The organism is Hyphomicrobium zavarzinii ATCC 27496, assembly GCF_000383415.1.
Taxonomy (GTDB): Bacteria; Pseudomonadota; Alphaproteobacteria; order Rhizobiales; family Hyphomicrobiaceae; genus Hyphomicrobium_C; species Hyphomicrobium_C zavarzinii.
Genome location: NZ_KB911259.1, coordinates 376,710 through 434,380 on the forward strand (window position 1 = coordinate 376,710; position 57,671 = coordinate 434,380).

General features: G+C 63.6%; 52 protein-coding genes (1 of these 52 only partly in view). 22 read left to right on the plus strand and 30 right to left on the minus strand.

Features of this window, described 5'->3' with window-relative positions:
• Positions 1-573, minus strand: a complete 573-nt coding sequence (locus F812_RS0116180; RefSeq protein WP_020087032.1) for an NAD(P)H-dependent oxidoreductase — start codon at positions 571-573, stop codon at positions 1-3.
• Between the two features lie 124 nt (positions 574-697).
• Between F812_RS0116180 and F812_RS24265 the strand changes: the two genes are divergently transcribed.
• Positions 698-2,278, plus strand: coding sequence for a bifunctional aminoglycoside phosphotransferase/ATP-binding protein (locus tag F812_RS24265; protein WP_020087033.1), 1,581 nt, complete (start codon positions 698-700; stop codon positions 2,276-2,278).
• Between the two features lie 71 nt (positions 2,279-2,349).
• Positions 2,350-2,613, plus strand: coding sequence for a hypothetical protein (locus F812_RS0116190; protein WP_020087034.1), 264 nt, complete (start codon positions 2,350-2,352; stop codon positions 2,611-2,613).
• Positions 2,614-2,704: 91 nt separating this feature from the next.
• Here the strand turns inward: F812_RS0116190 and F812_RS0116195 are convergent, their stop codons facing one another.
• From F812_RS0116195 to F812_RS0116210, 4 genes are all read right to left on the minus strand, one after another.
• On the minus strand, positions 2,705-4,060 hold the full coding sequence (locus F812_RS0116195; protein WP_020087035.1) for a globin-coupled sensor protein: 1,356 nt from the start codon (positions 4,058-4,060) through the stop codon (positions 2,705-2,707).
• 460 nt (positions 4,061-4,520) lie between these two features.
• The gene (gene hemN / locus F812_RS0116200; RefSeq protein WP_020087036.1) at positions 4,521-5,864 is read right to left on the minus strand and encodes an oxygen-independent coproporphyrinogen III oxidase; all 1,344 of its coding nucleotides are present in this window, start codon (positions 5,862-5,864) and stop codon (positions 4,521-4,523) included.
• A 118-nt stretch (positions 5,865-5,982) separates the two neighbouring features.
• Positions 5,983-9,159 (minus strand): efflux RND transporter permease subunit, encoded by a 3,177-nt coding sequence (locus F812_RS0116205; RefSeq protein ID WP_020087037.1) that lies wholly within the window; start codon positions 9,157-9,159, stop codon positions 5,983-5,985.
• Between the two features lie 121 nt (positions 9,160-9,280).
• Positions 9,281-10,474: an efflux RND transporter periplasmic adaptor subunit gene (locus F812_RS0116210; RefSeq protein ID WP_020087038.1), complete on the minus strand. Its 1,194-nt coding sequence runs from the start codon at positions 10,472-10,474 to the stop codon at positions 9,281-9,283.
• A 293-nt stretch (positions 10,475-10,767) separates the two neighbouring features.
• Here F812_RS0116210 and F812_RS0116215 point away from each other — a divergent pair, with 293 nt between their 5' ends.
• Entirely contained in the window at positions 10,768-11,313 is a 546-nt protein-coding gene (locus F812_RS0116215) for a TetR/AcrR family transcriptional regulator (RefSeq protein ID WP_020087039.1), read from the plus strand.
• An 18-nt stretch (positions 11,314-11,331) separates the two neighbouring features.
• On the opposite strand, the gene F812_RS0116220 is transcribed toward F812_RS0116215, so the two are convergent.
• Both F812_RS0116220 and F812_RS0116225 read right to left on the minus strand, forming a co-directional pair.
• A complete protein-coding gene (locus F812_RS0116220; RefSeq protein ID WP_020087040.1) occupies positions 11,332-11,721 on the minus strand; it encodes a DUF930 domain-containing protein in 390 nt (129 codons plus the stop codon).
• 128 nt (positions 11,722-11,849) lie between these two features.
• Positions 11,850-12,056, minus strand: coding sequence for a hypothetical protein (locus tag F812_RS0116225; RefSeq protein WP_020087041.1), 207 nt, complete (start codon positions 12,054-12,056; stop codon positions 11,850-11,852).
• Positions 12,057-12,170: 114 nt separating this feature from the next.
• On the opposite strand from F812_RS0116225, the gene F812_RS0116230 reads away from it, so the two are divergent.
• Positions 12,171-13,694 (plus strand): MFS transporter, encoded by a 1,524-nt coding sequence (locus F812_RS0116230; protein ID WP_020087042.1) that lies wholly within the window; start codon positions 12,171-12,173, stop codon positions 13,692-13,694.
• A 15-nt stretch (positions 13,695-13,709) separates the two neighbouring features.
• On the opposite strand, the gene F812_RS25630 is transcribed toward F812_RS0116230, so the two are convergent.
• On the minus strand, positions 13,710-14,810 hold the full coding sequence (locus F812_RS25630; RefSeq protein WP_198011214.1) for an SH3 domain-containing protein: 1,101 nt from the start codon (positions 14,808-14,810) through the stop codon (positions 13,710-13,712).
• Positions 14,811-15,251: 441 nt separating this feature from the next.
• Here F812_RS25630 and mog point away from each other — a divergent pair, with 441 nt between their 5' ends.
• Positions 15,252-15,779, plus strand: coding sequence for a molybdopterin adenylyltransferase (gene mog / locus F812_RS0116240; RefSeq protein WP_020087044.1), 528 nt, complete (start codon positions 15,252-15,254; stop codon positions 15,777-15,779).
• An 11-nt stretch (positions 15,780-15,790) separates the two neighbouring features.
• On the opposite strand, the gene F812_RS0116245 is transcribed toward mog, so the two are convergent.
• Positions 15,791-16,387 (minus strand): UbiX family flavin prenyltransferase, encoded by a 597-nt coding sequence (locus F812_RS0116245; RefSeq protein WP_020087045.1) that lies wholly within the window; start codon positions 16,385-16,387, stop codon positions 15,791-15,793.
• Positions 16,384-17,919, minus strand: a complete 1,536-nt coding sequence (locus F812_RS0116250; RefSeq protein WP_020087046.1) for a UbiD family decarboxylase — start codon at positions 17,917-17,919, stop codon at positions 16,384-16,386. Before F812_RS0116250 ends, F812_RS0116245 begins: the two co-directional genes overlap by 4 nt.
• 182 nt (positions 17,920-18,101) lie before the next feature.
• Here F812_RS0116250 and ubiT point away from each other — a divergent pair, with 182 nt between their 5' ends.
• Genes ubiT through F812_RS0116270 form a run of 4 tightly spaced genes read left to right on the plus strand, consistent with a single transcriptional unit; the run spans position 18,102 to position 21,522 of the window.
• Positions 18,102-18,596, plus strand: coding sequence for a ubiquinone anaerobic biosynthesis accessory factor UbiT (gene ubiT / locus F812_RS0116255; RefSeq protein ID WP_156827464.1), 495 nt, complete (start codon positions 18,102-18,104; stop codon positions 18,594-18,596).
• Between the two features lie 20 nt (positions 18,597-18,616).
• Positions 18,617-19,594 carry a ubiquinone anaerobic biosynthesis protein UbiU gene (ubiU, locus tag F812_RS0116260; RefSeq protein ID WP_026868196.1) on the plus strand — a complete coding sequence of 326 codons (978 nt, stop codon included), beginning with the start codon at positions 18,617-18,619 and terminating at the stop codon, positions 19,592-19,594.
• A 21-nt stretch (positions 19,595-19,615) separates the two neighbouring features.
• The gene (gene ubiV / locus F812_RS0116265) at positions 19,616-20,515 is read left to right on the plus strand and encodes a ubiquinone anaerobic biosynthesis protein UbiV (RefSeq protein ID WP_020087049.1); all 900 of its coding nucleotides are present in this window, start codon (positions 19,616-19,618) and stop codon (positions 20,513-20,515) included.
• Between the two features lie 14 nt (positions 20,516-20,529).
• Positions 20,530-21,522, plus strand: coding sequence for an FAD-dependent oxidoreductase (locus F812_RS0116270; protein ID WP_020087050.1), 993 nt, complete (start codon positions 20,530-20,532; stop codon positions 21,520-21,522).
• A gap of 29 nt (positions 21,523-21,551) precedes the next feature.
• On the opposite strand, the gene F812_RS0116275 is transcribed toward F812_RS0116270, so the two are convergent.
• The 10 genes from F812_RS0116275 to F812_RS0116320 form a co-directional block, all read right to left on the minus strand.
• Positions 21,552-22,343, minus strand: coding sequence for a dihydroorotate dehydrogenase (locus F812_RS0116275; RefSeq protein ID WP_020087051.1), 792 nt, complete (start codon positions 22,341-22,343; stop codon positions 21,552-21,554).
• Complete coding sequence (gene serC, locus F812_RS0116280; RefSeq protein WP_020087052.1) at positions 22,343-23,410, minus strand: 3-phosphoserine/phosphohydroxythreonine transaminase; 1,068 nt, start codon at positions 23,408-23,410, stop codon at positions 22,343-22,345. Before serC ends, F812_RS0116275 begins: the two co-directional genes overlap by 1 nt.
• A gap of 12 nt (positions 23,411-23,422) precedes the next feature.
• A complete protein-coding gene (locus tag F812_RS0116285) occupies positions 23,423-23,929 on the minus strand; it encodes a membrane protein (RefSeq protein ID WP_020087053.1) in 507 nt (168 codons plus the stop codon).
• Positions 23,930-23,975: 46 nt separating this feature from the next.
• Positions 23,976-25,124, minus strand: coding sequence for a pyrroloquinoline quinone biosynthesis protein PqqE (gene pqqE, locus F812_RS0116290; RefSeq protein ID WP_026868197.1), 1,149 nt, complete (start codon positions 25,122-25,124; stop codon positions 23,976-23,978).
• Positions 25,093-25,380 carry a pyrroloquinoline quinone biosynthesis peptide chaperone PqqD gene (gene pqqD, locus F812_RS0116295; protein WP_020087055.1) on the minus strand — a complete coding sequence of 96 codons (288 nt, stop codon included), beginning with the start codon at positions 25,378-25,380 and terminating at the stop codon, positions 25,093-25,095. Before pqqD ends, pqqE begins: the two co-directional genes overlap by 32 nt.
• A 47-nt stretch (positions 25,381-25,427) precedes the next feature.
• The gene (gene pqqA, locus F812_RS26140; protein WP_020087056.1) at positions 25,428-25,544 is read right to left on the minus strand and encodes a pyrroloquinoline quinone precursor peptide PqqA; all 117 of its coding nucleotides are present in this window, start codon (positions 25,542-25,544) and stop codon (positions 25,428-25,430) included.
• A gap of 174 nt (positions 25,545-25,718) precedes the next feature.
• The gene (locus tag F812_RS0116305) at positions 25,719-26,411 is read right to left on the minus strand and encodes a Crp/Fnr family transcriptional regulator (RefSeq protein ID WP_020087057.1); all 693 of its coding nucleotides are present in this window, start codon (positions 26,409-26,411) and stop codon (positions 25,719-25,721) included.
• A gap of 198 nt (positions 26,412-26,609) precedes the next feature.
• Complete coding sequence (locus tag F812_RS0116310) at positions 26,610-26,864, minus strand: acyl carrier protein (RefSeq protein WP_020087058.1); 255 nt, start codon at positions 26,862-26,864, stop codon at positions 26,610-26,612.
• The gene (locus tag F812_RS0116315) at positions 26,865-29,105 is read right to left on the minus strand and encodes an HAD-IIIC family phosphatase (protein WP_020087059.1); all 2,241 of its coding nucleotides are present in this window, start codon (positions 29,103-29,105) and stop codon (positions 26,865-26,867) included. It lies immediately after the preceding gene.
• 12 nt (positions 29,106-29,117) lie between these two features.
• On the minus strand, positions 29,118-30,332 hold the full coding sequence (locus F812_RS0116320; protein WP_020087060.1) for an SDR family oxidoreductase: 1,215 nt from the start codon (positions 30,330-30,332) through the stop codon (positions 29,118-29,120).
• A gap of 203 nt (positions 30,333-30,535) precedes the next feature.
• Here F812_RS0116320 and F812_RS0116325 point away from each other — a divergent pair, with 203 nt between their 5' ends.
• The 8 genes from F812_RS0116325 (at position 30,536) to F812_RS0116360 (ending at position 38,931) form a co-directional block, all read left to right on the plus strand.
• Positions 30,536-30,817, plus strand: coding sequence for an acyl carrier protein (locus F812_RS0116325; RefSeq protein WP_020087061.1), 282 nt, complete (start codon positions 30,536-30,538; stop codon positions 30,815-30,817).
• 12 nt (positions 30,818-30,829) lie between these two features.
• Positions 30,830-31,300, plus strand: coding sequence for a 3-hydroxyacyl-ACP dehydratase FabZ family protein (locus F812_RS0116330; protein ID WP_026868200.1), 471 nt, complete (start codon positions 30,830-30,832; stop codon positions 31,298-31,300).
• Complete coding sequence (locus F812_RS0116335) at positions 31,300-32,514, plus strand: beta-ketoacyl-ACP synthase (RefSeq protein WP_020087063.1); 1,215 nt, start codon at positions 31,300-31,302, stop codon at positions 32,512-32,514. The genes F812_RS0116330 and F812_RS0116335 overlap by 1 nt, the downstream gene beginning before the upstream one ends.
• 27 nt (positions 32,515-32,541) lie before the next feature.
• A complete protein-coding gene (locus tag F812_RS0116340) occupies positions 32,542-33,822 on the plus strand; it encodes a beta-ketoacyl-ACP synthase (protein WP_020665386.1) in 1,281 nt (426 codons plus the stop codon).
• A gap of 88 nt (positions 33,823-33,910) precedes the next feature.
• Positions 33,911-34,936 carry a zinc-binding dehydrogenase gene (locus F812_RS0116345; RefSeq protein WP_026868201.1) on the plus strand — a complete coding sequence of 342 codons (1,026 nt, stop codon included), beginning with the start codon at positions 33,911-33,913 and terminating at the stop codon, positions 34,934-34,936.
• Between the two features lie 15 nt (positions 34,937-34,951).
• Positions 34,952-36,172, plus strand: a complete 1,221-nt coding sequence (locus tag F812_RS0116350) for a beta-ketoacyl-ACP synthase (protein ID WP_156827465.1) — start codon at positions 34,952-34,954, stop codon at positions 36,170-36,172.
• A 7-nt stretch (positions 36,173-36,179) separates the two neighbouring features.
• Entirely contained in the window at positions 36,180-37,454 is a 1,275-nt protein-coding gene (locus tag F812_RS0116355) for a beta-ketoacyl-ACP synthase (RefSeq protein WP_020087068.1), read from the plus strand.
• Between the two features lie 187 nt (positions 37,455-37,641).
• The gene (locus F812_RS0116360; RefSeq protein WP_020087069.1) at positions 37,642-38,931 is read left to right on the plus strand and encodes a porin; all 1,290 of its coding nucleotides are present in this window, start codon (positions 37,642-37,644) and stop codon (positions 38,929-38,931) included.
• Positions 38,932-39,033: 102 nt separating this feature from the next.
• Here the strand turns inward: F812_RS0116360 and F812_RS0116365 are convergent, their stop codons facing one another.
• Genes F812_RS0116365 through F812_RS24280 form a run of 7 tightly spaced genes read right to left on the minus strand, consistent with a single transcriptional unit; the run spans position 39,034 to position 47,842 of the window.
• Positions 39,034-40,029, minus strand: coding sequence for an FAD:protein FMN transferase (locus F812_RS0116365; RefSeq protein WP_020087070.1), 996 nt, complete (start codon positions 40,027-40,029; stop codon positions 39,034-39,036).
• Positions 40,029-40,544, minus strand: a complete 516-nt coding sequence (locus tag F812_RS24275; RefSeq protein ID WP_020087071.1) for a nitrous oxide reductase accessory protein NosL — start codon at positions 40,542-40,544, stop codon at positions 40,029-40,031. The genes F812_RS0116365 and F812_RS24275 overlap by 1 nt, the downstream gene beginning before the upstream one ends.
• Positions 40,541-41,365 carry an ABC transporter permease gene (locus tag F812_RS0116375; RefSeq protein WP_020087072.1) on the minus strand — a complete coding sequence of 275 codons (825 nt, stop codon included), beginning with the start codon at positions 41,363-41,365 and terminating at the stop codon, positions 40,541-40,543. The genes F812_RS24275 and F812_RS0116375 overlap by 4 nt, the downstream gene beginning before the upstream one ends.
• Positions 41,362-42,288 carry an ABC transporter ATP-binding protein gene (locus F812_RS0116380; protein WP_020087073.1) on the minus strand — a complete coding sequence of 309 codons (927 nt, stop codon included), beginning with the start codon at positions 42,286-42,288 and terminating at the stop codon, positions 41,362-41,364. The genes F812_RS0116375 and F812_RS0116380 overlap by 4 nt, the downstream gene beginning before the upstream one ends.
• A gap of 7 nt (positions 42,289-42,295) precedes the next feature.
• Positions 42,296-43,630, minus strand: a complete 1,335-nt coding sequence (locus F812_RS0116385) for a nitrous oxide reductase family maturation protein NosD (RefSeq protein ID WP_156827466.1) — start codon at positions 43,628-43,630, stop codon at positions 42,296-42,298.
• A gap of 5 nt (positions 43,631-43,635) precedes the next feature.
• On the minus strand, positions 43,636-45,573 hold the full coding sequence (gene nosZ, locus F812_RS0116390) for a TAT-dependent nitrous-oxide reductase (protein WP_020087075.1): 1,938 nt from the start codon (positions 45,571-45,573) through the stop codon (positions 43,636-43,638).
• Positions 45,566-47,842 (minus strand): NosR/NirI family protein, encoded by a 2,277-nt coding sequence (locus tag F812_RS24280; RefSeq protein WP_156827467.1) that lies wholly within the window; start codon positions 47,840-47,842, stop codon positions 45,566-45,568. Before F812_RS24280 ends, nosZ begins: the two co-directional genes overlap by 8 nt.
• A gap of 244 nt (positions 47,843-48,086) precedes the next feature.
• Here F812_RS24280 and F812_RS0116400 point away from each other — a divergent pair, with 244 nt between their 5' ends.
• The gene (locus F812_RS0116400; RefSeq protein WP_020087077.1) at positions 48,087-48,785 is read left to right on the plus strand and encodes a Crp/Fnr family transcriptional regulator; all 699 of its coding nucleotides are present in this window, start codon (positions 48,087-48,089) and stop codon (positions 48,783-48,785) included.
• A 128-nt stretch (positions 48,786-48,913) separates the two neighbouring features.
• On the plus strand, positions 48,914-50,179 hold the full coding sequence (locus tag F812_RS24285; RefSeq protein WP_020087078.1) for an NnrS family protein: 1,266 nt from the start codon (positions 48,914-48,916) through the stop codon (positions 50,177-50,179).
• 12 nt (positions 50,180-50,191) lie between these two features.
• Here F812_RS24285 and F812_RS24290 read toward each other — a convergent pair whose 3' ends face one another.
• A complete protein-coding gene (locus F812_RS24290) occupies positions 50,192-51,361 on the minus strand; it encodes a L,D-transpeptidase family protein (protein ID WP_198011215.1) in 1,170 nt (389 codons plus the stop codon).
• Between the two features lie 122 nt (positions 51,362-51,483).
• Entirely contained in the window at positions 51,484-52,824 is a 1,341-nt protein-coding gene (locus F812_RS24295; RefSeq protein ID WP_198011216.1) for an amino acid ABC transporter substrate-binding protein, read from the minus strand.
• Positions 52,825-53,189: 365 nt separating this feature from the next.
• Here F812_RS24295 and F812_RS0116420 point away from each other — a divergent pair, with 365 nt between their 5' ends.
• The 3 genes from F812_RS0116420 (at position 53,190) to F812_RS0116430 (ending at position 56,552) form a co-directional block, all read left to right on the plus strand.
• Positions 53,190-53,432: a hypothetical protein gene (locus tag F812_RS0116420; protein WP_156827468.1), complete on the plus strand. Its 243-nt coding sequence runs from the start codon at positions 53,190-53,192 to the stop codon at positions 53,430-53,432.
• 347 nt (positions 53,433-53,779) lie between these two features.
• Positions 53,780-55,429 (plus strand): asparagine synthetase B family protein, encoded by a 1,650-nt coding sequence (locus F812_RS26840; protein WP_198011217.1) that lies wholly within the window; start codon positions 53,780-53,782, stop codon positions 55,427-55,429.
• Entirely contained in the window at positions 55,419-56,552 is a 1,134-nt protein-coding gene (locus F812_RS0116430) for a glycosyltransferase (RefSeq protein ID WP_020087082.1), read from the plus strand. Before F812_RS26840 ends, F812_RS0116430 begins: the two co-directional genes overlap by 11 nt.
• Positions 56,553-56,570: 18 nt before the next feature.
• Here the strand turns inward: F812_RS0116430 and zigA are convergent, their stop codons facing one another.
• Positions 56,571-57,671, minus strand: the 3' portion of a protein-coding gene (gene zigA, locus F812_RS0116435; protein ID WP_020087083.1) for a zinc metallochaperone GTPase ZigA. It continues 162 nt past the right edge of the window; only the last 1,101 of its 1,263 coding nucleotides appear in the window; the start codon falls outside the window, past its right edge; its stop codon occupies positions 56,571-56,573.

Below are 57,671 nucleotides of genomic sequence, written 5' to 3' on the forward strand. Positions count from 1 at the left end.
CTAAGAGAGCCGCTCGCCCAGGCGCCGCATCTCGGCAAGCCATCGGGCGCGCCGGGCCGGACCGATCTGCTCGACGCTTCCGATCACCGTCGAGCGGACCGGAGACACGCCCATGAACTCCAGAATATTTCGCCGGAGCATCTTGAGAGCGTGGGCGCCGAACCACCATCGATAGATCCATCCTGGCATGCCCATCGTCACGACCACGCGCGCGGACCTTCCTGCGAGCACCTTGACGAACTGGCCCGTCTTCGCCGGCTCGATGATCTCGGGCTGAAGAATCCGTTCGAGAAATCCCTTGAGGATCGCGGGAAGCGTCCCCAGCCACAGCGGAAACACGAGCACGATGTGATCGGCCGCGCGCAAGGCGGAATAGGCGGCTTCGAGATCGGGCTCGCGCGGCTGCACCTCGACATACGCGCCGCGCAGAATGGGATCGAATGCAAGCTTGGACGTCACGAATATCTGCGCGTGGTGTCCGGCCGCCTCGGCTCCGGTCCGATAGGCCTCCCCGATCGCCTCGCAGAACGTGCCTGCACGCGAATGACCGACAATGATGACGGCACGCTTCATCACAAGCTCCGAGCCAAAAGTGCCAGCAGAAGCTAGGGCGGCCTCCGCCGAGAAGGGTTGACCAGCCTCAAATCGCGCGCCAATGACGCTGCCAGGATAGTGCACGAAAATCCGGAGCCCTGTGATGCCGAGACAGCGCCGACCTCAAGATCTCGCGGGATCGGACCGCGAAGAGGCAGAGGTGATCGCGTTCCTCTCCGATCCTGCCTCTTATCCCGGCCGCCCCGGGCAGGTGGACATCGTTGAAACGCACGCCGCACGTATTTTTCTCGCCGGCCGCCAAGCTCTCAAGATCAAAAAACGCGTCACCCTTCCGTTCCTCGATTTCTCCACCTTGCCCAAGCGCCGCGCCGCTCTCGAACGGGAGCTGGAGCTCAATCGCGATCATGCACCCGAGATCTACGGCGGCGTGTCCGCCATCAGCCGCGGACCGGACGGCCGCCTGACCTTTAGCGAGGGCACCGTGGTGGACTATGCGCTGGTGATGAACCGGTTCGAGCAGGAGAACCTTCTCGCCCGCATCGCAGCCGAAGGTCCCCTGCAGCCCAAGATTGCGCGCGAGCTGGCGGACATGGTAGCCCGCTATCACCGGACGGTTCCGCTGGCCAGCGGGACGTCCGGCGGGGCCGTGATGCTCGACACCGTCGGTCAGCTCGCCGCTTCGCTGACAGACGCGGCGCCGCCCTCCTTGTCCGCTCTCATGACCACTTTCGCCGAGCGGAGCCTGACCGAGCTGGCGCGCATCGCGCCCCTGCTCGAAGCGCGCGGAGAAGCCGGGCACGTTCGCCGCTGCCATGGCGATCTTCACCTCGGTAACATCGTTCTGCTCGAAGGACGCGTGGTGCCCTTCGATGCGCTGGAGTTCGACGAGCGCCTCGCCTCCATCGATGTGCTCTACGATCTCGCCTTCCTGCTGATGGACCTCGATGTCCGAGGAGACCGGCGCGCCGCCAACACCGTGCTCAACGCCTATGTGTCGGCCGAACCCACCGGCAGCGAGATCGAAGGGCTCGCAACGCTCCCGCTGTTCCTCGCCACCCGCGCCGCCGTGCGCGCCCTCGTCTCTCTAGAAAGCGCACTTCAGAAACCCGAAGGCGAGGACGAGGCGGACACAGCCCGCGCCGCCCGTTACGTGACGGCCGCCAACGCTTACCTCGCGCCCGGGCAGCCCATGCTGCTCGCCGTGGGCGGCCTCTCGGGAACCGGAAAATCAACCCTCGCCGCAGCTCTCGCGCCGCGCATCGGCCCCGCGCCAGGCGCGCTCGTGTTGCGCACCGACGTCGAGCGCAAGCGCATGTTCGAGGTGCCGGAAACCGAACGGCTCGCCGTCGAGCACTATGGAGAGCAGGCCTCAGACGACGTCTACGCCGTGCTCTACGCCAAGACAGAGCGGGCACTCGCGGCGGGCCACGCCGTGATTTTCGACGGCGTGTCGGCCAAACCGGCCGAGCGCGAGAAAATATCCGCCATCGCCGCCAAGCTCGGCGTCCCCTTCACCGGACTATGGCTCGACGCGCCTCTCGAAATTCAGATTACCCGCGTCGAAGCCCGCAAGGGCGACGCTTCTGATTCCAATGAAGCCGTCGTACGCGCCCAGGCGGAGCGCGATCTCGGCCCCATCACTTGGACGCGCATTGATGCTGGCCAGTCACCGGAGCACACCTTTCAACAAGCCCTCGCTTTGCTGGGCTTGCCTCAGCCTTGATCGCACGCAAAGCGTCCAAATTCTCCGGCTCCTAACTTGCGGATCATGTAATCCGCACAATCGGGGACCCGATGAACCATCACCATCGCAAAGTACTTCACGCCATTTTCAGCCATCCCGTCAACGCCAACATCGACATGAAGGAGATCGAGCACACCCTCGAGGCGCTCGGAGCCGAGCTGGAGACGAAGTCGGGCAGCCGCCTCGGCATCTCGCTGAACGGCCACAAGATCGCCGTTCAGCATGTCAACCACAGCGTTCCCAAGGAAGAGGTCATTCAGATCCGGAAGTTCCTCGAGACGTGCGGCGTCGCCGCCGCCGACTATCCGGTCTGACATCCGCCAAGAGTATAAAAGCAAGAAAGCCGCGCCGAGGTCACATACCCCAGCGCGGCTTCTTCTTTTTCTTGACTGCACCGGGCCCGCCTTAGGCGGCGCGGCTGCTTCCCATCACACTCTCGGCCGTTTTGCGAAGCTCGGCCGCTTGTGAGCCAAGCCGCTTTGCCGCCGCCAGCATCTGGGAGGCCGCCGACCCGGTCGAAGCCGCGGACGTGGAGAGCCCTATTGCATTCGAAGCGACGTCCGACGTCCCTTGCGCCGCTTCCTGAACGTTGCGAGCGATCTCTGTGGTTGCAGCGCCCTGCTCTTCCACGGCGGACGCGATCGTCGTCGCGATCTGATCCATCGATTTGATGATGCTGCCGATATTTCCGATGGATCCCACGGCATCCGCCGTCGACCCCTGGATCGCGTTGATCTGCGCTCCAATCTCTGCGGTTGCCTTAGCCGTCTGATTGGCCAGAGACTTCACTTCCTGCGCGACGACTGCGAACCCCTTGCCGGCCTCGCCAGCCCGCGCGGCCTCGATGGTGGCATTGAGCGCGAGAAGGTTAGTCTGCCGCGCGATGTTGCTGATCAGCTCGACGACATCGCCAATTTTCTGAGACGCCTGGGATAGAGCGCGCACCTTTTCCGAGGTCTCGTCGGCCGTCATCACCGCACGTCCCGCGATTTCCGTCGAGCCCGCCACCTGCCGCGAGATTTCCTTGACGGAAGCGGACAACTGGTCGGCCGCGGCTGCCACCGTGCGCACGTTGGCCGAAGCCTGCTCTGCGGCCGTCGCGACGGCCGACGTCTGATCCGTGGCCGAGCGCGCCGATGACGCGACGGACTCGGCCGCCCCTTCGAGCTCGTTCGCCGTATGCGCCACCGAGGTCGCCATGGAAACCACGGCGCCGGCGAGCGTGCTCAGCTCGCGCCGCCCCGCTTCGAGGTAGACCGCGATCGCGAGATCCATGTCGAGCATCGCGGCTTTGATGACCGCACTTTGGAGAGCGAAGCGCTTGTCCTGCACAGGCGCCGCCTTGGCCTTCCAGTCCAGCGCTCCCTGGCTCGCCCGCGCCTGCGGCATGCGAAGCATGATCGCTTCCAACAACCCATTTACCAGCGCGTTGTAGCCGCCGATGTACCACCGCGGATCAAGACCGATACGATGGTGCGTTTCGCCGATACGCTTGATGGACGCCTCATAAACGCCGTCGAAGTTTCCATCGAGGATCGTCTGCCAGTGCCTCAACTGCGCGTTCTTCGCGCCCGTCATGAGGTCCCGCGTCTTGAAGAAGGCCGCGGTCTCGGGAAATTTCGCAAGATGCGTGTAGAAGACGTCCAGCACGCCGGGCAGCTCCCGCGATAGAAATTCCTTGTTCTCCCGGAGCAGGCGCCGCGCCTCCTCGTCGATCTGATTGAACGAGAGTCGCGCTGTCATCGAAGCGTCGGCGGTCATGATCTGTCTCTTTTTCCTCGAGAGCTGGAGCGGCATGGTTACGTCCGGAGATGTCGGGATCCCCATCCCCCTGCGCACACAAACAGCGCAGTTAAAAACACAACGTAGATAATTTAATGAAAAACGCGGGATCCTATATAAAATAACAAACACAGGTCATTTACATCCCCATTTCCGTACAAATTCGACTGAGTCGGACTCGCGCACAAGAGGCCACGATGCAACGGCGCCTTCTCCGCACGACGCTCATTTCATCACTTGAGAACTCGGAATTTCAACGGGGAAAGAACAGAACAACCGCAGCGGATGCGTTGCGCTTCGACGCAGCAATGCCGCATGACAAAGCGCACGCCGGCCATTGTTTCAAGAAATACGCTCCGTAGCTTTCAACAAGCTTACAAAGCTAAGCCGTACAAAAATAACAAACGCAACAGGTAGAAATACGCGCGACGCCTTTCAATTAGACAGCGAGGGCATGGCGGCGCTGCTTTACCTCCGCTGAAAGGTAGGGATCGAAACGGGCGCAAACCATGCGGACGAAAGGCCGTCCTTTCTCGGTGACCCGCAGCCCATCTTCGTGAAGATCCACAAAGGCGTCAGCATCATTCCGCGCCAAATCCTCGGCCTCACGGCGAAGCTGCTCGACACCCGCTCCAAAGCGGCGTGCGAGATCCGGCCAGGAAACGGAAAACTCACACATGAGCTGCTCGATGAGGGACGCGCGCATCTCATCGTCCCCATGCATCGCATGTCCGCGTGCCGTTGCGAGCCCGTCCGTACCCACGCGGCGCCCGTAGTCATCCACCGCGACCGCGTTCTGCGCGAAGCCCTGCGGCAAGCGCGAGATGGCCGAGGCGCCAAACCCGAGCAGGGCATCCGCCTGGTCGGTCGTGTAGCCCTGAAAGTTCCGCGCGAGACGGCCGGTCGCGAGATGATCGCTGGGCCGGGCGAAGTGATCGATGCCGAGTTGCGCATAGCCTGCATCGGTCAAGTGGCGGGCGATGAGCTGCGCTTGCGCGAAGCGCTCGACCGGCCCCGGCAGAGTGCTCTCGTCAATCAGCCGCTGATGCTTCAGCCGATCAGGGAGATGCGCATACCCGAACACGGCGACGCGGTCGGGGGCAAGCTCCAGAACCTGCACCAGCGTCCGCGAAGCGCTCTCTTCGGTCTGGCGCGGCAAGCCGTAGACGAGATCGACGTTGATGGAACGAATGCCGCGCTCCCGGAACAGCCCAACGGCCTTGCTCGTGGTCTCGAAGCTCTGCATCCGCCCGATGGAACGCTGAACCGCCATATCGAAGTCCTGAACACCGATCGAGACACGGTTGACGCCGATCTCCGCGAACGCGTCCGCCTGCTCCTCGCTGAGCAGGCGCGGATCGATCTCCACCGCGAACTCGGCCGTCGGCGCAAACGAGAACTGGCCGCGCATCAAGGTTCCGAGGCGGCGGATGTCGGCCGGTTTCAGAATATCCGGCGAGCCGCCTCCCCAATGGATATGGGTGACGCGATGCCCGGGTGGCACGAGCGCGGCCGCCGCCTCGATCTCCGCGAAAAGGGGGGCGAGATAGTCGCCGACCGGCGCGTAGCGCTGCGTTGCCTTGGTGCTGCACCCGCAATACCAGCAAAGCTCGCGGCAATAGGGAATGTGCACATAGAGCGAGAGCGCGGCATCCTGCGGCAGCTCCCCGAGCCACCGGCGGTAGTCCTCCGCCGTCACCGCCGCCGAGAAGTGATTGGCGGTGGGATAGCTCGTGTAGCGCGGCACCGGGGCAGCGTAGCGTTTGATGAGATCAGGCGTCATAAGCGGCCTCGTCGAGACTCCCCGCCGAAGCAAGCTCCAGCCGTTCTCGAACCTAGCGCCTGATGCGCCCCCGTCCTTGCTTTAGATCAAATCTGCCAAGCGGCACGCCGGGCCCGCCTCACTCGGCAGGCGACGGCGCATCCTCTGCGGCCGCACGCCGCCGCCGCAAACCGAGCCCGGCCAGCCAGCGGCAGACCACGTAGAACACGGGCGTGAACACCAAGCCGAACACCGTGACGCCGATCATGCCAGCAAACACGGCCGTTCCAAGCGCCTGACGCAGCTCAGCACCCGCGCCCACCGCCCACACCAGCGGCACGACGCCGAGAATGAAGGCGAGCGACGTCATCAGAATGGGCCGCATTCTGAGCCGTGAGGCTTCCGTTGCGGCAGCGAACCGGTTCTTCCCCTGGCCTTCGAGCTGGTGCGCGAACTCCACGATCAGGATAGCGTTCTTCGCGGCAAGGCCGATCAGAACGATGAAACCGACCTGCGTGAGAATGTTGTTGTCCTGCCCCCTGAGGATAACGCCCGTAATTGACGCGATGAGGCTCATGGGCACGATCAGGATGACGGCCAGCGGCAGCATCAGGCTCTCGAACTGCGCCGCCAGCACCAGGAACACGAACACGACGCCGAGCGCGAACGCGAAGGCCGCGGTGTTTCCGGCCCGGATCTGCTGGAACGCGAGCTCCGTCCACTCGTAGCTGAAGCCTTGGGGTAGCGTCTCCGCCGCGATCTTCTCCATGAGATCGATGGCCTGGCCTTGCGAATAGCCGGGAGCCGCCGAGCCGTCGAGCTCGGCCGCCGGATAAAGGTTGTAGCGGGGAACGCGAGACGGGCCGGAAATGTCCTGAACCGTCGTGAAGGTGCCGAGGGGCACAGCATCGCCCGCCGAGTTCCTCACACGGATATTCAGGATGTCCTTGGCGTTCGTCCGAAAATCGCTGTCCGCCTGCGCGGTGACACGGAAGGTGCGCCCCAGCAGGTTGAAGTCGTTGACGTAGGCGGAGCCAAGATAGGTCTGGAGCGCCGTGAACACGTCCGTGACGTTGACGCCGAGCATCTGCGCCTTGTCGCGGTCGATGTCGAGGTAGAGCTGCGGCGTGGAATTCTCGAACATCGAGAACACCTGCTGCAGCCCCGGCGTCTGGTTCGCCCTCTGCATCATGGCGCCGACGGCCTGCTGGAGCGCGGCGGGACCTGCCCCGTTGCGATCCTGGATCATCATGCGGAAACCGCCCGCGCTGCCGATACCGCGCACGGGCGGCGGCGCGACGACGAGCACCATCGCGTCCTGGATGGTCGAGAACTTCGCGAGCAAGGCCTTCTGGATCGCCTGCGCCGACTGGTTGGGATCACGCGCGCGCTCGTCGAACGGCTTGAGCACGACGAACACCGCGCCCGCGTTTGGCGCGTTGGTGCGCGTCGCACCCGAGAAGCCAACGATGTTGACCGCATGCGCAACGCCCGGAACCTCGAGCGCGAGCTCGACCGCGCGCCGGTTCACCTCGTCGGTACGCGCCAGCGACGCGGCGGGGGGAAGCTGCGTCACGGTGATCAGGTAGCCGCCGTCGAGCGCTGGAATGAAGCCCACGGGCGTCTTGCGGAACTCGTTCATGCCGAACGCAATGATGCCCGCGTAGACCACCAGCATGACGACGGCGAGCCGCACCAGCCTTGCGACGACCCACGAATAGCCGCTCGACAGCTTGTCGAAGCTCCAGTTGAACGCACGGAAGAACGCATTGATGGGGCGCATCAGCAGGCTCTGCTTCTGATGGCCATGCGCGTGCGGCTTGAGCAACAGCGCGCAGAGCGCCGGCGAAAGCGTGAGCGAGACGATCAGCGAGATTACCGTTGCGCCCGCAATGGTGAGAGCGAACTGGCGATAGAACTGGCCCGAGATGCCCGTGATGAAGGCCGACGGCACGAACACCGCCGACAACACCAGCGCGATGGCGATCAGCGCAGCGCCCACTTCCTCCATCGTGCGATAGGCGGCCTCGCGCGGGCTCATCCCGTTCGCCATGTTGCGCTCGACGTTCTCCACCACGACGATGGCGTCGTCGACCACGATGCCGATCGCGAGCACAAGGCCGAACAGCGACAGGTTGTTGAGCGAGAAGCCGAACGCCGCGAGCAGGAAGAACGTGCCGATCAGCGACACCGGGATCGCCACGATCGGGATGATCGCCGCACGCCACGTCTGCAGGAACAGGATCACGACGAGCACCACGAGCACCACCGCCTCGAGGATGGTGTGCACCACCGCATCGACGGACTGCTGGATGAACTCGGTCGGATTGTAGATGATCGCGTACTCGAGCCCGGCGGGGAAGCTCTTCGACAGCTCCGCCATCGTCTGCTTGATCTTCTCCGCCGTCGCGATCGCATTCGATCCCGGGAGCTGGAACACGCCGAGACCCGTGGCGGGCACTTTGTCGAGATAGGAGTTGAGCCCGTAGTCGAGGGCCGCCAGCTCCACCCGCGCCACGTCCTTCAGGCGCACCACGGCCGAGCCCGACTGCTTCACGACAATCTGGGAGAACTGATCGGGGTCGGCTAAGCGCCCCTGCGTTTGAACCGAGACCTGGAAAGCCCCTGGCTGCGCCAACGGCGGCTGGTTGAGAATGCCCGCTGCGACCTGCACGTTCTGCCGTTGCAGCGCCTGAACCACGTCGTTGGCGGTCAGGGCGAGAGATTGCAGACGATCTGGATCGAGCCAGACGCGCATGGAGTAGTCGCGGCTGCCGAACACCGTGATCGAGCCGACGCCCTCGATGCGGCTCAGCACATCCACGACGTTGACGCTCGCATAGTTGGAAATGAAGAGCGTGTCGCGCGATTGATCCGGCGAAAGCAGATGCACGACCATCATCAGGTCGGGCGAAGCCTTCGCGACGGTGACGCCGATGTTGCGCACATCAGCCGGCAAGCGCGGCTGCGCGATCGCCACACGGTTCTGCACCTGCACCTGCGCGGTATCGAGGTTGGTGCCGAGATCGAACGTGACCGAAATCGAGAAGCGCCCATCCACCGTGGAGTTGGACGAGATATAGAGCATGTGCTCCACACCGTTGATCTGCTGCTCGAGCGGCGCCACCACGGTAGAGGCCACCACCTCCGCGCTCGCGCCCGGATACTGCCCAGTCACGTTCACGACCGGCGGCGCGATGTCCGGATACTGCGCGATCGGGAGCCGCCCCAGCGCGACCGCACCGATAATCACGAACACGATCGAGATCACGCCCGCAAAAATCGGCCGGTCGATGAAAAAGTGCGAAATGCGCATGGGAGGTTCCCGCTGCTCGGACTGGAGGCGGCAGGGCGGAAACGCGCCCGCCGGAGTGAATTAGGTGCGATGCAAAGCCAACGCCCCGTTCCGCAACCGGCGAGATCGCGGGACGGAAGGATCAGTTGGTGCCGACAACCGTGCCTTTGCCATCGCCGTTGGAAGCCGTGGCCTGCTGGGGCGAAACCTTGGTGCCCGGCCGCACGCGCATCAGCCCGTTGACCACGACCGTGTCGTCGGAATCGAGGCCATCCGTGATAACCCGCATGCCGTCGACCACGGATCCCAGCGTCACGTATTTCGGGTTGGCGACATCATCCGGCGAAACCGCATAGACGAACTTGCGCACCTGCTCCGTGCCGATCGCGCTGTCGGGAACGAGCAACGCCACCGCGGGCTTCGAAACCGCGATCTGGATGCGGCCGAACATGCCGGGTGTGAGCTTGCCGTCGGGATTCCTGAATTCGGCGCGCCCGCGGATCGTACCCGAGGACCGGTCGATCGCATTGTCGACGAAGTCGATCTTCCCTTCGTGGACGAAGTCACGCTCGTCGATCAGTTTGAGCTTCACGGGGAGTGACATGCCCCTGTTGCTCGACGTCGCGGCCGCTTCGGTCGCAGCGCGCAGGTAGCGAAGGTAGGACGCCTCATCCATCGTGAACTCGAACCGGATCGGGTCGACGGACACCACGGTGGCCAGCAGCGTCGTGTTGCCCGCGGTCCCGCCGGTCACGAGGTTTCCAACCGACACGCGCCGATCGCCGATACGCCCGGAAATGGGAGCCTTGAGCTCGGTGAACTGCAGATCGAGTTCGGCCTGCCTCTGGGCGGCCTCCTGCGCTGTGACCGAGGCCTCCGCCACGCGCTTGGCTTGGGTACGCTGGTCGAGCGTCTGCTGCGTGATGGTCGTTCCGCGGATCAGGCTTTCGCCGCGCTTCAAATCGCTTTCGGCGAACGCGAGGTTGGCCTCGGCCTGCTCGCGCGCGGCCTTGGCCTGCGCCAGCGCGGCCTCGAACGGGCGACGGTCGATCGTGAACAGATCGTCGCCTTCCTTGATCATCTGACCGTCGGTGAAATGGATCTTGTCGAGATAGCCCGAGACCCGCGAGCGGACCTCCACGAAGTCGTAAGCCACGAACCGGCCCACGTACTCGTCGAAATCGGACACGAGCTTCTTGACTGGCTTGGCAACCGTTACCTTGGGAGCGGGAGGCGCTACCGCCTGGGCGTTGGGCTGCGACTCGCCGCACCCGGCGAGGAGAAGAGAAAACAGAACGGTGGCCGCGGCGGCGGGGCGAAAACGACGAGGCAACATATGCCCTCCAGCGCTCAAACGAGCGTTTCGATCTTGTTTCAGATCAGCGACCGTGGGCAAAACAAATTGCACCATGAGCCGAAATTCCTAGAATCAGACTACGTGCTTTGCGGTGCGGGATTGATCCGTTGGCAAAGCTGATCTAAGTATGATAGGCGTTACTGACCGGTAACACCCTGCTAGCTACCGATCGGTAACATGACAGTCAAGGGGCAATGAGCAGAACGTTGGTCCAGACCCGACAAAATGACGCGGGTGCAACTCCGCCTTCGCTACCTCCGCGAGAGCGGATTATGGCGGTTGCACGTGATCTCTTCTATCGGCACGGTGTTCATACCGTGGGTGTGGAGCTCATCGCCGAAGCTGCTCAGACTAATAAGATGACGCTCTATCGTCACTTCAAGTCGAAGGACGATCTTGTCGTCGAGTATGCCCGCCAGCTTGCCGCCGAAGGCGATGCGGTCTGGACGAAGCTCGCCGAGGCGTTTCCCGACAACCCCGAAAAACGCCTCTGCGCCTGGGTCGACCACGTCGAGGAGATCCTGACCAACCGGTTCGAGCGCGGCTGCGCCCTGGCAAATGCGGCCGTCGAGCTACAGGCTGCCCATCCCGCACGGGCGGTGATCGAAGACTACAAGCAGCGCAAGCGCGATCATCTCGTAAGGCTCTTCCAGGATGCCAACTACCGCGATCCCGAGGAGCTTGCGGACGAAGTTTTTCTTCTATTCGAAGGCGCCCGCATCAGCATCCAGTGCGGAGGCCGAGGCCCCGCCTCTCGCGTCGTAAAAATGCTGCGCGATCTCCTCGCAACGGCTCCGCGTGTCAGCGAAGGGCCGTGACGGCCTCCCGGCAACGGATCACTTCCACAATCCCACCTCTTCCCAAGTGTCCGGCGGAATCTCCTTGCCGAGCTCGTAGGTGAACGCGATGGCCTTGAGCTGATCGCTCGAAACCGTGCAGTCGAATTTCAACTGATACCAATGCTTGTTGGAGCGGACGGCAGCTCCCTTCGCGGAGACCACGTTTCCATCGAACGCAGCGCGCTTGAAGGTGTCCGGCATCAACCGGTCGGCCTGCGACAGACGCTTGTCGCGACGCACCGTATCGAGTCCCTTCACAACACAAACCTGGTGAGCACGCTCTTCCGGATCGAGCTTCATCAGCGATTTCTCGAGCGACCCTGCGCGAGCTGCCTCGCATGTGCCAAACGCCGCGACGACCGAAAGAACGACCACGAACTGCCGCAAAATACTCCCCCTCACCCCAACGCGAAGCCAGAGCCCAAGGAGCAAGCAAATGTGTCATCATTGCGTAACAGTTTGTTACGACGCCAACATCTGGTTCGAGCACGGAGGGTGGAGCACAACGCCAAGTGTCACCGACGTGGGATCCGATCTTCCAAGCTTTCCCTGAATCCACCGTCTTCTGCTTGATGTTCGAAGGAGCCTCTGTCCCCCCGGCGCTCGTCCGCCTCCTCGAGAGTGGCGAGCTTATCGATCATCCGCCAGGGCATAGGACGCTGCACGATGGCATCGTAATAGCGGCGCAGCTCCCCGCCCAAATGTTTGAGCATCTCCGTCATGGGCCTAGAACTTGTGGGAGAGGAGGAGGTTCCATGCGTCAGGGTACACTTTTCCCTGCTCGCACCGTGGGTCCCCTGTCTATATCTCTAGAGTAGACGGGGAAGGACTCACACATGACGGACGCGACAGGATCGAGCTGGCAGCGGCTCGGCCAAAAGCTGGAAACGGCGCTCCTAAATCCCATTCGTGCGTTCCGTCCGCGCTACCTGCCGCTGCTGATGGTTTACTTCGCTTACGGCGCCCTCGGCATCGTCACCATCGCCGAAAGCTTCTGGATCAAGTCTGCACTGACACTTTCCGCGTCTGAGCTGGCGGCACTCAGCGTGTGGCTCACGCTGCCTTGGACCATCAAGATGGTGTTCGGAGAGCTCGTCGACGCAGTGCCCGTGTTCGGCTCCCAGCGCCGCGCCTACGTGCTGATCGGCGGCGCCCTCGTGGCTCTCGGCCTTCTCACGCTTGCAGGGGCCGCGGGCGGCTGGCTGACCTTCGCCACGCCGCCTGATCTCTACCGCATCGGATCGTTCCTGAGCGTGGTCGGCGTGGTGTTGCAGGACGTGACTGCCGACGCAATGAGCACCGAAGTCGTAGATCGCGAGAACCCGGACGGAACACCGCGCGCCCCGAAAGACATCAACCGCGATCTCGGCATGGTGCAGGTGCTGGGGCGTCTTTCGCTCTCGCTCGGCATGGTGGCGGTGGCAGGTCTCGCGGGCTTCCTGGCGAGCGTCTTTTCCTATGAGACCGTCTTCCTCTGTGGCCTCGTCATTCCGCTGATCTCCATATCGGGCGCGCTCCTGATCGACATCAACACCGCCGAGACCCGGCCTGTAGACTGGCGCATCCTGGGCGGCGGCATCGCCTTCGGTAGCGCCGTCTTCGTGCTCGCCATCACCGGCGTTCCCTACAGCCAGGAGGTGGTGTTCCTCGTGTCGATGGCCGTGGTGTCCGCCATGCTCTGGCGCGTCGTCAGCGATCTCGATCCCGAAACCAAGGAGAAGATCTTCTACGCCGCCCTCATCATCTTCGTGTTCCGCGCGACGCCGCTCGTCGGACAGGGCTACACCTGGTTCACCATCGACGTGCTCGGCTTCGACGAGGCATTTCAGGGAACGCTGAACCAGATCGGCGCGCTGCTGGCTCTTCTCGGCACCTGGGTGTTCTCGGACGCCATCACCGGCCGGCCCATTCCCGTCGTGCTCTTCTGGCTTACCATCGCCGCGACGGTGCTGACGCTGCCGAGCCTCGCGCTGACGCTCGGCATCAGCCAATGGACGGAAGCGACGTTCGGTTTCGGCGCGCGCACCATCGCCATCATCGACACCGCCGCATCATCGCCGTTCCTGCAATTGAGCATGATCCCATTGCTCACGCTCTGCGCCATCTACGCGCCGGAAAAGCGCCGCGCCACGTGGTTCGCTCTGATGGGCTCTCTCATGAACCTCGCCCTAGTCGCCGGCGCCCTGCAGACGAAGTACCTCAACACGATCTTTGTCGTCGATCGCGGCTCCTACGAAAACCTTCCCTTGATCCTCGGCACGGTGATGGCGATCGGCCTGATCGCGCCGCTGACGGCGATCCTGCTGTTCGGATATCACTTGAACGGAGGGAACGGGCGACCTCCTGTGCGGCAGGACTGACCGCAGGCGCGGGCGTCAGCGCTGGTTCGAGCCGTAGAGAGGACTGGATGATCCGACACGCGTCCCGTCCTCGGCGAGATAGAAGCTGTTCACCCAGCCCTTGATCTCGCCGTAGCGGATCGGACACCAGTCTGCCTGGCACTGCCCGGTGATCTCGACGCGCCGCCCCGTGGCGGGAATGCCCGCGATCGAAGCATGGGTTTCCGAGGGTCCTCGCCGCACGTTGAGAACGTCGCCCCGGCTGACACCCCGCACCTTGTAGAGGGACGGCGTGATCACGGACGTCATCGCCACTTGCTGGCTCTTGCCTGCGCGCCCCTGGGCTTTCTCCTTGTCAGGAGCCGCACGCGTCTGAGCCGCTCGATCGGAGGAGGCGCCAGCATCACCGGCCGGCGGAAGATGAGCGACGACGACAGGCTTCTTCACGGGCTTGGCGTGCGGCGTCGCGGCCTTCTTGGCCGGAGGGGCGCTCGCGCTCTTGTAGTCCTCTTTGACGGTAACAGCCGGTGCCGAGGCATCAGGCGGTCCGGAGGCGACAGGCGCCGGCGACGTCGCTCCGTGACCACGGTCCGCATCGAGGAAGCCTGCTCCACCAATTCGCATCGCGGGAGCTTCGACGCGGCGCTCCGGCGGCGCTGCAGTCACGCTTGCGACCACGGCCGGTTTCACCTCGGCAGGCGCCTGCGAGGGAACGGTCTCGCGCGCTTGCTCAACTTTCTTGACAGGCGGAGTAGCAACAGGCGCCGGGTCTGCATTCGCGACTACGGCCGGGGCCGAGACGGGATTCTCCGGCGTTCCCCGCTCGACGAGCGTTGCCGTCCCTGTCTCGCCGTCATCGATCTTGCGCCAATAGATGCGCGAGCCTTCCTGCGTGATCGTGAGGCAGCGCACCTGCGCATCGAACCAGCGGAACCATTTGGTGCAGAGCTTGTCCGCGTCCACCCACCAGCGACCGCGATCCTTGCGCGAGCCGAGAATGGGCGCGAGCGCGCCTGCTTCCGCAGCGACGAGACCGTCGCTTCCGAAACGGATGGGAAGTGTCGTGCCGAGCGGGGTATCGATCTCGACCAGAGAGCCGGACACGGCCTCTTTCAGCGCGTCGTTTGCAAGAGGCACGGGCTCCGCGAGTGCGCCCGTCGCCGCCGACAAAACACTTATGACGATGAACGGCCTGAGCAAGAAACGACCCTAACGCTACAGTACCCGACGGATGAGCCCTCTTCCTCCTACACGAGTGTGGCAGGAACAGGGTTGTCTCCCAGTCTTACGGCCTCCGAAAAACAAAGCGTGCCAAAGCTGTGCGACGTAAAGCTCGCTGAGCGCTCCTCGGCAGACCACCCTAATCATTAGGGGGGCGAGTGTTACCGTGAGGTAAAGAACCCCCTCCACAGGCCACCCAGCCGCTCCCCTCCGAAATACTGTTTCTGAGCACATAAAGGTCTGGCTGCACGCCCGGAAACGCCAACGACGAGATACGATTGACCCCGGTCTAGTGGCCCGGCTTTCCTGCATGATAGTCGCCTCCGAACGCGGTCTTCGAGAAGGCGGAGTGAGCACATGACGGCCAAGATAGGAGTGGTGACGGTGTCGGACCGCGCCAGCGCGGGCACCTACGAGGACAAGGGCGGCCCTGCCATCGTCGAGGTGCTGCGTGAGATCCTCCTCTCGCCTTGGCAACCCGTCATGCGGCTGGTTCCGGACGAGCGCACACGCGTCGAAAGCGCCCTTATCGAGCTGGCGGACCGGGAGCAGTGTGGCGCCATCTTCACCACCGGCGGCACGGGACCTTCCGCCCGTGACATCACGCCCGAGGCGACCGAGACCGTCTGCGAAAAAATATTGCCCGGTTTTGGAGAGCTGATGCGCGAGCGGAGCCTGGCGCAGGTGCCAACCGCGATCCTCTCGCGCCAGACAGCCGGCATCCGCGGCAGGACGCTGATCGTGAACCTGCCTGGCCGCCCCGCTTCAATCCGGCTCTGCATGATGGCCGTGTTCCCCGCCATCCCCTATTGCATCGATCTGATCGGCGGGCCGCGCCTGGAGACTGACCCCGAGAAATGCCGGGCCTTCAGGCCGCCGTCCTGAAGCGAGCGGCGTCAGCCCGGATAGGCCGGCTGCTCGCCCCCCGTCCACGGCATGGCCAAAGGCGCCATGTCGAGCCCCAGCAGATCGATGGCGCGACGGGCGATATGGTCGATGATCTCCTCTATCGTCGTCGGGCCGTGATAGAAGGCCGGAACCGGCGGCAGGATGATCCCCCCATACTCCGTAACGGAAGCCATCGCGCGAAGGTGGCCGAGATGCAGGGGGCTCTCCCGCGCAATGAGCACCAGACGGCGCCGCTCCTTCAAATGAACGTCCGCCGCACGCGTCAGCAGATTGTCGGAAATTCCCGATGCGATCGCGGACAGCGTCCGCATCGAGCACGGCGCAACCACCATGCCCGCGCTGCTGAAGGAGCCGCTGGCAATGGAGGCGCCGATGTCCCGAATATTGTGGCGCAACGTCGCCATCCGCTCGAGCCGCCCCAGCGCATCGCGCCCCGCTTCCTGCAAAAGCGTCCGCTTCGCCGCATCCGACACGACGAGATGCAGCTCGACATCCGGAACCGCGGACAGAAGCTCCCCGATGCGGATTGCGATCTTAGCCCCCGATGCGCCACTGACCCCGAGCACCACGCGTGCAAGCTTCATGAGTGTCCTCCGATAGATGAGCGGGCTCCTTCGCCGGTTACATCGAGCCCCAACCGCTTCCACATGGCGTCTACGCGCGCGGCAACGGCGGAATCCATGGCGAGCACGCGCCCCCACTCCCGATCCGTCTCGGCTCCGATCTTGGTCGTGGCGTCGATGCCGAGCTTGCCCCCGAGCCCCGAGACGGGCGATGCGAAATCCAGATAGTCGATCGGCGTCCGCTCCGTGATCATGAGATCCCGCGAGGCATCCATCCGCGTCGAGATTGCCCAGGAAATGTCGCGCCAATTGTGCACGTCGATATCCTCGTCCACCACGACGATCACCTTGGTGTAGGAGAACTGCGGCAACAGGCTCCACAGCGCCATCATCACCCGGCGGGCCTGCCCGGCGTAGCGCTTACGGATCGAAACGATCGCCATGCGGTAGGAGCAGGCATCGGGCGGCAGCCAGCAATCCACCACCTCGGGCACCTGCCGGCGAAGGATGGGAATGAAGAGCTCGTTCAGCACCTCGCCGATGACGGACGGCTCGTCCGGCGGCCGCCCGGTGAACGTGGAAAGGTAGATCGGATCGGCCCGCGTCGTGATGGCCGTGACGCGGAGAACGGGAAACTCCTCGATCGCGTTGTAATACCCCGTATGATCGCCGAACGGCCCTTCGGGCGCAGTCTCGTGCGCGGAGACAAAGCCCTCGATCACGATCTCCGCATCCGCAGGCACCGCGAGAGGAACGCTCACGCACCGCGCGAGCCGGGGCCTTTCTCCGCGCAGAAGGCCAGAGAACCGCAACTCGGAAATCGTCTCCGGCAAGGGCAGCACCGCCGAGAGAATGGTGGCCGGATCGGCACCGACGACGACCGCGATCGGCATCTCACGCCCCTCGTCGCTCCACAAACGATGATGCGCGGCCCCGCCCCGATGCGCGAGCCATCGCACGATGGCTCTGTCGGGCCCGAGTACCTGCATGCGGTAGACGCCCATGTTATAGCGCGAAAGCGAGTCATCGCCCGGAGGGCGCGTGATCACGAGAGGCCAGGTGATGAGCGGAGCCGGCTCCCCCGGCCAGCACGTCTGCACCGGAAATCTGTCGAGCGCGATATCCTGCCCCTTCTGCACCCGGGATTGCACGGGCGCGCGTCGCACGAAGGAGGGCATCATGCTCATGGCTGCCTTGAGCATTGGCAGGCGATCCAGCGCATCGCGATAGCCATCGACCGGCTCGGGCTCACGCAACGCGCTCAACAAGCTGCCGAAAGCCCGAACACGCGACGGCTCGATGCCGAGCCCCCAGGCCACACGCTCGCCCGTCCCGAAGAGATTGGCGAGCACAGGCACATCCGAAGCAGAGCCATCCGCAAGGAGAGGGCGCTCGAACAACAGCGCCGGCCCACCCTGCTGCAAGACGCGACGGTGTATCTCCGTCATGTCGTGCACCAGCGAGACCGGCTCGGTGACGCGCTTCAACGCGCCCTTTCCGTCGAGATAGCCGAGAAAGTCGCGCAGAGTGCGGAAACAGGCGAGATCGCGCATAGAAATGGGCACTCCAGGCTCCGTCGCACGCACTAAACACTGCCTCCCACCGTCAAGTTTGATCTGAGTTAAGTCACGACTCCTCGCCTCCTCTAAAAGGCTCCACGGGAGGCGACATGCAGGAGCAGGCACCGCAGCAGGTTTTACGCTTACCGGGTTTCGTTGCATGGGCGATGCGCCCCTTGCCTCTGTTGCCCCTGGAGATAGCCCTCGGCCGTCTCGTCAAAGGAATAGTCGCGCGTCACCCCGAGCTGGTCGGCAGGTTGAACGGAAGCGAGTGGCGTTGTGTAGCTGTCGATCCGAACGACCTGCCGTTCGTCATCCTGCTCGATATGCGCGAGGGAAGTCTGACCTTGAGGCTGGCCCGCACGCTCGACAGCGAGACGGCCCACGCGCGCATCTCCGGTCCCCTGATCGCACTGGTCGGCCTCGTCGACGGCGTCTACGACGGTGATGCTCTGTTCTTCTCGCGCGATCTCGTCATCGAAGGCGACATTGAAACGGTTCTGGCCCTGCGCAACGCAATCGACGATGCGGACATCGGCCTCCTGCGCGAGACTGCAGCCCTCCTTGAACCCTATGCCGCGCCCTTCGATCGCGTGGGGCGAAGTGCCATCGCCGTCGTCCGTCGCACTCTCGGCCTTGGCGGCGCGGAGCATCGAGGAAACGCATCGTGAAGACAGAAACCCGACGCCCGCTGGAGCTGGTATGCCCGGCAGGCACGCCATCCGCGTTGAGAGCTGCCATCGAAGCCGGTGCCGATGCGGTCTATTGCGGGTTCCGCGATGAAACCAACGCGCGCAACTTTCCGGGCCTGAACTTCAGCCGCGAGGAAATGAAATCCTCCATCGGATACGCTCACAGCCACGGCGCCAAGGTGCTGATCGCCGTGAACACCTTCGCGCGAGCGGGCGACCTCACGCCTTGGCTTAGCGCCATCGACGATGCGGCAACCCTCGGCGCCGACGCGGTCATTCTCGCGGACATGGGCCTCATGAGCTACGCCGCGAAGAACCACCCTGGCCTCCGCCTGCACGTCTCCGTGCAGGCCGCAGCCGCGAGCTCGGATTCCATCAACTTCTACGTCGAAGCCTTCGGCGTGAAACGCGTGGTTCTGCCGCGCGTTCTCAGCGTTCCCGAAATCGCGGCGGTGACGCGCAACGCGTCCTGCGAGACGGAGACGTTCGCGTTCGGCGGGCTCTGCGTCATGACCGAAGGACGCTGCTCGCTCTCCTCGTATGCCACCGGGCAATCCCCGAACATGAACGGGGTATGCTCCCCCGCGAGCCACGTGAGCTATCGCCAGGAAGACGGCGTCATGGTCGCACGCCTGGGAGACTTCACTATCAACCGCTCGTCTGCGGACCAGCCCGTAGGCTACCCCACGCTCTGCAAAGGCCGCTTCAAGACCGGCGTCGGCGAAGGACACATCTTCGAGGAGCCGGTGAGCCTCGATGTGCGGCAGCTTTTGCCTGCGCTTCAGAATGCGGGCGTAACCGCCATCAAGATCGAAGGGCGCCAACGCAGCCGCGCCTACATCAAGGCCGTCGTCCACGCTTTCCGCGAAGCGCTCGATGCCCTGGCAGACAAGAGAAGCGTACCGATCAGCTCGCTCGCCCCGATCACGGAAGGACAAAGCGTGACCGGTGGCGCCTACGTGAAGACCTGGCGATAACCAGAAAGAGGACGCTCGCGCATGTCTCGCACGACACTCACGCTAGGCCCCCTTCTCTACAATTGGCCGGCCGCAGACTGGCGGGATTTCTACGCGCGCATCGCCGACGAGGCACCTGTCGACACCGTCTGCATCGGCGAGGTCGTCTGCTCCAAGCGCCAGCCCTTCTACGCCGACGTGATCCCCGAAACCATCGAGCGGCTGGAGCGCGCCGGAAAGACGGTGATCCTGAGCACCCTGGCGCTTCCGACGCTTGACCGCGAGCTTAAATATTGCGGCTCGCTGGCGCGCGAAGCCTCGCAGATGATCGAGGTCAACGATATCTCGACGATCCCCGCGCTCGCGAAACGGCCACACGCGATCGGGCCGTTGATCAACGTCTACAACGAGGCAGCCGCCGCCTTTCTCATCGCAGGCGGAGCGGCGCGCATCGCTCTGCCGCCGGAGTTGCCGCTCAAATCCATCTCCGCCATCGTCGCGGCCGCCCGGAACGCGGTCATTGAAGTCTGGGCGTTCGGGCGCATTCCCCTCGCAATCTCCGCGCGCTGCTATCATGCCCGCCTGCACGGAAGAACCAAAGACTCCTGCCAGTTCGTCTGCGAGCAGGACCTGGACGGCCTCGATGTCGAAACGCTCGACGGAGAGAGATTCCTTGCCGTCAACGGCGTGCAGACGCTGTCCTACTCCTACTGCAATCTGATCTTCGAGGCGCGCCAGCTCGAGAGCCTCGGCGTCTCAGCCCTGCGTCTCTCCCCCCATACCTGCGATATGGTCGCCGTCTCACAGATTTTCCGCGACGTGCTCGACGGCATTCGCGAACCTTCGCACGCCATGCGGGCGATGCGCACCATCTGCTCCGACGCCGCCTTCTCCAACGGCTTCGTGCACGGAACAAACGGCGCGCTCTATGTTCTCGAGTGAACCTGGGATCTGACATGAAGCCCTCCGTCATCACCATCGTCGGCGCGGGAATCACGGGGCTGTGGCAGGCCTACACGCTCGCTTACCGCGGATATGCCGTTCATCTCGTCGACAAGGCCAAGAACCCGCTGATCGATGCCGCCAGCTCCTTTGCGGGAGCCATGCTCGCCCCCTTTTGCGAGCGGGAAGCCGCTCCTCCCATCGTCCAGGATCTGGGGCTGCGTTCCCTCGACATCTGGCGCTCGACGTTTTCCGGGATCGTCAGCAACGGCACGCTCGTCGTCGCCCATCCCGAGGATCGAAACGAGCTGATCAGGTTCTCCCGCCTCACCGAGGGCTACCGGGCCGTCAACTCGAGCGACCTCGCCAAGCTCGAGCCCGATCTGCAAGGCCGGTTCCGCGAAGGACTGTTCTACGCCGAGGAAGCGCACGTCGAGCCCGCGTCCGCCGCCGCCTTTCTGCTGAATGCCATACGCCGCCTCGGCGGCAAGATCACCTTCGATCACACGTGGTCCCTTGGAGAAGCCGACTACGTGATCGACTGCAGGGGCATGAGTGCGAGGGATGACGTCACGTCCCTGCGGGGCGTGAAAGGCGAACGGATCGTCGTCCAGACGCAGGATATCGCGCTGAAGCGGCCGGTGCGGCTCTTGCATCCGCGCTTTCCCCTCTACGTCGTGCCGTGGGACAGAGGCACCTACATGATCGGCGCGACCGTGATCGAAAGCGAGGACGACGGCCCCGTCACGCTCCATTCCGCCGTCGATCTTCTGGCAGCCGCCTATGCGCTTCACCCGGCGTTCGGAGGCTCGCGCATTCTCGCCATCAATGCGGGCGTCAGGCCGGCCTTCCCCGACAACGTGCCGAGGATCGTCCTGCGCGGCCGGCACGTTCTGGTGAACGGCCTCTACCGGCACGGCTTTCTTCTTGCGCCCGCCCTTGCGGAGCTCGTCGCCGACTACCTGGCCGGAGGATCGGCGGTCAGCCCGCTCTTCGTCGAGGAGTAAGGGCAAGACGCCGCGCCGCCCCCCTTGCCTCATCCGTGGGCCCTAAGCTCCTTCAAAATGCGCCGGACGCGCGCCGCGCCGCTGTTCGCGAACGCGCCATGAACCTGAACGAGCGACGCGCCTGCCGCAAGCCGCGCCACCACGTCCTCCGTCGTCCGGACACCGCCCACTGATATGACCGAAATCCCATCGAGATAAGACGAGATCGCACCAATCCGCTCGACGCAATCCGACACCAGCACCACGCCATCGATGCCACCCACACGCGCCGCCATCACCGCGGCCGGAAAACGCGTGTCACGGACCCCAGCCTCAATCTTGAGAAGCAGCGGAACGCGATGCCCCTCCACTGCGGAGAGCACGTCGCGCGCGATGCTCAAGCGCTTCACCAGCTTGTCGACGCCCGCGGTGTTGCCATCCCGGCGCAGCGTCGGCGCGGTCAGGTTCGCGACGACGTAGTCGCTGAACCGTGAAACCTGCTTCAGCATCGCCACGTAATCTTCGATGACCCGATCGTCCAATCCAGGGCGCGCGCTGCCGATGTTGACACCGACGCGCATCAACGAGGACGTGCGCTTCAAAGCACCCGAAAATCCTGTCGCAGGCGTGATCGTCCCGATCTCCACATGCCCGAACCCATGCGGTCGCAAGGAGGAGATCAGCTCGCCTGTGCGATCGAAGCCCGCAGCCAGGCCGAGCGGATTGGGGAAAGCGAGCCCCAGCGCGGTGACGCCTCGTTGCCCGAGCGGCCGAATGGGGCTTGTTCCCGCAGTCCGCTCCCCGTAGCGAAACGGACTTCTCTCCCGCACACCTTGCGTCATCACCCTCTCCGGCGTTTGAAATCGGACATGAAGCTCACCAGCGCATCCACCGCGCACTCCGGCACGGCGTTGTAGAGGGAGGCCCGAATCCCCCCGACTTGCGGATGCCCCTGAAGATGAAAAAGCCCGCGCGCACGCGCCTCCTCGACGAACAGCACGTCGAGCGCGGAATCAGGCAGGCGAAAACACACGCTGATCGGCGACCGGGAACCCGGCGACGCCACGCACCGGTAGAAGTCTCCATCGAGCGCGGCGTAGAGCTTGGCGCTCTTCTGTCCGTTCCGCTCCGCCATGGCATCTAGCCCGCCGCACCCGCGCAGCCACCCAAGCATCCGGCAAGCCACCAGCACGGAGAACGTCGGCGGCGTGTTGACCTTGGATTTGGCTTCCGCCTGCCGCGCGTAGCTGAAAGGCGCGGGAATGCCAGAGCGGCCACGTCCCAGCAGATCCTCCCTCACAATCACGATCGTGAGGCCGGCCGCGCCAAGGTTCTTCTGCGCGCTCGCATAGATGAGACCGAACCGCTCGACGGGGATCGGCCGGGTCAGAAAGTCCGCCGTCATGTCCGCGACCAGCGGCACATCCGAGATCTCGGGATAGCACTGGAACTGGAGCCCTTCGGCGGTCTCGTTGCTGGTGTAGTGGCAATAGGCGGCATCCGGAGAGGTATCCCAGGAGCAGGGCACCGGCAGCTCTCCCCCGCTTCCGACCGCCGCCACGCGCACATCGCACCAGGCCGCTGCTTCCTTGATGGCACGCTTCGACCAGTGCCCCGTCTGCACGTAATCGCAGTGAGACGCGCTCCCGAGCAGGTTCATCGGCAGAAGCGCGAACTGTGCCGAAGCCCCCCCTTGCAGAAACAGAACCCTGTACGCCTCCGGAAGATTGAGAAGAGCCCTCAATTCGTGCTCGGTGAGCGCCAGGATGTCAGCGAAGTCCTTGCCCGTGAACGGCAGCTCGAGCGCGGAGAAGCCGCTGTGCTTCCACTCGGCAACGTCATCACTGAGCGCCGCCAGAACGTCTTGAGGCAACGGAGCGTGACTGGAGGCGAAGCTGTAGACCGTCACGCCCCTTCCCCCTCAACCGAAGGATAGCCCGCCATGCGCCCCGGCGAGCATCAGAAGCAGCGTGACCGACGACAGCACCGTGTTGGTGCGCGACGACAGGAACGTGATGCGCGCGCACCGAAGGCGCTCCTCGGTCGGTGCCGGAATGAAGCCCAGAACCTTCTTCTGGTGCGGCCAGAGAACGAACCAGAGGTTCAAGACCATGGCGAACCCGATCCAGGCCCCGAGGCCGATCACCGCCGAAGGCCCGGAGAGCGTCAGCGCATCCACGAGATCGCCGCGCCGCCACAGCATGTAAAGACCAGTCGCCAGCACCACGAGGGAGGCATGGCGGAAGATGCCGTGCTCGCGCTTCGAAGCACCGATGAATACCGCGCGCACCGCCTCCGGCGGATCTGCCGGAAGCACGCGCCGGAACACCGGGTTGTTCACCACGTTCACCCAGTTGTGCCCAATCCAGATGATGACGCCCGCCACATGCAGCAAGCGGGCTGCGAGATCGATCGACCCAAGTTCCATTCTTTTTTCCGATTGACCACCCGCCCCGAAGGCGCGCGTCTCCGCCTCAACGGTCCGCGAACACCTTGCGCTTCAGAAGCCCCCTGGCCCGCATGATCAGAGGCTTCTTGCTGGCCGGGCCGCGCTCCTCGGCCGTGCTGAGCAAAGCGTCGATGATGTGACGGTCCGGCGACTTCGCGCAGACGGGATCCGTATTGGATGCATCTCCCGTAAGCAGGAATGCCTGGCACCGGCAGCCGCCGAAATCCTTCTCGCGCTCGCTGCAGCTCCGGCACGGCTCCTTCATCCACCCGTCACCGCGAAACTGGTTGAAGCCCGGCGAATCCCGCCAGATCCAATCCAGCCCGTGCTCGCGCACGTTCGGGAACTTGATGCCCTTGATGAGGCGGGCTTCCTGGCAGGGCAGCGCCGTGCCATCCGGCGCGATCGTGAGATGGATGGAGCCCCAGCCGTTCATGCACGCTTTGGGGCGCTTGTCGTGATAGTCCGGCACCACGAAATAAATCGTGAGCTTCTTGCCGAGACGCTCTCGCGCCGCATTCACCTGAGCTTCGGAGCGGGCAAGCTGCTCGCGCGTCGGCAGCAGCTCCGCACGGTTGAGCAGCGCCCAATTGTAGTATTGCAGGTTCGCAAACTCGAGATACTCCACACCGAGATCGGCCGCGAGCTCGATGAATGCTTCCGTCTGCTCGATGTTGTAGCGGCTCACCGGCACGTTCATCACCATGGGGAACCCCTCGGCTTTGATCGTGCGGGCGATCTCGATCTTGTGCTCGAACACGTCGAGCCCGACGAGCTTCTCGCTGAGCTCCCGGTCGGTCGCCTGGATGCTGAGCTGGATCTGCTTGAGGCCGGCCTTCTTGAGAGCCTTTAGCCGTTCGATGGAAAGCCCCACGCCCGAGGTGATCAGGTTGGTGTAATAGCCGAGCCGGTCCGCCTCCTCGACCAGCTCCTCGAGATCACGCCGCAGCATGGGCTCGCCGCCGGTGAACCCGAGCTGCAAGGCGCCCATCTTCCGCCCCTCACGCAGAACGTCCTTCCACTCCTCAGTGGTCAGCTCCTTGCGGTACTGGTCGAAATCGACCGGATTGCTGCACCACGGACATTTGAGCGGACATTTGTACGTAAGCTCGAGGACGAGCCAAAGGGGCATGCCGAGGCCGTCAAGACTTAAGCCGGATCCAGCCTTTGGCATGAGCCACCTCCAAGAACTTCAAGACTTCTGCGCTGAGATTGCGCTTCTGATAGCGGCGAGCGAGCTCCGCCGTTCCCGCCGCGATGGACGGGGCTCCGGTACAGGCCTCGAGGATCGCAGCCGCCGTTGTGTTGAGCTTCACGATGCCCTCGGGGTAGAGGAGCACATGCGCTTGCTGCGGCTCTTCCCATCGGAAGTGATAGTTGGGATTTAGCTCGACCACGTCCTCGGGTCTGAGCCGCCTTTCGACGTCCATGTGCTCCTCTCCACCTTCACAGGGACCACGCCAGTCCCTGCTCCCCGTCAGCGAACGTAGACGTAGGCGGTGACCTCGAAGCCGAGGCGCACGTCGCAGTAAGCAGGCGCAACCCACGTCGTGGTGACGTTTCCACCGAACACGGCGGGATCGATATACTTCATCGGCTTTCCTCCTTGTTATCGTAACGAGAGGGGCCGTTTCAGCCCCGCGCGCACTATCCGCGCGAGGCGCCTGCGATATTTTGACTTTCGTTAAACCCGAACAGGCCGAAGCCCCGCGAACGCGGAGACTCACGCGCTTGTGATGGTGGCGACAGTTAAGGAAGGATGGAAATCCTAGGCGTCGTCTTCGTCCGCGTACTCGACGAATCCGAGAAGGCCCGCGACGTCGGCGATGCACACCGTACCGCGCTCGACGGTGACGCCATATGAGCGCAACTGCGCGAGCGCACGCGAGAAGCTCTCGGGCTTCATGCCGAGGCGGTTCGCAAGCAGACCCTTCTCGAACGGAAGCTCGATCACGGCGGGACCCTTGCGAACCTGCGTCATCCGCACCAGAAAGTCCGCGATCCGCTGCGGCGCAGATCTGACCTTGATCTGCTCGATCTGCTCGACCAGGGATTTGAGCTGATAGGAAGCAGACGCGAGCATCGCCATTGCCAGAGCCGGACGCTCCTCGATGCGCGAGCGGAAAGCGGCTCCGTCGACCCTCAGGATACGCGCGGCGGAAACCGTCTCAGCACTCGCCGGATAGCGTCCGCCGAGAAAGATCGCAGCCTCGGCGAGCGTCTCACCGCGCTTGAAGACGTGAAGAACCACCTCGAGCCCATCGGGCGTCGTCCGATAGATCTTAACCCAGCCGTCGAGCACGATGAAAAAGGCGGACGCCGGCTCACCCTGAAGGAAAAGCGTGATCCCCTTCTCGTGGCAGCGGGGAGTGGTATTTCCCACAAGCGCCTGCGCCGTCTGCGATGCCATCGCACCGAAAAGCGGGGTGGACTTGATGATGTCCCAATCGGCTGCGTCCATATTCGGCGAGCCCGGCCTTCTGATTGTCCTGATACTCCCTCATGCGCGATCACAGGGGATTCGCAGTTGATTCAGGACAAATACAGTCAGGTCTTATTGCCACAGCGACGTGGGTCAGCGGAAAACGCAGCAATTTACAGCGCCGCCTTTGCATCAAAAATCCGTGAAAGCGGATGCGAGAAAGCAGCCGGCGCGCGCTCACACGCCATGCCGCTGAAGAATATTCTCGATGTCGCCCGCACTGCGGATCTCCATCATCTCATCCATGGAAAGACGAATTGAGAACGTGGTTTCGAGCGCGCGGATCAGCGCGATGTGCTGCAGCGAATCCCAACGCTCCACATCGTCCGGCGAGGTCTCTCGCGCCACCGGCCCCGCATACTGAAAAACGTCCGAAAAGATCGATGCGATCTCCGGATACGACAGCTCTTCTCTGATCGGGCACGTATCCATTCAGGTCTCCCAGCTCACGGTCACGAATTTCGATGCCGGCAATTTCTTCTTGCCGATCGTAAGGCTCCAAGCGGTAGCGCCCTCGTCGTCGGAGCGCGACGCCGTGAAGCCGGCATTCTCGTAAAAATCCCGCACCATTGCGTTCTTGGCGGTCGGGATGTAGTCGCCGCGCACCTGGGTCACGCCACGCTGGCGCAACTCCCGCAGCAACTCCCCGAGAAAGGCGCGCTCGACCTCACGGCCGATCACGCGGCAGCTCATCAACAGCGTGTGAATGACGGCTTCGCGTTCGTGAATGATGACGGTCGCGACGATGACGATGCCGTGGTCTCCGAACCTGTCGGAGACCTTTCCGAGCACCACGATCCCGCGGCCCTCGTCTCCTGCAATCCCGGCGATCTCCGATTCCGTGAGGCGTCTCGTCGTGAGATTGAACTGATTGGTTCTCTGGTGCATCTGAGCGATCCGCACCAAGGTGTCCCGCCCGACGAAACTCAGAACGAGCCGTTGCTCCAATCCTCTGAGATAATCCTCGAGGCTAGACGCCTCGGCCTTTGCCGCTTCGGCTTTGCGCCCCACCTCGTAGAGATCCGCTCGCGCCTCATCTTCCGCGGTGAGGCGCACCGGCCAGGTGGCCACGAGCCGGCGTAGCCACAGCGGCCGCTCAGCCGGATCCAGCGGCATTTCCGGAACGAGAACCTCCGGACAGAGCCGCCGCATGGCCTCGCGCTCGTGCGGGCTGTCGTCGAGAAAAAGGAAACTGTCGAGCCCGAGATTGAGCTCGCGCGCAATTTTGCGGATGTTGTCCGGCTTCGGCTCCCAGTTGACGGCCACGGAGGCGAAATCTTCCGCCTTGAGCGCCATGCCGAGATGCCGCCCGAACACGGACATCGCATCAGGATTGTTCTTGCTGAGGCCGACGAGCAGGAGCCCCTGCCCCTTGAGCCTCAGACACTCCTGCTGAAGGCCGAGGAAGGCATTGCCCGGAAAATCGTCTCCACAGGCAAGCCGCTCGAGACCGTCGTCTCCGTAGACACCGCCCCACAGCGTGTTGTCGAAATCGACAGCCACCACCTTCGCGGGGCCGCGCTTGAGAAGCTTCCAGGCATCCGCGAACGCAAAGGCCAGAAGCCGCGTCGCCTCCGACGAATAGGGAAGGCGGCCGTAATACCAGAGCTTGGGATCGACCTGATCGCGTGCGGGAAGCGTTGAGAGAGCGTGGTCTGCGTCGATCACAACGATCCGGCTCGATGCCGCAGCCGCGTCGAGTATCCGCCTGTTGATGGTATCGACTGCGTTCCGCACACCGGCCGCATGATGACGGTCGAGAAAACCGATCCCCGGTGCTGCCGGCACGGGAATTGTACTGATCAGCAGCGGAACGCCCGCGCGTGACGAGAACACGTCGAGCGCGCTGCCAAGCATATCCGCACGCTCGGTGAGCACCGCCAGAAGCTCACCTGCCGGCTGCCGCCAGTTGCGCTGAAGGATCCCGTCGAGATCGAGAAGAAGAACGAGTGCGTCGACACCTTCGGGCGGCGCGATAAGATCGGTCAATGCGCTTCCAAAATCACCCTCTCTGACGTCCGCACGCCATCCTTGCGCGGCAAAAGCGGGCGTTAGCATCTCAGCGAACGAATGAATGGTCGAAAAGCCAGACACGCGCATCCGCGCGGCAGGCAGACGAGCAACATGCTTGCCGAACAGCTCTGCCGCGGGCTTCAGCGCGTTGGGCACGCGATGAAGTTGCGAAAGCGCGAGGTGAAGCGCTTCGCTGTCCCAGCTCAGCGCAACGAGCCTCCGGATGATCGCGACGACAAGCTCGGGATCTAGGTCGGCATCGAGCGCGAGCGTGCCGAGCGCCGCAGAAATCGCATCCCGCTCATGAAGCTCGCCGCTCGCGCAGTTTAGCCGATTGAGCACCGCGTGTGCGCCGCGAAGCGACCGCGCGAGATCTTCGCTGATAGTGTGCCCGGCGACCAGCAGGCTCTTGGCCAGCCAGCCAGGAACTGCCATGCGGGCCTGCGCCAGAGATCCGAGAAGCAGGCCGACATTGTGCGGGCTGACGAGCGACCAATCGATGGACGGCAGAATGACGCGCTGGCGCACGCATTCCGGCGCGGCGTCGATAGCCGCCTCGATGATCTCATCGATCTTCTTGTCCGGCGCAAGCCGCACGCCCGGGCTTTTGACCGGTGGATTCTTACGGGGATTTCCGCGCTCCAGAGACACCGATGACATTCCCTTCTCTCCTCAGAGCATGTGCTCCCCGCCCGTCACGAGCAGGTTCTCTCCGGTGATGAAAGCAGCATAGGGTGAAGCGAGCATCAGAACGGCGCCGGCAACATCCTCCGGCGTCGCAAGCCGGCGCAGCGGCGTCCGCGAGATGGTCATCTCCCGCATCCGCTCCGGAACGTTCGCCACGAGATCGGTATCCACCATCGACGGCGAGACGAGATTGACCCTCACGCCATCCGGCCCCAGCTCCTGCGCCAGGTTCTTGCTCATCGCGTGCAAGGCCGCCTTGGCACCCACGTAGGGCATCCAGTTGTGCGCGGTACGCCCGAGCGCCGCCGAGGACAGAATGTTGATGACGACCCCGCGGCGCGCCTTCAACGCCGGCAACGCGGCCTGAGTGACGCGGAAGGTGCTGCCCACGATATCGTCGTGGGTCTTCGCCACCGCCGCCCATTCGAGGCGCGAGAACGGCGCTGACTGAATTTTCGGACCCGCGTTGTTGACCAGAATATCGAGCGCACCCTCGGCGCGGATTGCGTCCAGCATCCGCGTCACGTCGTCGCCTCGGCTCACGTCAGCTTGAACCGGACGGCACCATCCACCTGCTTCAGAGATCTCCCGCGCGAGCCCTTCGGCAGCCGTCTGGCTCTTGTGATAGTTGATCCACACACGCGCGCCATGTTGCGCAAGCAGCCGCGCCACCGCGCGCCCGATTCCGCGCGACGCTCCCGTCACGAGAGCGACACGCCCATCGAGAAGACGCGCCCCGTCTTGAACCGGCTCTACGGCCCGCTTCTCCTGCTCCGCGAGGCGAAGCACCTTCACCGTTGCCGTTCCGCGCATCACACAATCGTTGTCGGCCCGCGAAATCGCCGTCGCGAGTGTGACGAGACGCGTTTCCGTATCGATCTTCTCGACCGTCGCGCGCGCCTCGACCGTATCCCCGATGAACACCGGCCGCGTGAACTCGATGCTCTGCGACACATAGAGCGCCCCACGCCCCGGAAGCTTCGTGCCGACGAGCGTGGAAAGCAGGCTTGCGTTCAGAAAGCCATGGACGACACGCTGTCCGAACTCCGTCCTTGCCGCGAACTCGTCGTCGAGGTGCAGTGCATTCGTATCCCCGGAAAGGCGCGCGAATGCGGCCACATCCTCAGCAGTAATGGTGCGGACAAGGCGTTCCGTCTGTCCGGTCCTGAGCTCGAGAAGGCGATCCGATCCACTCGTCATCGTTAAGGTTTCGCCCCGGTTCTTCTGTCTCAGGAAGCGATAGCCAACGCGATCATCAGCACGTTTGACTTGTGTTAAGCGGCCTTCCTGACGCCGCTGCTACTAGCCACGAAATCGTGCTGGCCAGATTCACATCACGGATCTCTCAGCGCCACGCGATTGATAGGTAAACTCGCGCGCATATCTGGACTGGGAGCATGCAGATGGCCTCAACTTATGAAACCGTTGCCGGCATTATCTCCTCGACCAGCGACATACCTCTGGAGCGGATCACGCCGCAGAGTCATGTCATGAAAGACCTTGAGGTCGACAGCCTCGCCTTCCTCGATATCACCTTCGAAATCGATCAGGCGTTCGGGATCAAGCTTCCCGTCGAGGACTGGATGGGTCGGGTCAACGAGGGCAAGGACAAGGGGGACGAGTACTTCATCGTCGGCAATCTCTGCTCGCAAATAGATTCCCTGCGCGCCGCGCTCGCCGAGTAAGGCGGCAGCAAAATGCGTCTTGAGAATTTCCAGATGCTCGACGAGGTCGAGACGATCGACGTCGAGCGCTTGTCCATCGTGGCCATCGCCCGCGTTCCCTACGAAAGCCCCGTCTTCGACGGACATTTCCCGGGCTATCGCATCATGCCGGGAGTTCTGCTTCTCGAGACCATGGCGCAAGCCGCGGGCTATCTGCTGATGGCTCAGAATGGCTTCGCACGCATGCCGTTCTTCGCAAGCGCAAAGACCGCGAACTTCAGATCATTCGTGCTGCCGGGATCGGTGCTCAAGGTGAAGGCGGACTGCCTTCACGCCGGGTCCGGATACGCAGTCATGACGACGAGCCTCGAATGCGAAGGCACGCGCGTGAGCGACGCCCAGCTCACCATGCGCACGATTGCATTCCCCACGCCAGCCCTGGAGCAGCACGTCCGCCGTGAGGGCCAGCGGCTGGGATTCCTGAAAAACGCGGAAGCCGGCTGATGCCCAACGTGCAAGACGACGTCTGGATCACGGGCATTGGCCTCGTCAGCTCGCTGGCCGAAGGCGCGGCGGCGCATTGGAATCGTCTCAGCAACGGGCCGCAACGCCCGGTGATCGATCCTCAGCGCTTCGCCCCCTACACCGTGCATCCGCTCGTCGACATCGACTTCTCCAAACAGATTCCAAAGACCAGCGACCAGAAGCAGATGGAGCGCTGGCAGAGAATTGGCGTCTATGCGGCCGGTCTCGCGCTGGCAGACGCCAACCTCAGCAAAGATCCAGCCCTGCTCGACCGAACGGACCTCTGTATCGCGGCTGGAAACGGAGAGCGGGATCTCGCCCTCGACAGCCGCATTCTGGCCGCCATCGGCAGCACGGGAGAGAGCGGCGCCTACCTCAACCAGGAGCTTGCCACCGGGCTTCGGCCGACGCTTTACCTGGGCCAGCTCTCCAATCTCCTCGCCGGAAACATTTCCATCATCCACAAGGCCACCGGCTCGTCCCGCACCTTCAAGGGTGAGGAGATGGCGGGTGTCTCGGCCGTGGAGGACGCGGTCAGCCGCATTCAATCCGGCCAGGGCGAGCTGTTCCTCGTCGGCGGCGCGCTCAATGCGGAACGGGACGACGCGCTCCTCGGCTGCGAGGTTGCAGGCTCGCTCTACCAGGGGCCGTATCGCTCTGTCTGGCAGCGCCGCGAGCAAGGCGGTGGATTGGTGCCCGGAAGCGTGGGCGCATTTCTGGTTCTCGAAGCAAGCAACCATGCGCGCCGCCGCGGCGCGCTTCCCTACGCGCGCATCGCAAACGTCGTATCCGACAGCACGCGGCGGCGGGCGGGCGATGCCGCAGCGGCCGGCGCCCGCCTCTTCGGCCGCCTCGGCATCACACCCGCAACGGGCGTCCTCGGCGTCCTCTCCGGCGCGAGCGGCGTGGAGCTCCCGACATCGGAAGAGCTACTCTTTCTCGCAGGACTCGAGCGGCGCGGCTTCACGCCACTGATCCGCGCGTGGGGTAGCGTGCTCGGCCATACGCTCGAAGCCCATTTCGTCGTCGGCTTGGCGCTCGCAGCCATGGCGGTCTCCCACGACACCTTCTATCCGCCGTTCGAGACATCGGAGGTCGAGCACGCCTCAGACATGCGCCCGGATCGGATCCTGGTGACGGCCTTCGGTCATTGGCGCGGCGAAGGCCTGGCACTGGTCCAATCGGCCTGGTGAGACCTGACGGAGTGAGGATCTGACGGAATGGCCAGCAGAACTCTCGATCACAAGGGCCGGCCCGTAGTGGTTGTTACGGGGCTCGGCCTCGTGACATCGCTCGGCGTTGGCGCCGAGACATGCTGGAGCAGGCTCGTTGCAGGCCATTCCGGTATCAAGCCGATCAGGCGGTTCTCTACGCAAGGCCTCAAGACCACCATCGCGGGCACTGTCGACGATCTCGATGTCGCCCCCTACTCGGCATTCGACCTCTCAACCGCAATGGCCGAGTCCGCAGCCGAAGAGGCGATCTCGCAGGCGAAGATCGGCCGCACCGCCTCTTTTCCCGGACCTCTGATCGTGGCCACGCCGCCGTCCGAGTTCGAATGGCCGCACCTGCGCGAGATCTACGACGCTCATCCCAACAACGCGCTCACCGGCTACAAACGTCTGCTCGCCAACGCGCGCCGTGAGAGATTCGGGGGCCTCGCACGCCACGTCCGCTTTTCAGCCATCGCGGATCATTTGAAGCAGCGATTCGGCACGGAAGGCGCCCCCCTCTCCGTCTGCACCGCCTGCGCATCCGGCGCCACCACCATCCAGCTCGGTCTCGAAGCCATCCGGCGCGGCGCGACGGACGCAGCCCTCTGCATCGGCACGGACGCAACCGTTCATCCCGAAGGATTGATCCGCTTCTCGCTTCTCTCAGCGCTCTCCACCGCCAACTCGGAGCCTACGAAGGCTTCAAAACCGTTCTCGAGAACACGCGACGGCTTCGTCATGGCGGAAGGCGCAGGCGCGCTCGTCCTCGAATCCTATGACGCGGCAAAGGCAAGAGGCGCGAAAATCCTCGGCGTCGTGCGCGGCTGCGGCGAGAAAGCGGATGAATTTCATCGTACCCGCTCGAAGCCGGACGGCGCCGCCATGATCGGCGCTATTCGCAAAACGCTCGCCGACGCCGGCGTGGAGCCCCACGAGATCGACTACATCAACGCTCACGGCACCAGCACACCCGAGAACGACAAGATGGAAACCCTCTCGCTGAGGGCGGTGCTGGGAGATCATCTTCTGCGCACGCCGATCAGCTCCAACAAATCCATGGTCGGGCACACGCTGATCGCGGCGGGCTCGGTGGAAGCGGTGTTCTCCATCCTCACGCTCGAGAGAGGCGTTCTACCTCCCACGCTCAACTACGACCCCGATCCCGATCTGCCGCTCGATGTGGTTCCGGAGCAAAGCCGGCAAGCCCGCGTCAGAACGGTTCTGTCGAACTCGTTCGGCTTCGGCGGACAGAACGTGTGCGTCGTGTTCTCCGGAGAGCCGGCATGACGGAACGCAAGGGCAACACCCAACCATCTCACGAAAGACGATGACCATCATGTACGGCAGCGAAGGTGTGCGGATGCGCAGCACGACAATACGGGCAGCAGAGCTTAGGGGGCAGCGGCATGTGGTGCTCAGCACCCACGACGTGCCGCCACCACCGGCCCCGGACGAGGTGACGGTGCGCATTCGCGCCGTGGCGCTCAATCACATCGACGTGTGGAGCTGGCGGGGCATGGCCTTCGCCAAGCGTGAGTTGCCGATCGTTCTCGGAGCCGAAGCGGCGGGCGAGGTGATCGCCGTCGGCGATGCCGTCGAGACCCTGTTCCGCGGCGACGTGGTCGCACTCTATGGCGCCGAGACCTGCGGACACTGCGCGGCCTGCCTCGAGGGGCGCGACAACTTCTGCGAAGCCCAGGCCAACATGTATGGCTTCCACCGCGACGGATTCCTGCAGGAGCGGGTCAACGTTCCGGCCCGCATCGCCGTCAAGGCGCCGCGTGGTCTCGACGCGACGTCCGCCGCCTGTGCGCCCATTACCTTCGGCACCGTCGAGCACATGCTGTTCGACAATGCGCAACTGAAGGCTGGAGAAACCATTCTCATCCAGGCTGGCGGAAGCGGCATCGGAACTGCGGCGATCCAGCTTGCAAAGGCCGCCGGCGCCACAGTGATCACCACCGTTGGAAGCGAGGAGAAAGCCAAGAGGGCACGCGCGCTCGGGGCCGACCATGTCATCAACTACCGCGAGGAGCGCTTCGAAGGGCGCGTGCGCAAGATCACGGGACGCCGCGGCGTGGACGTCGTGTTCGAGCACGTAGGCCCGGCCACCTGGGAAGGCAGCATCATGTCGCTCAAGCGTGGCGGACGCCTCGTCACGTGCGGATCCACCACCGGCGTCGCCGCCAGCACCAACCTTTATCTTCTGTTCCAGCAGCAGCTTCGCCTGATCGGCAGCTTCGGATGCCGCATGAGCAACATGCAGAGCGTGATGGAGAAGATGGCCAAAGGCCTCGTCACACCCACGATTGATACCGTCATCGGACTGGACGAGCTGGAAAAAGGCTTGGCGCGCCTCGAAGAGCGCAACGTATTCGGAAAAATCCTCGTCACCTTGTAGCGAGCGGAGTTGCACGTGACCCTAAAGACGAGCAGCAACGAGGTCCTGATCACCGGCGTTGGCCTTGCGAGCTCCCTCGGCGCGGATGCGGAAGCGCATCTCGCCCGGCTCTTCTCCGGCGCGCCCGTGACCCCGGCTGTGGACGAGGCGCGCTACGCGCCATACCCGGTGCACCCCTTTGCCGAGGTCGACTTCTCGCGCGAGATCCCCAAGAAGAGCGATCAGCGCCAGATGGAGCTGTGGCAGAGGATCGGTGTCTACGCAGCCGGCCTCGCGCTCTCCGATGCCGGCATTGCGCGCAATCCAGAGCTACTCGACCGAACCGACCTCGTGGTCGCCGCCGGAAGCGGCGAGCGCGACACGAAAGTGGATTGCGAGGTGCTGGAAAAGCTCGGTCCGCGAGACGACGCGGCCCTGCTGGCCAAGGAGGTCCTTCCGAGCGCGTTGAGACCGACGCTGTTTCTCGCCCAGCTCTCGAACATGCTCGCGGGAAACATTTCGATCGTCCACAACGTCACCGGCTCGTCGCGAACGTTCATGGGTGAAGAGATGGCGGGGCTCGCGGCGCTGGAAAACGCCCATCGCCGGATTGCCGCCGGCCAGGCCGGCCTCATTCTCGTCGGCGGCGCGCTGAACGCCGAGCGCGAGGATCTCCTTCTCGGATATGAGATCGGCCATAACCTGTGGCGCGGCAGCCATTGCCCTGTTTGGGACCGTGAGGACGGCGGCGGATTCGTTCCCGGCAGCATCGGCGCATTCGTAGTGCTTGAATCGAAAGCGCACGCAGACGCGCGCAAGGCAAAGCCTTACGGGCGCCTTGTTGCGGTCGAAACCGGACACGCTCAGCGCGAAAGAGGCGCGATCGTGCGAACGCTCGCAGACCTTCTCGGGCGCATGCGCGGCCTCCTGCCGGATGGCGAATTGCCAACCCTCAGCGGTGCGAGCGGCAAGCGCCCCGCGACGTGCGAGGAGCGCGTCTTCCTCACCCAGCTCGCCTCCCAGAACCTGAACCCAATCGTGCGGGCCTACGGCAGCTTGCTGGGGCACGGTGTCGAGGCGCAGTTCCCGGCCGGCATCGCACTCGCCGCCCTCGCATTGAAGAGCGGACGGCTCCCGCCTCCGGGCGGACCGGAGAGCATCGAGCAGCCTCTCTCCGCGCCTCCGCAGCGCGTGCTCGTAACAGGTGTCGGACACTGGCGCGGCGAGGGCTTGGCCCTTGTCGAAGCCGTAGCGTGAGGTTGCCATGAGCAGCGTATACCAGGACAGCAAAGGCCGCCCCCTCGTCGCGGTCACGGGCATGGGCCTTGTCACCTCGCTCGGCAGGGGGAAAGCCGACAACTGGGCGGCTCTCTCGCAGGGGAAATCAGGCATTCGGACCATCAGCCGCTTTCCCACAGAAGGACTGCGGACCACCATCGCCGGAACCGTCGACTTCATGGAAGTCGCACCCTACTCGGCGGCGGCCTTGTCGGCGGCCATGGCACTCGCCGCAGGCAGCGAGGCGATCGAGCAGGCCCGCATCGGATCGAAAGCGGCCTTTCCAGGACCGCTCTATCTGGCGACACCGCCGGCTGAGATCGAATGGCCGCAACGCCGCGCGCTCTATGATCAGGCCGCCGGCTCGGAAAGGGGCTACAAGCGCCTGCTCGCCGCCGCACGCGCAGGGAACTGGAGCGAATTGCAGTCGCTGTGTCAGTTCGCAAGCGTCGCCGAACGTGTTTCGGGCGAGCTCGGCACGCGGGGACTCCCTGTCTCGATATCGACCGCTTGCGCATCCGGAGCGACAGCCATCCAGCTCGGCGTGGAAGCTATCCGGCGAGGCGATACGGACGCGGCTTTGTGCATCGGAACCGACAGCTCGGTTCAGATCGAGGCGTTGATCCGGTTCTCTCTGCTGTCCGCGCTATCGACCCGCAACGATGCGCCCGAGGCCGCCTCACGCCCCTTCTCGAAAGAGCGCGACGGCTTCGTGATGGCCGAGGGCGCGGGCGCCCTTGTACTCGAATCCTATCAATCCGCTGTTGCCCGCGGCGCGGAGATCCTGGGCGTCGTGCGCGGATGCGGCGAAAAAGCCGACGACTACCACCGCACCCGCTCCAAGCCGGACGGCACGGCCATCATCGGCGCGATCCGCAACGCCCTTCTGGACGCGGGCGCGGCACCGGAGGAAATCGACTACGTCAACGCCCACGGCACCAGCACGCCTGAGAACGACAAGATGGAATATCTGTCGCTCAAAGCCGTGCTCGGAGACCACCTTGCTTCAACGCCGGTCAGCTCGAACAAGTCCATGATCGGCCACACGCTCTCCGCATCGGGCGCCATCGAGGCCGTCGTCTCGCTACTCACCATCCAGAACGGCTTTTTGCCGCCCACCATCAACTACGCGCCGCCCGATCCGGAAATCCCGGTCGATGCCGTCGGAAACCAGGGGCGCGCGGCGAACGTCCGTACCGTCCTGTCCAACTCGTTCGGATTCGGAGGGCAGAACGTCTCGCTGCTCATCGCGGCAGCATGATGCGCAGGCCTTGAACATTCTGAGCCAAATCAGAAAACGCCTGTTGTTTTTCGATATGCATATGCCTTTTCTTGATCTCCGATACGTCAGTACAGCGCCGATCTGGTAGATATTTAGGGATATGATTCGAAATGCGTTCGGCAGCGCCGGGCGCATTCCATCTGGGGGGATGGGAATGTCTTGGCAAATGAAAGCAGTTGCCGCAGCAATCGGGCTGTCGGCAGCCTTCGGCTCGCAGGCCGTTGCCGCCGACCTGGGCGGCTCGTGTTGCGCCGATCTGGAGGAGCGTATCGCCGAGCTAGAGGCCACCACCGCCCGAAAGGGAACGCGCAAGGTCTCGCTCACGATCTCCGGCTATATCGCCCAGGAAATTACTCATTGGGACGATGGCGGCGAATCCAACACCTACATTCACGGCCTCGGCCCCACGCAGACCTCGCACGTCAAGTTCAACGGCCAGGCGACCATCGTCCCGGGCTGGACGGCTGGCTACCTGTTACGGATCCAGGACCTCACCGGAAACGCGTTCTCTGGCGGCGCCAACGCCATCAATCAGTTCAACGCCACCAGGAACGATCCGCCAAACGCGCAGATGGCATTCTGGTATCTGCAGAACAAGGATCTCGGAAAGGTCAGCATCGGACGCATGGCACACGCCGCCAAGAGCGCGGCCATGTTCACAGACGCATCCGGAACACAGATCATCGACAACTACACGTTCCTCGCCGGCTTTCCGCAGCTCATCATCCGCTCAGGCGGCGATCTCAACCCTACGTCTTTGACGTGGGGCCAGCTTGCCTTCTGCTATTCGCAAGCGCTTCCCTTGGGCGGCGACTGCAACGGCATCGTGATGAACGGCGTGCGCTACGACACGCCGACGATCGGCGGTTTCTCCTTCTCCGCATCGTGGGGCGAGGACGACTTCTGGGAGATCGCGGGCCGCTACGCGGGAGAGGTCGCTGGCTTCAAGCTTGCCTTCGGCGTCGGCTACTCCGAAATGCACGACGAGACCACCACGGGCGCGGCCGTCGCACGGGACAAGGATTCGCAGTTCTTCCAGGTCGGCGGCTACGCCCAGCACCTCGCAACCGGTTTGTTCGTGCATGCCGCCTACGGATATGAGGACAACAACGACACGCTGCTGCTGAACGGCCGGCGCGCCAAGAATGGCGAGCACTGGTACGTAAAGAGTGGAATCCGCAAAGCCTGGCTCCCGCTCGGCGCAACCGTCATCTACGGCGACTACGCCCAGTACATCGACCAGCTCGGCCCCGCCGCCCTCGCTCTTGGCGCAACCTCCAGCACGATGGACCGTTTCGGCGGTGGCATCGCTCAGGAGATCGACGCGGCCGCGATGACCGTCTACCTCAAGTACCAGCACTATGAGGCGGATATGAGCGGAGCTGCTCTCTCGCCCGCCGCGACCAATCTCGACGACGCGGATCTCATCAGCCTCGGCGCTCTCATCAACTTCTGAGACCGCCCGGCCGCCGGCGCGCTGCGCGAAAGCAATTAAAAGACCCCGTGAGAGAGCGTAGTCTCACGGGGTCTTTTATTTTGAACCGTCCGCGGAAAAGGATCAGAGCCAGAAGCCCACGCTCTCTCCCTTCGGCACGCCATAGGCACGGGCTCCATCACGCAGCAGGCGGGCGGGGTCCGGAACGATGGAAAGCGCAGTCGACAAGCCATCCGCAATGGCCGCCCGCTCCGCGACGACAGTCATGCTCGCCCATTCGCGCGCCGGAGCGCCGGTCGCCGGATCGAGCATGTGCGTGAACCGCCCGTCTGGATCGAACCGGCAACCGTAGCCGCCGGACGTCGCCACCGCGCCGCCCATCACAGGCAGTTTCTCAATGACGCGATCGGGACTGCGCGGATCCGAGATCCCGATCGTCCAGGCCTCCCCGCCTCCCTTAGGCCCCAACGCCAGCTGCTCGCCCATGTTTACGAGCACACGAGAGAAACCGCGAGCCCTCAGCAGATCGCCCACCTTGTCCGTGATGTAACCCTGCGCGATACCATTGAGCGTCACGGCCATGCCGGACTTGAGCAAGCGAACGCGCCCGCCTTCCATGAAAACGTTCCGCCAGCCCACGAGCGACAATGCGGCCTCGATATCCGCCCTCGCAGGGCCGGACCGCGCCGCCCCTTGCTGGTTGAAATGGCGCGCATAGAGCGCCCAAAGCGGCTGGATGGTCGGATCGAATGCCCCATCGGAACGTTGGGCCAAATCGAGTGCATCGCTCAACAGCACACGAAAATCGGCCGGCGCGTCCTCGAGCACCCCGGTCGCGTTCAGCCGCGCGATGGAGCTCTCGGGATCGAAGAGACTGAAAATGCGCTCCAGCCGCGCCGCTTCCACCAAGCATGCCTCGATTGCCCCATGGGCCTCCGCGGCATCCGAATGCTGCAGCGTGAGCGAGGCTTCCGCACCGAGAACCACACCGCGCCACGTGATCGTTTCGAGCCCCCCTGCACGGCTGAGGCCCGGAAGCAGCAACGAGCCGCCAGCCGCCGCGGCTATCGCGATGAAGCGCCGGCGATCGAGGCGCGCCGAGCCACCCGTAGATGTCATCAGGTCCCTCCACCTTTCTCGATCTCTTCATCCGCCAGCGCGCGGAGAACGCTCTCGTAGTCGGCCACTCGCCCGCCTTCGGCGCTGGCGAACTTCTCCGCCGCGACGCGCCCCTTGAACGGAACCGCTTCGAGCCCTCCCATGGCCGTCTCCTTGCCGCTCCCCACCACGAACCAGGCAGAGCGTGCATCGATCCAGGACTTGGGCGCAGGCGTCTCCCAGCTTCCTTCCGTCATGTCATTCACCCAGAACCCGGCCACGTCCGCATCGCTCACGAGATCGTGGTTCACATAGGTGAGCGCGTCGCGCACGGACGAGAACCAGAACGGATCACCGACGCCCTTGAGAAGGATCTGCCCTTTCGGACCTTGGTGCTCCTTGAGCGTCATGCTGCAATAGAAGCCGGTCGCATCCGGCCCCGGCTCGCGCGGAACCGCCGCCATCTTCGCGCTTTCCTCGCCGCAAGCCGCAAGCGAAAGCGCGAGTCCGAGAACGAGTGTAAGCCCCCGCCTCATGCTTCCCTCCTGCTGAAGATGGCGATGGCCGCCGCCAGCGGCGCCGCGATCCAGGCCACGAGAGAAAGCAGCAGCACCGCCGGCGCGAAGTGCGCCGTGGCCGACAGTCCCGCCATGCCCGAGATCTTGCGAACATTTTCGAACGCGCTGAGGTTGAAGAGACGATAGGCATCCGCCGGATTGAGCAGCAGAAGGCTCGGAAACACCTCACGCCCCATCGCCCCTTTGCTCGCAACCAGGAAACCCATAAGCGCGAGGTCGAACACGATGATGAAAAGAAGCCAGAGACCGACTGCCAGCCCCGCCGCCGTGCTCCGCTCCGTCACCAGGACGCTGATGAGATAGGCGAGAGCCAGGAACGAAAGCCCGAGCAGAACCGAACTCACGAGCAGCGCACCGAACGCTCGCCAGCTTTCGGCATCCGCGCTGCCGGTCCAGGCCGCCGCCGCGCCTGCCGCGCCATAGCCCACCACCGTAGCCACCGCGAGAATGGCGCCATGCCCTAGAAATTTTCCAACGATGATCTCGGTCCGCGACACCGGATAGGTGAGCATGAGGAGCAGGCACCCCCGCTCAGATTCGCCCACGATGGCGTCATAACCGAGCATCAGCGCGATCAGAGGAACCAGAAAAATCGTAAGGCTCGAGATGCTGACCACCGTCGTCGCGAGCGGCTTGACATCGAGGAGACCCGTCGGCGATGAGCCGAGCAACGTCAGTGCGAACGCCAATGCCGCGAGCAGCAGTGTAGCAGCCGCGACCCAGCGGTTGCGCAAGCCGTCCCGGAACTCTTTCGCCGCCAGAATGAGGATGCTGGTCATGATCCCGTCTCCTCGATTGTCACCGACGGCCGGCCGCTGTAGTGCAGATAGAGATCGTCCAGGCTCGGAACCCGCACCTCAATGTCCGAGCAAAGGTCCCCAAACTCTGCGAGCGTGCGCAACAGCGCCATTTTTTGCACCGCCGGACAATCAACCTCGATGCTTCCCCGATCAGGTCCCAGCACCTTGTGATAGGACCCGTTCAAGCCCTGCGCTATCGCGGGCGCATTCCCTTTGATCCGCACGCTTACCGGAAGGTTCGCCTCCGCCCGCAGCACGTCGAGATCACCGAAAGCTGCGAGCTGCCCCTCGCGCAGAATGGCGACGAAATTCGTCTGCGCTTCTAGCTCCGTCAGAATGTGCGACGACAGGATGACCGAGGTTCCCCCGGCCGTCAGATCGCGAATGATCCCGAAGAATTCCTGCCGCGAGACCGGATCGAGGCCGGTCGTCGGCTCGTCGAGCAAAAGGAGCTTGGGCTGCCCGAGCAGCGCTTGCGCCAGCCCGAGCCGCTGACGCATCCCCTTGGAGTACGTTTTCACTCGTCGCTCCGCGGCGTGAAGCAATCCGACGCGATCGAGAAGCGGTCTGACCTCCGGCCATCCGAGCCCCTTGAGCCGCGCATAGAAGGTCAGCGTGTCCGTTCCCGTCAGCTCGTCGTGGAAGGCGACGTTCTCCGGCAGAAACCCGAGCGCGTGCCGGAATTCCTTGCCCGCGCGCGCCGGATCGCAGCCGAGCACGGTGATCTTCCCGCATGTCGGCGTGATGAGCCCCAGGATGAGCTTCATCAGCGTCGTCTTCCCCGCCCCGTTATGTCCGATGAGAGCAAGACACCGCCCTTCCGGAACGGAGAAGCTCACACCGTCCAGAACGGCATGTGTGCCGTACGTCTTGCCCACATTGTCGATCGCGATGACAGCCATGGGAACCTCACATGATGGGCCGCGAATCCGCGCCCGCCTGGGCGGGATCACGGGGCGCTGGCGACAGATCGACGTCCGCCGGCAGGGCGGCCACCCCGGCACCCGGCGTCATGAGCGGATAGCTGTCGATCGCACCGCCTGGATAGAGCGTCGGGAGCTGTGCCTGAACGAAACGCAGCATCTCGAGCGCGGGGCTCGAAACCAAAAGCTTGGCGAGCGGATATTTCCACAGAACCCAATCGACGAGTGTGTTGGGCCGATAGGCGGCATCAGCGATCCCGTCGCCATCGAGATCGAAGGCCGGATTGTCGCTCCAGTAGTTCCCCCGGCCGTTCTTCGACCATTCGTAGACCTTGAGGCCAGTGTACTTCACCTGCATCTCGTTCAGGAGGAACGTGTTGCCGTAGAAGGCATTACTCTCGGAGCCGCCGGTGAAGTGAACCCCCACCCCGCATTGCTCGAAGCGATTGTCGTGAATGTCGTTGCCCGCGGAGGTGTAGATGAACAGGCACTTCTCGCCGGTGCCGAAGATGCGGTTCCCCGCCGCCTCGGACTTGTGGACCGTATGCAGCATGAGCCCATGTTGCAGATCCGAAACCGACACGTTGCGCAGTGCCTTGAGGCCGTTCGAGTACATCAGCGCGAAGCCGACCCGGTTGCGGATCGAAATATTGTCGCTCACCTCGTTGCGGTTAGCGTACATGTAGTGAACCGCGAACCGCAGGCCCTCGAACCGGTTGCCGCGAATGACGTTGTCGTGGCTGATCTCGATGTAGATGCCGTCGCGCCCGGACGTCACATGATTGTCCGCGACGAGCGAGCCGCTGGTGTTCCAAATGTGGATGCCGTTGCCGCGATCGTTGAGCCAGAGATCACTGCGATTGGCGATGCGGTTGTTGAGGACGCGCGCACCCTTGCAGCCATGAAGAACGATGCCGAAAAGATTGCCTTCCACATCGTTGTTCTCGATGACGACGTCGTCAGCCCCCTTCTTGATGAAGATCCCGCTGTCGAAATCCTCACCCTTCTTTCCGGATCCGCGAACGGTTAGGCCGCGCACGGTCGCGCCCGAAGAGACGACCTTGATCGCCGTGCCTTTGCCCCCGGCGTCGACGATGGCTCCCGGTACCCCTTCGACGGCAAGCTTCTTGTCGATGACGAAGGAGCCCGCATAGACGCCGGCTTGAAGCAGGAGGCGGTCCCCGTCCTGCGCCTGCTCGAGTGCCTGGGTGAAGGCCGCTGCATCGGCCTTCACCGCAATATCTGCCGCGAGCACAGGGGGAGACACCGCGAACATCAGACCCGCGACTACACCCGCCAAAGCTCGCAGCTCATGACGCACGAGCGTTAGACTCCCGTGTCCTCGACCAGCATCTGTCCCGACATCTCCATGTGGAGCGCGTGGCAGAACCACTGGCAGTAGTAGTAATGAACGCCCGGCTTGTTGGCCTTGAAGGTGACCGAGGACGTGGCCTGCGGACCGATCTCCATGGCGACGCCGTAGTCGACGATGGTGAAGCCGTGCGTGAGATCGACCACGTCGTCGATGTTGGTGACGAACACCGTCACCTCATCGCCCTTCTTCACGCGGAAGTTCTCGAGGCCGAACGCAGGCGCCGCAGACGTCATGTAGACGCGCACCTTGTCCCCGTCGCGGATCACCTTGTTGTCGTCACCGAGCTTGATGCCGTCCTTCTTGGCCCAGTCCATCGCGAACTTGAAGAACGGGTCGTCCTTCTTCCACACCTCGACCGGATTGAGCTTGGACGCGTGCACGATGGTCGCGTCATGCGGCTCGGCGAAGGTCGGGCCGTCATGCACCAGCACCATCTTGTCGCCCGAGATGTCGATGAGCTGATCGTTCTCGGGCTTCAACGGACCGACGTTGAGGAAGCGGTCCTTCGAGAACTTGCAGAGCGCGATGGCCCACTTGCCGTCGGCCTCCTTGGTCTCGCCGTGGGTGGCGTTGATGTGGCCAACCTGGTAGTGCACGTCGATCTTCTGCTTGATCGGGTTGACCTTCTCGCCGTTGTAGGCACGGATAGCTTCGCCGATATTCCACTTCACGACCTGACTGTCGAGGAAGAGGGAGGTGTAGGCGTTGCCCTTTCCGTCGAAAGTCGTGTGGAGCGGTCCAAGGCCGACCTCGAGATTGCCGACGATGGCCTCCTCGCCCTTGATCTTGCCGGCGAACACGTCGTCGAACTTGTCCCAGTCGAAGATCGTCACCGTGGGCGAGAGCTTGCCGTTGATGACGAGATGCTTTCCGTCCGGCGCGGCGTTGCAGCCATGGGGGCTGTTGGCCACGGGCACATAGACGGTGACGCCGAGTGTCGACGTCTTGCGTCCATCGACCACCTTCACGCCATTGATCTCGGTGTACTTGCCGTCCTTGATCGCTTTCTCGATCGCGGGGATGTTGAACACCACGATGTGATCCTTGTCGCTCGCCGTCATCTCGGCGACCGTGGTGCCTTCCTCCGCGTTGTAGCTCGTGGACGCGATGTAGCGGCCCTTGTAGTCCGCGTCATTGTTGTCCAGGTTGCCGGACACGATCACCTGCCAGGCAACCTGCATGGTATCGCCGTCGATGGCCGAGAACACCGAGCTCCACTTCTTCGGCTCGTCGAGAAGCTTTCCAACATTCGGGATCGGCGCGCGGTTCTCGCCGTTACAGAACACGTAGCCGGTCCTCGGGTAGCGTTGCAGGCGCAGACCGTGGACCGAATGCGCGTTCGGAACCTGGATGATCTTGTCGCACTTCATCACGTCGAGGCGAATGCGCGCGACACGCGAGTTGGCCTTGTCGTTGATGAAGAGGTAGCGCCCGTCGTAGGCGCCGTCCGTATAGGAGGGACGCGGATGGTGCGTATCTCCGTTGATGTACGTCTTCAGCCCGATCGAAGCGAGATACTCGCGACTCTCCGGCGTCAGGCCTTCCGTGAGAACCTGGAGGCTTTCGTTGGTGATGCCCCAGCCCGTGGCGCTGCAATGATTGAAAACCGGTATGCGCATCAGCTCGCGCATCGACGGAAGACCGAGAACGCGCACCTCTCCGGAATGGCCGCCCGACCAGAACCCGTAATACTCGTCGAGCTTTCCGGGCGCGATGGCGACCTTTGCATGCGCATCGCTATCGTTGTCGGCGCGGGCTGTTTCAGGCCGCGCGATAAGAACCGCCGTTCCTCCCGTTGCGAGACCGGCAACGCCCGCGGCCGTCGCCGCCGTTATTCCGGAACCCAGCAGGTCACGCCTGCTCAGGCCTTCTTGATCTGACTTAGACATGACTCTTCTCCTTGGTGCTGTACGTGATCTCGATCGGCGCCGGCGGCTTGGCGGGCACTTGTGCCGGCGCAGCCTGAACAGCATCGCGCTTGGCCGCCGCTTTCTTGCCTCTGCCTTCGCGCTTCATGACGAGCGGCGGGCAGGCGTGATCATCCGAGTAGATGACCTGGCAGTGCATGCAGTAGAGGCACTCGTTGGGATTGATCTCGCCCAGCGGATGGATGGCTTGCACCATGCAGTTCTTGGCGCAGAGCTGGCATTCATAGCCGCACTGCTTGCGCCGCTTCAGCCAGTTGAACATGCGCCCGCGCCCAGGCATGGCGAGCGCCGCGCCGAGAACGCAGAGATAGCGGCAATAGAAGCGCTCGATGAAGAGGCCCGCCGTGAGCAGCGAAAGCGCGAACAGCACAAACCACCACTCGCGCATGAAGCGCAGCAGAACCACCGTCTTGAACGGCTCGATTTCCGCAAGCTGTTCGGCGAAAGCCATGTTCCCGAGCGAGACGCCGAAAAGACCGAGGAACAGGATGTACTTCAGCGCCCACAGACGCTCGTGCACGTAGAACGGCACGGTGATCTGCCGGATGCCGAGGCGCCGCGCCCCGTGATTGAGAAGCTCCTGCAACGATCCAAACGGGCACAGCCATCCGCAGTACGCCCCACGGCCCCAGAAGATCAGCGAGACGGCTGTCGCGCACCACAAGATGAAGATCAACGGCTCGAGCAGGAAATAGTCCCAGCGGAACTCGGTAACGATCGCATTTGCGAAAGTGAGAACATTGACGACGGAAAGCTGCGCCTTTGCGTAGAGCCCGATCCAAAGCACACTGAACAGCAGAAAGGCTGTCCGCAGGCGCGCGAACATGACGGGCTTCTTCACCAGCCAATCCTGGAAGAAGAAGATGCCTGTCAGGATGGCGAGTGAGATCGCGAGAATGACGACGTCCAGCACACGTGCGCGCCAGATCTTCGGCCACAGAGCATCGGCCTGCGCCGCGCTTTCGTGAGCACCCGGATCGGGCGCAGACGCGACAGGCTCCGGTTGCGGCGCTGGAGCCGCGGCGGTCGCGAGGAACCGCTGGGGTGTCTGATAGGAGAGCGAAAAGCTGGTGAACGCCTTGCTGGTGGCGCCTGTCGGCCGCTGCACCAGAAGCTCGAGCCGGAACGGCTTCGTGGGGTCGAACCTGGCCGAGGCAGGCACCCGGAACAACCCAACCTCGCTGAATTCGGGATTGGGTGGCTTGAGGCTGTCGACCCGGCGATAGTCCTTGTCTTTGAACAGGATCGTCTGGTCATCCTGCACGAGCTGGATGCGATCGAAAATACCGCCGCGAACGAAGCCCGAGCCCCGGAAGCTGTAATCGCCGCTCGCCGCGATGATCAGAGCGGACTGTCCAGGCTCGAGCCACGATGCGAGCCGCTTGTAGTCCACCTCCGGCACCAGTGAGCGCCCGATCGTCTCGATATTGAAAAGCCCGAGATGCAGATCGATGAAGTCGGCGTCCGGCACACCGGCACGCGCGTAAGGCTCGGGGCTCCCCACGCCGATCTTCAGAAACTCCGCATCCACGTCCTTGTTGAGGAGATGCAGGCGTCGGACGGAGCCATCCCCGATCAATTGGGCCCAGTCGGCGGGAGTATAGGGTATTTCCGCGAGCACGCTCCGGGCAGCAGGGGATTGCCCGGCAGACGCCCCGGCCGCCGGTGGTGGAAACCCTGCAATCCCCCGCGATTTCGCGACGGCCAGCGCCCCACGCATGACACCGTCGGTAATCACGACCGCAGTCACGGTCGCCCCGGAAATCACATCGACCGATTTCGAGGCGCTCTCCTTGGACATCTCGACGATGTTGCGCCCGGCAAAACGGCCGACGAAGCCGAACAGCTCTTCCGGCGCAATCCCGACCAAGAGGATCGGCTCATGATGCTCGATGACTTTCGCACCGGTGAACACGCCCGCCACATCGATACCCGCGAGAATGCGGATCGGCTTGCCTGAGTAGCCGATGTCGGACGTCTCGAAGACGTAGCCGGCGATCTTACCGCCCTTGAGCGCGGGGATGGCTTTTGGCTTGCCCTCCGCGGGCCCGAATGTCTCAGCGCCGGGGAAGACGTCAGCGGGCTTTACGTCAGCCGTATACGCGCCAAAACCCGCGGAATAGGCAGCCGGCGCGTAACCGAGCGAGGTGAGCAGAAGGGAGGCACAAAGAAGGAGTGCGAAGCCCGGCAGCCCGGCAGATTGGTATCCTCGCAAGATCCGTAACGGCACCGCCGGCTCCCAACTTCCACGCCGCAAGGGCGGCTGCGCGTGATGAGCCCCATAGGTATCGATGGCATCCCCTGAGATCCTTAACCGGGGTCAAGGGGGCTAGCGGTTGATTGAGCTGCGAGACGCTGGCACAAAGCAGGGAGAGAACAAAAAGTGCTAGTGTGCGAGGCTATTGAGCTGCGGCGCGAGGCACGGAGCAGCAAGGCCCCGATCCCCGAGGGGCATCTCCGGAAGAGCGAGGAAAATGGATCCGACAGACTGGCAAATCGTCCGCTCGACCCCGCTCTTTGGCACCATGCCGCAAGAGGTTGCAGTTTCCGTCATCGGCAACCAAACCGTGACAGTCCACCGAAAGGGAGAAATGCTCTTCCAGCAGGGAGAGAGCGCGAACTCGTTCTTCGTGGTCCTTGATGGGTGGGTGAAGCTCTATCGCGTCACGCCCGACGGCGCCGAAGCGGTCGTCGGCGTATTCCGGCGCGGCGAGACCTTCGCGGAAGGCGCCATGTTCATCGGCGGGCGCTATCCCGTCAGCGCCGAGGTCGTGACCAGCTCGCGGCTTCTGCGGATCGACGGACAAACCTTGCGACGCCGCATCCGTGAGCAGCCGGATCTTGCCCTCTCCATGCTGGCTTCCTCGTCCTATCACCTGAAAGCGCTCGTCGAGCAGATCGAGCATATCAAGCTTCTCTCCGCACCCCAGCGCATCGCAGATTTTCTATTGCGCCTCTGTCCGGTGCGCGAAGGCGGCTGCACCATCGAGCTTCCCTACGAGAAGGCGCTGATCGCCAACCGCCTCGGCATGAAGCCCGAAAGCCTCTCGCGCGCCTTGGGAAAACTCCGCCCGCTCGGCGTCAGCGTGGACCGCGAAAACGTGACGATCGTCGATATCGCCCTGCTCAAGCAGTTCATCGAGTCGACCGAACGCGGAGACGAAGGCTTCTGAGCTGGCACACGCGCCCCGGTTGACCCCGGTTAAGCAGCCCCCTGCGACAAAGCGCTAGCGTGAGCGCACCAGTCATGAAGCAGGGAGACCGGAGAAGCCATTCGGTTTGTTTCCGGCGCATGCCACAGATGACGTTCTCACCCGTTCCCCATCCCTCGCAACGGCTCGCGCCGAGCGGCGCGCGTCCCAGCTTCGATGCTTTCTTCTCATACGGATTCCGGCCGTTCTTTCTCGGCGCGGGCATCTTCTCCGCACTGGCAATGGGCATCTGGACGATCTGGATCGCGCTTGCGGCCGGAGGCGGCGCGCAGGACTGGCTGCCGGTTGCGGGATCGCCGTTCGCCTGGCACGCGCACGAAATGGTGTTCGGCTTTGCGGGCGCCGCGCTTGCCGGCTTCTTGCTCACGGCCGTGCCCAACTGGACAGGCGGGCTACCCCTCTCCGGCCTTCCACTTGTCGTGTCATTCGCGGCCTGGCTGGCCGGGCGCCTCGCCATGGGACTGTCCGGCACCATTCCCTATGCCCTCGCGGCCACCATCGACGTTCTGTTCCTACCCCTGATCGGAGCCTTCGCCGCGCGCCAGCTTCTCGTGAAGCCGATGCCGCGCAATCTCGTCTTCCTGGCCATCATTGCGGCGCTGACGCTCGGAAACGTGTCATTCCATCTGGCCAACGCCGGATATATAGATGCCTCTCCGTTGTCCGCGGTCCGCTTCTCGATGCTGCTGGTCATTACGATGACGGCCATCATCGCCGGCCGCATCGTGCCCGCCTTCACCCACAACTGGGTGCACATTCACAGCCCGGCGAGCAGGCTGCCGAGCCGCATCGTCTGGCTCGACGCCACCTCGATCCTCTCGATCGTAGCCTTCCTACTGATCGACGCATCCGGCATTTCAACCATACTGGCTGGCCTCGCAGCCTTGATCGCTGCCGGACTCAACGGCGCGCGCCTCGCGCTGTGGCGCGGTGTCGAGGCCCGCAAGGAGCCCATCGTCTGGATCCTGCATCTGGGTTACGCCTGGATCGTGATCGGGCTCGTTCTGAACGCGATGGCAAATTGGACCGATCTGGTGACGAGCGCCATGGCGAGCCATGCGTTCGGCACCGGCGCCATCGGTACGATGATCCTTGCCGTGATGAGCCGCGCCTCGCTCGGCCACACAGGGCGCCGCCTCATCGCGCCGCCCCTTGTGGTGTGGTCCTATGGCTTGGTCACTCTGGCCGCGCTGCTGCGCGTTATGGCGCCGATGGTGCCCCCCGAGCTTACCAACGTCTTCCTCGGCGCGGCAGCCATGGCCTGGATCGCGGCGTTCGCCCTCTTCACGTTCGTCTACGCGCCGATCCTGACGACGCCGCGCGTCCACACCAAGGTGATGCGCGCGAGACCGTAGTGCGAACGGCTTCTAGGGCGCCACCGGCATGTTGAACGTGCGCGACGCGATATCCTCGCCGGGATCGAACGCCGAGTCGTCGCGGTTATAGAGATCGTTGCGGAACTGAACGTTGCCGTTCTCGGCCCACGCGGTGAGATAGATGAAGTGCACAGGCACGGGCCGCGCAAGCTTGATCGTCTTGGCACGACCTTCGGCGAGCGCCGCCTCGATCCCCGCGCGGCTCCATCCGTCCTGCCCCGCGAGAAGCCAATCGGCCAGATCCACGTAGCGTTGCACGCGCACGCAGCCCGCGCTGTTCGCCCGCTCGTAATAATCGAAGAGGTTCTTCATCGGCGTATCGTGCATGTACACGATCTGCTTGTTGGGCATGTCGAAGCGGATGAGACCCAGCGCATTCTGCGGTCCCGGGTCCTGCCGGAACACGTAGCGCTCGGCTTCGGGCCCCCACCAGTTGACCATCGAGGGATCGATCTCCTCGCCGCCGAACGTCGAGAACACGCGGATGCGCTCCTTGTAGAGATAGGAGGGGTCCTTTCGGACCGCAGGAATGAGCGCGGCTTTCGCGATCGACCCGGGCACATGCCAGAAAGGATAGATGTTGAGGGCTTGCAGCGTCGCGCTGATGGTGGGCGTCGGCGTCGCGCGTTTCCCTGCGATCGTTCTGCTCGTCAGCTCCACTTGCCCGCCGTTGAGCGCCTGCAGTTCGAAGCTCGCCGAGTTCATGAGAACCTGCCGCGGAGCCGAAAGTTTCGGCAGCAGCTCCTGCATACGCGCAAGATTGAGCTGAAGCTGGCGCAACCGCGTCTGGGCCGGCACGTTGAGCGAGCGCTGCGTGATGCCGTACACGATCCCCGTAGGCTCGAGCCCGTTGCGAAGCTGATACCGTTTGACGCCCGCCTCCAACGCCGCGTCGAACAGATACGCATCGCCGCCGCGGCGCATGTCCCCGGTCATCTCGAGATGGCGGCGAACGATGGCGACGTTCGCGTCGCTATCCCCGGGCCGCAACGTAATACGGGCGGGCAGCATCGGCCATCCGCCAGCGGAAACGATCGCCTGATACTTCGCAATCGCGCCCTGAAGCTCCTGGATGCCGGCCGGGCTCACCCAGGGAACGGTGCTGGGCTCCGGCGGCAACGTCCGCTGCCGCTGCGCGGCGGCCGGATGGGCAGCGAGCATCGAGACGCACGACACCGCAGCCAACGCCCAAACGACGCGGAGAGCGGAAGCACGAAACCTGGAGACCGGGATGAGACGCATAGCAAAGCCTGACTTCGAGACCTGTGGGGAGGTGAAACGCATCACCACATGGGCGGAGCGGACAGGATGCCGCCGCGCTTCCACAGCGCGTTGAGCCCACGATCCATGCCGAGGGAGCTTCCCTTGCCGACATTGGCCTCGAACATCTCTCCGTAGTTCCCGACTCCTGCCACGACATCGCGCAGCCAGGTTCGTTTGAGGCGCAGCTTCTCGCCGCTGGCACCCGCGCCATCGACGAGCCGCTGCGCATCGTCGCTCAGAGAGCCCGCGCCGGAAGCCGCCGCCTTGTCCAGCCCCACCTCCTCCGCGTTCACGAGACCGGCAAGCGTCCAGCGCACGATCTCCGTCCACTCCTCGTCACTCTTGAGCACGGCCGGGCCGAGCGGCTCCTTGGAGATCACCTCGGGCAGGATGTCATGCTTTTCCGGCTCGGAGAACGAAGCGCGATCCGAGAACAGTGCCGAGCGATCGCCCGAATAGGCATCGCATGCGCCGCTGCCATAGGCTTTCAGCATGTCGTCGCGCGTCGGGAAGGCCTGAACCTGCGCGTCGATGCCCTGCGCCTTGAAATAGTAGGCCATGTTTTTCTCGGTGGTCGTGCCGGATTCCACGCAAACCTTCAGTCCCGAAAGCTGGTGCGCGGACACGAGCCCGCGCTCGCTGCCCGTCATGAACCCCTGGCCATCGAAATAGAGAATGCCGGCAAACCTCAGGCCCATCTCCACCTCGCGCGACATGGTCCAGGTGGTGTTGCGCGAGAGAATGTCGACCTTCTGGCTCTTCAGCGCGTCGAAGCGCTCGTTGGTCTCGAGCGGCACGAAATCCACCTTGCTCGCATCGCCGAATACCGCCGCCGCGAGCGCATGGCAGAACTCGACATCGAGCCCCGCCCAGCTACCAGCGCCGGTCTGCGCTGCGAAACCCAAAAGCCCGGTGTTCACTCCGCACAGAACCTTGCCGCGCGAGCGAACCTCGTCGAGTTTCGACGCAGCGGACGGTAACGCGGCAGTGACGATAGAAGCTCCTTCGGCAGCGGACGCAGGAGCAGGCTCCGTGACCTGGGTAGGCGGCGGGTCGGCCGCCGGAGCGGGAACAGCCGGAGCCTGCGCAGTGGAGGATGCCGCCTGAGGCTGTGTCCCTTCCGCGGGGGCCGCCGCCGCGTCTTTTTTCTGGGCAGCGTCCGCGGCGCGGCAGCGGCTCTTCGGCACCACAGTGAAGTTGCCTGCGCCGTCGCCATCGGACTTGCACGTGCACGGTCCCTGTGGCCCGTCGCGAAGCGCGCACAGCCTGTATCCTGCGCTGGCGGGCCCGGCAATTCCGGAAAGAAAAGCCAAGACCATCGCCGCCTGTGCAGCGGCTACGGTTGCACGTCGTCTAAGCATAGGTCTCAAGCCCCGTCTGGCGCGGCACCTGCGGTATCCCCCGACCGTATGGAGGATCGCCCGTGCCACAACTTCGATAGATATGTCAGGCAGTTCGGCGTGAACGCCAGCTCGCGGGGCAACCTTAGAACGGATGAGCGACGACGCGCTAGTGGACTTCCGGAAGTAAGGCACAGCCTGCGGCCACGCAAAAGCCCGATAAGACGGGCCTCGCTGGAGGCAGAGAAGCGATCGACAATGAGAGGGGGACACACACCGGTATTCCTGATAAGTTGCATATATTGGCGGTCGCGAGATTGGGAGCCGCCTGACGAGAGTGCATCCGCGATATGCGCCTCCCCTCTTTCGAGCGGCTGGAGTGGGCGATGCAGTTTCTATCCTCCGATAGGTTCGATTCCGCCACCAAGGACCTCCTTCGCGATGTTCACGAAAGCGTCGTGAAGCAGCTCGATGTCCAGTTTCCGCATATGTCGAACCGGGACGGCGTTCTGAACGCTCTGTGCGAGGCCATTACGAGCCTCGCGGCGGCGGGCCAGCGCAATCGTGATGCGCTGGAAAGGTATGGGCTGCACCAGGCGTCCCTCAACGCCATCGGCTCTACGCCCTAGGCCGGTAAATCGGCGACCGGGCGCCGGGCCGCCTCCACCTTCGAAACCAAGATGTTCGAAGTCATTTGCCCACGGCCTTTTACAGAATATTTTAGCGCTAGCCTGTAACACACCGAAACATCGCAACGACCAGGCCCGTACCCGTTTTATCGAGCGAGCTCGAACAACGGAGCACGAGATTACGGTTGCTTGCCAATAGCTTGGCTAACCAATTGCCGACACATCATGTTGCCGAGCCCATGCTCATCGACGCCGTTTTAACCAAGCCACTTTTCGGAAGCACAAAGAGCCCAGGACAGGCCGGGAAGCCGGTCGGCAACGATCCGAGGGCGCTCGGGGAAACGTCTATGACCGCCGCGGCTCAACAAAACCAAAAACGCACGCGCCGCTGGCCCGTCTTCGAAACCACCCCGCCGCATTTCGCCGCTCAGTGCCGGAACGGCCAGGTCTCGGTGACGGGAGACACCACCTGCAGCCTCGGAAACGAATACGAAACAACGAGCGGCCGGCCCGCGGGGGTCTTCGCCTCCTGGTCCTGGGATGGCGAAACCCTCGTCGCTGAGGTGGATCCGTTTGGCTACTTCAATCTCTTCTTCTTTGCGAACGGCAAGACCGTCGGCGTATCGCCCTCGCTCCTGCAATTGATCGCAGATGGCGCCGACACCACGCTCGACCATCGCGCCCTCGCGGTCTTTTACCGCCTCGGCCTCTTCATCAACGACGACACCCCGTTCAAGAACATTCGCGTGCTTCCCCCGGGCGGGCGTCTTACATGGCGCAACGGCGAGTTCACGGTCACAGGCGGCCCCACGGTTCCCCAGGTCCGGGAGATCTCGCGGCAAGGCGCGGTTGACGGCTTCATCGACCTTGCGCGCCAGAGCATGACGCGCATCCTGGATGCTTGGACCGACGACATCGTGCTGCCGCTGAGCGGCGGGCGCGACTCGCGCCACATTCTGCTCGAAATGCAGCACCTCGGCCGCCTGCCGAAGACCTGCGTGACGTTCCACCATGGCGGCCGCGAGCTGAACTCTGAAGCCCGCGCTGCGCGCGCGGTCTGCGAGAGCGTCGGCGTCTCTCACACCATTCTCGGCCACCCGAGATCGCGCTCGCGCGATATCCTGCGCACGTTGATCCTGACGAGCCTATGCTCGGACGAACACGCGCAGATGATGCCGCTGCACGACTACCTTGCAGACCAACCCTGCGCCGCGCTCGACGGCATCGCGGGCGACATCCTGACGAACCCGGACGACTCCGCCGAGGAGTACTTCCAGCTTGCCTCACGCGGAGACTACGCCGGCATCGCCCAGCGGATGATCGCCGGACACGGCAGGGTGATCTCGCAAGCGAGCTGGGGCCGGGGCGCCGGCCCTCTTTACGCGCCGGGACGCGATGACGAGGCGATCGACTACATCGGCACGACGATCCAGGAGTATGCCTCAGCACCCGACCCCTACCAGGCGTTCTGGTTCTGGAGCCGCACCCGTCGTGAGATCGGCCTCGTGCCCACCTCCATGTTCGGCAGCGCCGCGGCCATCTACTGTCCCTACCTCGACCCCGAGTTCGTCGAGTTCGGCCTTTCCCTCCCCTATCGCGTCACGCGCGATCAGCAACTGCACAACGACGCCATCGCTAAAGCCTATCCCGCACATCGCCATGTGCCCTTCCAGGAAGGCTTCCGCAACCTGCCGCACACGCGCCCGAACCCGTTCCACAAGATCACGAGCGCCTTGGACGGCATCTCGATGCTCCTCGCCATCGGGCCGGAGAAGCCCTTCAAGGAGGCCGCGGACTTCCTGAGGGGTTCGAAGGAATTGCACCGCAGCTCGGCCAACATCTACCGTATGCACGCGCTTTGCCTCGAAAGCCTCGATGCCGAGAAGGCCAAGCGCCTCCTGGCCCTCAACGCCAGGCTCCACGCCTCGCGATCGAGAGACCTCGTCACCGACACCTACCTGCCGCGCAAACTCGCTGAGACGACCAATGGCATCTGATCGCCACGGCCTGATCCTGGAAAAGATGCGCCGCGCCATCCAGCGCACCGGCCGCTTCGCCGCGCGCAAATGGCTCCTCAATCGCCCGTTCTCGAAAACGGCCACATCGCGGCTTCTCCTCGTCACCATCGACGAGCGCATTCCCCAAAGCCAGATCTACCCGTTCCATTTCTATGCCGACGCGCTCCGCCGCCAGTACGGCACCGAGATCCGCGAGGTCTCAATCGAGGAATACGAGCGGGGCAACAGTCCCGCACCCCGGGACGCCACCACCGTCTGTTTCCAGACGCAATTCCACACGCCCCGTGACGAGCTCATCGCCATCGTGGAGCGCCTCAAACAGCAGAACCCTGAAGCCCGCATCGTCTATCTGGACTGGTTCGCGCCGACAGACCTGAGGCTCGCGGACGCCCTCGATCCGCACATCGCGATCTATGTGAAAAAGCACGTTCTGCGGGATCGCTCCCTTTACGGCAAGCCGACCCTCGGCGACACGAACCTTGTCGATCATTTCAGCAAGAAATTCGGAATTGCCGAGGAGACGCGGCTATTCCCGATCCCCCCGGGCTTCCTCGACAAACTTCACATCGGCCCATCTTTCGTGACAGCCGACTTCATGCTGCATCGCTTTTTGGGCACGTCTCCGGTCGTGGGCGAGAAGCCGATTGACGTGCACGCCCGCCTCGGCGTCAAGGGTACGCCCTGGTATCAGGCCATGCGAACCGAATGCGTCGACGCGCTCGGAACCATTGCAGACCTGAACGTCGCGACCGGCGGCAATCTCGGCCATGTCGCCTACCTGCAGGAGCTGCAGGCGTCGAAGGTCTGCTTCAGTCCCTTCGGCTATGGCGAAGTTTGCTGGCGCGACTATGAGGCCATCATGAGCGGCTCGGTGTTGCTGAAACCCGACATGTCGCACATAGAGACCGACCCGGACATCTTCGTCCCTGGCAAGACCTACGTACCGCTGAGATGGGACCTTGCCGATTTCGAGGAGAAGGTCCGCGAGCTAGTCGGCATGCCGAGCCTGCGCGAAGAGATCGCCAACAACGCCTTCACCGCGCTCCACGACTACGTGACGAGCGAGCGCTTCGTTACCCAGATGCGCCCGCTCATCGCCTGATCGCTTTTAGCGCCGCGCTTACGCGGCTTCCCGCGCCCACTCCGGGAACGGATCCGGCAGATCCGCCCACTGGCTCGTATCGAGAGTGCCCTCCGCCGGAATCGGCAGAAGGCAGGCGTCGAGCGCCGCCATCATGGCCACCTTGTCCATCTCAGGCGTGCCGATGAACACGATCTCCTGGCGCCGGTCGCCCCACAGCTTGTGCCAGGTCTTGTTGATGCGGCCGACAAGGTCGTCGTCCTTCGGCCAGTTCTTTCTGGGTACCGCCGCCCACCAGTAGCCGATCGCCTCGTGCTGGACGAGCGCACCCGCCTGCGCGAGCTCGCCAACCCACTGTGGCCGCGTTGCAAGCCAGAAAAATCCCTTCGCGCGAATGACGCCGGGCCACGACTTGCTGAAGAAGGCATGAAGCTTCGCGGGCTCGAACGGCCCTCGCGCGCGGTAGACGAAACTGGAGATCCCATACTCCTCCGTTTCGGGCTTGTGGTCCTTGAAGCCGTTCAGCTCCTTGAACCAGGTCGGATGACGATGCGCCGTCTCGAAGCTGAAGAGCCCCGTATCGAGAATATCACGCGATGAAACGCGCGCATGGCTCGTCTCGATGATCCGCGCATCCGAGTTGAGCGAGCGGATGATGGACCGCGCCGCCTCGATGGCATCCGGGCTCGCGACATCGATCTTGTTCAGAACGATGACGTCGGCGAACTCGATCTGATCCACGAGCAGTTGAACCAGCGGGCGCTCGTCTCCCTCGCCCGCCACCTCTCCGCGATCCTTGAGAAAGTCACTCGACGAATAATCCTTGAGCAGGTGCGCTGCATCGACCACCGTCACCATGGTATCGAGCCGCGCGACATCCGAAAGGCTCCTGCCGTCCTCGTCGCGAAACTCGAAGGTCGTGGCAACAGGCAGAGGCTCGGCAATACCGGTCGACTCGATCAGGAGATAATCGAACCGGCGCTCCGCGGCGAGCCGGCGCACCTCCTTCAGAAGATCGTCGCGCAACGTGCAGCAAATGCAGCCGTTCGACATTTCGACAAGCGTCTCATCCGTGCGCGAAAGATTGGCACCGCCTTTCTCCACCAGATCGGCGTCGATGTTCACCTCGCTCATATCGTT

Coding starts and splice junctions, on each gene's coding strand:
- F812_RS0116180 (WP_020087032.1), bottom strand. CDS start 573: ATGAAGCGTGCCGTCATCATTGTCGGTCATTCGCGTGCAGGCACGTTC.
- F812_RS24265 (WP_020087033.1), top strand. CDS start 698: ATGCCGAGACAGCGCCGACCTCAAGATCTCGCGGGATCGGACCGCGAA.
- F812_RS0116190 (WP_020087034.1), top strand. CDS start 2,350: ATGAACCATCACCATCGCAAAGTACTTCACGCCATTTTCAGCCATCCC.
- F812_RS0116195 (WP_020087035.1), bottom strand. CDS start 4,060: ATGACCGCCGACGCTTCGATGACAGCGCGACTCTCGTTCAATCAGATC.
- hemN (WP_020087036.1), bottom strand. CDS start 5,864: ATGACGCCTGATCTCATCAAACGCTACGCTGCCCCGGTGCCGCGCTAC.
- F812_RS0116205 (WP_020087037.1), bottom strand. CDS start 9,159: ATGCGCATTTCGCACTTTTTCATCGACCGGCCGATTTTTGCGGGCGTG.
- F812_RS0116210 (WP_020087038.1), bottom strand. CDS start 10,474: ATGTTGCCTCGTCGTTTTCGCCCCGCCGCCGCGGCCACCGTTCTGTTT.
- F812_RS0116215 (WP_020087039.1), top strand. CDS start 10,768: ATGGCGGTTGCACGTGATCTCTTCTATCGGCACGGTGTTCATACCGTG.
- F812_RS0116225 (WP_020087041.1), bottom strand. CDS start 12,056: ATGACGGAGATGCTCAAACATTTGGGCGGGGAGCTGCGCCGCTATTAC.
- F812_RS0116230 (WP_020087042.1), top strand. CDS start 12,171: ATGACGGACGCGACAGGATCGAGCTGGCAGCGGCTCGGCCAAAAGCTG.
- mog (WP_020087044.1), top strand. CDS start 15,252: ATGACGGCCAAGATAGGAGTGGTGACGGTGTCGGACCGCGCCAGCGCG.
- F812_RS0116245 (WP_020087045.1), bottom strand. CDS start 16,387: ATGAAGCTTGCACGCGTGGTGCTCGGGGTCAGTGGCGCATCGGGGGCT.
- F812_RS0116250 (WP_020087046.1), bottom strand. CDS start 17,919: ATGCGCGATCTCGCCTGTTTCCGCACTCTGCGCGACTTTCTCGGCTAT.
- ubiV (WP_020087049.1), top strand. CDS start 19,616: ATGTCTCGCACGACACTCACGCTAGGCCCCCTTCTCTACAATTGGCCG.
- F812_RS0116270 (WP_020087050.1), top strand. CDS start 20,530: ATGAAGCCCTCCGTCATCACCATCGTCGGCGCGGGAATCACGGGGCTG.
- F812_RS0116275 (WP_020087051.1), bottom strand. CDS start 22,343: ATGACGCAAGGTGTGCGGGAGAGAAGTCCGTTTCGCTACGGGGAGCGG.
- F812_RS0116285 (WP_020087053.1), bottom strand. CDS start 23,929: ATGGAACTTGGGTCGATCGATCTCGCAGCCCGCTTGCTGCATGTGGCG.
- pqqE (WP_026868197.1), bottom strand. CDS start 25,124: ATGCCAAAGGCTGGATCCGGCTTAAGTCTTGACGGCCTCGGCATGCCC.
- pqqD (WP_020087055.1), bottom strand. CDS start 25,380: ATGGACGTCGAAAGGCGGCTCAGACCCGAGGACGTGGTCGAGCTAAAT.
- pqqA (WP_020087056.1), bottom strand. CDS start 25,544: ATGAAGTATATCGATCCCGCCGTGTTCGGTGGAAACGTCACCACGACG.
- F812_RS0116305 (WP_020087057.1), bottom strand. CDS start 26,411: ATGGACGCAGCCGATTGGGACATCATCAAGTCCACCCCGCTTTTCGGT.
- F812_RS0116310 (WP_020087058.1), bottom strand. CDS start 26,864: ATGGATACGTGCCCGATCAGAGAAGAGCTGTCGTATCCGGAGATCGCA.
- F812_RS0116315 (WP_020087059.1), bottom strand. CDS start 29,105: ATGTCATCGGTGTCTCTGGAGCGCGGAAATCCCCGTAAGAATCCACCG.
- F812_RS0116320 (WP_020087060.1), bottom strand. CDS start 30,332: ATGACGAGTGGATCGGATCGCCTTCTCGAGCTCAGGACCGGACAGACG.
- F812_RS0116325 (WP_020087061.1), top strand. CDS start 30,536: ATGGCCTCAACTTATGAAACCGTTGCCGGCATTATCTCCTCGACCAGC.
- F812_RS0116330 (WP_026868200.1), top strand. CDS start 30,830: ATGCGTCTTGAGAATTTCCAGATGCTCGACGAGGTCGAGACGATCGAC.
- F812_RS0116335 (WP_020087063.1), top strand. CDS start 31,300: ATGCCCAACGTGCAAGACGACGTCTGGATCACGGGCATTGGCCTCGTC.
- F812_RS0116340 (WP_020665386.1), top strand. CDS start 32,542: ATGGCCAGCAGAACTCTCGATCACAAGGGCCGGCCCGTAGTGGTTGTT.
- F812_RS0116355 (WP_020087068.1), top strand. CDS start 36,180: ATGAGCAGCGTATACCAGGACAGCAAAGGCCGCCCCCTCGTCGCGGTC.
- F812_RS0116360 (WP_020087069.1), top strand. CDS start 37,642: ATGAAAGCAGTTGCCGCAGCAATCGGGCTGTCGGCAGCCTTCGGCTCG.
- F812_RS0116365 (WP_020087070.1), bottom strand. CDS start 40,029: ATGACATCTACGGGTGGCTCGGCGCGCCTCGATCGCCGGCGCTTCATC.
- F812_RS24275 (WP_020087071.1), bottom strand. CDS start 40,544: ATGAGGCGGGGGCTTACACTCGTTCTCGGACTCGCGCTTTCGCTTGCG.
- F812_RS0116375 (WP_020087072.1), bottom strand. CDS start 41,365: ATGACCAGCATCCTCATTCTGGCGGCGAAAGAGTTCCGGGACGGCTTG.
- F812_RS0116380 (WP_020087073.1), bottom strand. CDS start 42,288: ATGGCTGTCATCGCGATCGACAATGTGGGCAAGACGTACGGCACACAT.
- nosZ (WP_020087075.1), bottom strand. CDS start 45,573: ATGTCTAAGTCAGATCAAGAAGGCCTGAGCAGGCGTGACCTGCTGGGT.
- F812_RS0116400 (WP_020087077.1), top strand. CDS start 48,087: ATGGATCCGACAGACTGGCAAATCGTCCGCTCGACCCCGCTCTTTGGC.
- F812_RS24285 (WP_020087078.1), top strand. CDS start 48,914: ATGACGTTCTCACCCGTTCCCCATCCCTCGCAACGGCTCGCGCCGAGC.
- F812_RS24290 (WP_198011215.1), bottom strand. CDS start 51,361: ATGCTCGCTGCCCATCCGGCCGCCGCGCAGCGGCAGCGGACGTTGCCG.
- F812_RS24295 (WP_198011216.1), bottom strand. CDS start 52,824: ATGCTTAGACGACGTGCAACCGTAGCCGCTGCACAGGCGGCGATGGTC.
- F812_RS0116420 (WP_156827468.1), top strand. CDS start 53,190: ATGCAGTTTCTATCCTCCGATAGGTTCGATTCCGCCACCAAGGACCTC.
- F812_RS26840 (WP_198011217.1), top strand. CDS start 53,780: ATGACCGCCGCGGCTCAACAAAACCAAAAACGCACGCGCCGCTGGCCC.
- F812_RS0116430 (WP_020087082.1), top strand. CDS start 55,419: ATGGCATCTGATCGCCACGGCCTGATCCTGGAAAAGATGCGCCGCGCC.